The organism is Nonomuraea candida, from assembly GCF_000725485.1.
In the GTDB taxonomy this organism is placed as follows: Bacteria; Actinomycetota; Actinomycetes; order Streptosporangiales; family Streptosporangiaceae; genus Nonomuraea; species Nonomuraea candida.
Genome location: NZ_JOAG01000025.1, coordinates 1 through 57,153 on the forward strand (window position 1 = coordinate 1; position 57,153 = coordinate 57,153).

51 protein-coding genes and 1 pseudogene (1 of these 52 only partly in view) are annotated in these 57,153 nt (G+C 73.4%); 21 read left to right on the forward strand and 31 right to left on the reverse strand.

Going from position 1 to position 57,153, the window contains the following annotated elements; genetic code table 11:
- Positions 1-690: 690 nt before the first annotated feature.
- Complete coding sequence (locus IO39_RS23630; RefSeq protein WP_043627258.1) at positions 691-1,068, forward strand: hypothetical protein; 378 nt, start codon at positions 691-693, stop codon at positions 1,066-1,068.
- A 363-nt stretch (positions 1,069-1,431) separates the two neighbouring features.
- Here the strand turns inward: IO39_RS23630 and IO39_RS23635 are convergent, their stop codons facing one another.
- Positions 1,432-2,502: a TetR/AcrR family transcriptional regulator gene (locus tag IO39_RS23635; RefSeq protein WP_043627262.1), complete on the reverse strand. Its 1,071-nt coding sequence runs from the start codon at positions 2,500-2,502 to the stop codon at positions 1,432-1,434.
- Between the two features lie 81 nt (positions 2,503-2,583).
- On the opposite strand from IO39_RS23635, the gene IO39_RS23640 reads away from it, so the two are divergent.
- Positions 2,584-3,762, forward strand: a complete 1,179-nt coding sequence (locus IO39_RS23640; protein WP_043627264.1) for a cytochrome P450 family protein — start codon at positions 2,584-2,586, stop codon at positions 3,760-3,762.
- A 161-nt stretch (positions 3,763-3,923) separates the two neighbouring features.
- On the opposite strand, the gene IO39_RS23645 is transcribed toward IO39_RS23640, so the two are convergent.
- From IO39_RS23645 to IO39_RS23670, 6 genes are all read right to left on the reverse strand, one after another.
- A complete protein-coding gene (locus IO39_RS23645) occupies positions 3,924-4,673 on the reverse strand; it encodes an NAD-dependent epimerase/dehydratase family protein (protein ID WP_169789105.1) in 750 nt (249 codons plus the stop codon).
- A 202-nt stretch (positions 4,674-4,875) separates the two neighbouring features.
- Positions 4,876-5,871 (reverse strand): pentapeptide repeat-containing protein, encoded by a 996-nt coding sequence (locus tag IO39_RS23650; protein ID WP_439331481.1) that lies wholly within the window; start codon positions 5,869-5,871, stop codon positions 4,876-4,878.
- Positions 5,872-6,102: 231 nt separating this feature from the next.
- Positions 6,103-6,879: a polyprenyl diphosphate synthase gene (gene uppS, locus IO39_RS23655; protein ID WP_043627267.1), complete on the reverse strand. Its 777-nt coding sequence runs from the start codon at positions 6,877-6,879 to the stop codon at positions 6,103-6,105.
- A gap of 177 nt (positions 6,880-7,056) precedes the next feature.
- Entirely contained in the window at positions 7,057-7,668 is a 612-nt protein-coding gene (locus IO39_RS23660) for a LysE family translocator (RefSeq protein WP_043627268.1), read from the reverse strand.
- A 91-nt stretch (positions 7,669-7,759) separates the two neighbouring features.
- Complete coding sequence (locus IO39_RS23665; RefSeq protein WP_043627270.1) at positions 7,760-8,734, reverse strand: small ribosomal subunit Rsm22 family protein; 975 nt, start codon at positions 8,732-8,734, stop codon at positions 7,760-7,762.
- Between the two features lie 678 nt (positions 8,735-9,412).
- Positions 9,413-9,988: a TetR/AcrR family transcriptional regulator gene (locus IO39_RS23670; protein ID WP_043627416.1), complete on the reverse strand. Its 576-nt coding sequence runs from the start codon at positions 9,986-9,988 to the stop codon at positions 9,413-9,415.
- 75 nt (positions 9,989-10,063) lie between these two features.
- On the opposite strand from IO39_RS23670, the gene IO39_RS23675 reads away from it, so the two are divergent.
- The 4 genes from IO39_RS23675 to IO39_RS23690 all read left to right on the forward strand — a co-directional run bounded on the left by IO39_RS23675 (position 10,064) and on the right by IO39_RS23690 (position 13,493).
- Positions 10,064-11,068 (forward strand): DsbA family protein, encoded by a 1,005-nt coding sequence (locus IO39_RS23675; protein ID WP_043627272.1) that lies wholly within the window; start codon positions 10,064-10,066, stop codon positions 11,066-11,068.
- A gap of 140 nt (positions 11,069-11,208) precedes the next feature.
- Positions 11,209-12,072 carry an alpha/beta fold hydrolase gene (locus IO39_RS23680; protein WP_043627275.1) on the forward strand — a complete coding sequence of 288 codons (864 nt, stop codon included), beginning with the start codon at positions 11,209-11,211 and terminating at the stop codon, positions 12,070-12,072.
- 137 nt (positions 12,073-12,209) lie between these two features.
- Positions 12,210-12,500, forward strand: coding sequence for a hypothetical protein (locus IO39_RS23685; protein ID WP_043627278.1), 291 nt, complete (start codon positions 12,210-12,212; stop codon positions 12,498-12,500).
- A gap of 153 nt (positions 12,501-12,653) precedes the next feature.
- A complete protein-coding gene (locus tag IO39_RS23690; RefSeq protein WP_043627280.1) occupies positions 12,654-13,493 on the forward strand; it encodes a TetR/AcrR family transcriptional regulator in 840 nt (279 codons plus the stop codon).
- Here the strand turns inward: IO39_RS23690 and IO39_RS23695 are convergent.
- The 5 genes from IO39_RS23695 to IO39_RS23715 form a co-directional block, all read right to left on the reverse strand.
- Positions 13,480-13,830, reverse strand: coding sequence for a DUF4180 domain-containing protein (locus IO39_RS23695; protein WP_043627282.1), 351 nt, complete (start codon positions 13,828-13,830; stop codon positions 13,480-13,482). The genes IO39_RS23690 and IO39_RS23695 overlap by 14 nt on opposite strands.
- Positions 13,831-13,927: 97 nt before the next feature.
- Positions 13,928-14,332 carry a helix-turn-helix domain-containing protein gene (locus IO39_RS23700; RefSeq protein WP_043627285.1) on the reverse strand — a complete coding sequence of 135 codons (405 nt, stop codon included), beginning with the start codon at positions 14,330-14,332 and terminating at the stop codon, positions 13,928-13,930.
- A gap of 45 nt (positions 14,333-14,377) precedes the next feature.
- Positions 14,378-15,520, reverse strand: a complete 1,143-nt coding sequence (locus IO39_RS23705) for a winged helix DNA-binding domain-containing protein (RefSeq protein ID WP_043627287.1) — start codon at positions 15,518-15,520, stop codon at positions 14,378-14,380.
- A gap of 95 nt (positions 15,521-15,615) precedes the next feature.
- Complete coding sequence (locus tag IO39_RS23710) at positions 15,616-16,509, reverse strand: ABC transporter ATP-binding protein (RefSeq protein ID WP_052423283.1); 894 nt, start codon at positions 16,507-16,509, stop codon at positions 15,616-15,618.
- 268 nt (positions 16,510-16,777) lie between these two features.
- Positions 16,778-17,596, reverse strand: coding sequence for a nucleotidyltransferase domain-containing protein (locus tag IO39_RS23715; RefSeq protein ID WP_211267134.1), 819 nt, complete (start codon positions 17,594-17,596; stop codon positions 16,778-16,780).
- 105 nt (positions 17,597-17,701) lie between these two features.
- On the opposite strand from IO39_RS23715, the gene IO39_RS23720 reads away from it, so the two are divergent.
- The 4 genes from IO39_RS23720 (at position 17,702) to IO39_RS23735 (ending at position 21,079) form a co-directional block, all read left to right on the forward strand.
- Positions 17,702-18,295 (forward strand): ArsR/SmtB family transcription factor, encoded by a 594-nt coding sequence (locus IO39_RS23720; RefSeq protein ID WP_211267135.1) that lies wholly within the window; start codon positions 17,702-17,704, stop codon positions 18,293-18,295.
- A 1-nt stretch (position 18,296) separates the two neighbouring features.
- A complete protein-coding gene (locus IO39_RS23725; protein ID WP_052423284.1) occupies positions 18,297-19,010 on the forward strand; it encodes an SRPBCC family protein in 714 nt (237 codons plus the stop codon).
- A 115-nt stretch (positions 19,011-19,125) separates the two neighbouring features.
- Positions 19,126-19,608 carry a metallophosphoesterase family protein gene (locus tag IO39_RS23730; protein WP_043627290.1) on the forward strand — a complete coding sequence of 161 codons (483 nt, stop codon included), beginning with the start codon at positions 19,126-19,128 and terminating at the stop codon, positions 19,606-19,608.
- 163 nt (positions 19,609-19,771) lie between these two features.
- Positions 19,772-21,079 carry an FAD-binding oxidoreductase gene (locus IO39_RS23735; RefSeq protein WP_052423285.1) on the forward strand — a complete coding sequence of 436 codons (1,308 nt, stop codon included), beginning with the start codon at positions 19,772-19,774 and terminating at the stop codon, positions 21,077-21,079.
- Between the two features lie 133 nt (positions 21,080-21,212).
- On the opposite strand, the gene aztD is transcribed toward IO39_RS23735, so the two are convergent.
- From aztD to aztB, 4 genes are all read right to left on the reverse strand, one after another.
- Positions 21,213-22,430 (reverse strand): zinc metallochaperone AztD, encoded by a 1,218-nt coding sequence (gene aztD / locus IO39_RS23740; protein ID WP_043627292.1) that lies wholly within the window; start codon positions 22,428-22,430, stop codon positions 21,213-21,215.
- 30 nt (positions 22,431-22,460) lie between these two features.
- Positions 22,461-23,396 (reverse strand): zinc ABC transporter substrate-binding protein AztC, encoded by a 936-nt coding sequence (gene aztC, locus IO39_RS23745; protein ID WP_043627295.1) that lies wholly within the window; start codon positions 23,394-23,396, stop codon positions 22,461-22,463.
- Positions 23,393-24,739 (reverse strand): hypothetical protein, encoded by a 1,347-nt coding sequence (locus IO39_RS23750; RefSeq protein WP_043627297.1) that lies wholly within the window; start codon positions 24,737-24,739, stop codon positions 23,393-23,395. Before IO39_RS23750 ends, aztC begins: the two co-directional genes overlap by 4 nt.
- 68 nt (positions 24,740-24,807) lie before the next feature.
- The gene (aztB, locus tag IO39_RS23755; RefSeq protein ID WP_043627298.1) at positions 24,808-25,653 is read right to left on the reverse strand and encodes a zinc ABC transporter permease AztB; all 846 of its coding nucleotides are present in this window, start codon (positions 25,651-25,653) and stop codon (positions 24,808-24,810) included.
- 87 nt (positions 25,654-25,740) lie between these two features.
- On the opposite strand from aztB, the gene aztA reads away from it, so the two are divergent.
- Positions 25,741-26,454, forward strand: coding sequence for a zinc ABC transporter ATP-binding protein AztA (gene aztA / locus IO39_RS23760; RefSeq protein ID WP_043627302.1), 714 nt, complete (start codon positions 25,741-25,743; stop codon positions 26,452-26,454).
- Positions 26,455-26,692: 238 nt separating this feature from the next.
- On the opposite strand, the gene IO39_RS23765 is transcribed toward aztA, so the two are convergent.
- Both IO39_RS23765 and IO39_RS23770 read right to left on the reverse strand, forming a co-directional pair.
- Complete coding sequence (locus IO39_RS23765; RefSeq protein ID WP_052423286.1) at positions 26,693-26,965, reverse strand: WGxxGxxG family protein; 273 nt, start codon at positions 26,963-26,965, stop codon at positions 26,693-26,695.
- A gap of 655 nt (positions 26,966-27,620) precedes the next feature.
- Entirely contained in the window at positions 27,621-28,352 is a 732-nt protein-coding gene (locus tag IO39_RS23770; protein WP_043627305.1) for a GNAT family N-acetyltransferase, read from the reverse strand.
- Positions 28,353-28,812: 460 nt separating this feature from the next.
- On the opposite strand from IO39_RS23770, the gene fusA reads away from it, so the two are divergent.
- Positions 28,813-30,822: an elongation factor G gene (gene fusA / locus IO39_RS23775; RefSeq protein ID WP_043627306.1), complete on the forward strand. Its 2,010-nt coding sequence runs from the start codon at positions 28,813-28,815 to the stop codon at positions 30,820-30,822.
- Here the strand turns inward: fusA and IO39_RS23780 are convergent.
- The 5 genes from IO39_RS23780 to IO39_RS59015 form a co-directional block, all read right to left on the reverse strand.
- Positions 30,807-31,304, reverse strand: a complete 498-nt coding sequence (locus IO39_RS23780; protein WP_211267136.1) for a GNAT family N-acetyltransferase — start codon at positions 31,302-31,304, stop codon at positions 30,807-30,809. The genes fusA and IO39_RS23780 overlap by 16 nt on opposite strands.
- 87 nt (positions 31,305-31,391) lie before the next feature.
- The gene (locus IO39_RS23785; protein ID WP_084773380.1) at positions 31,392-34,016 is read right to left on the reverse strand and encodes a M14 family zinc carboxypeptidase; all 2,625 of its coding nucleotides are present in this window, start codon (positions 34,014-34,016) and stop codon (positions 31,392-31,394) included.
- Positions 34,016-35,992, reverse strand: a complete 1,977-nt coding sequence (locus tag IO39_RS23790; protein ID WP_052423287.1) for a M14 family zinc carboxypeptidase — start codon at positions 35,990-35,992, stop codon at positions 34,016-34,018. The genes IO39_RS23785 and IO39_RS23790 overlap by 1 nt, the downstream gene beginning before the upstream one ends.
- A gap of 273 nt (positions 35,993-36,265) precedes the next feature.
- Positions 36,266-36,601, reverse strand: coding sequence for a hypothetical protein (locus tag IO39_RS59010; RefSeq protein ID WP_211267137.1), 336 nt, complete (start codon positions 36,599-36,601; stop codon positions 36,266-36,268).
- Positions 36,499-37,224 carry a hypothetical protein gene (locus tag IO39_RS59015; RefSeq protein WP_211267138.1) on the reverse strand — a complete coding sequence of 242 codons (726 nt, stop codon included), beginning with the start codon at positions 37,222-37,224 and terminating at the stop codon, positions 36,499-36,501. Before IO39_RS59015 ends, IO39_RS59010 begins: the two co-directional genes overlap by 103 nt.
- Positions 37,225-37,480: 256 nt before the next feature.
- Here IO39_RS59015 and IO39_RS23800 point away from each other — a divergent pair, with 256 nt between their 5' ends.
- Positions 37,481-39,832 carry a rhamnogalacturonan lyase gene (locus IO39_RS23800; RefSeq protein ID WP_043627310.1) on the forward strand — a complete coding sequence of 784 codons (2,352 nt, stop codon included), beginning with the start codon at positions 37,481-37,483 and terminating at the stop codon, positions 39,830-39,832.
- A 438-nt stretch (positions 39,833-40,270) separates the two neighbouring features.
- Complete coding sequence (locus IO39_RS23805; RefSeq protein ID WP_157548806.1) at positions 40,271-40,531, forward strand: hypothetical protein; 261 nt, start codon at positions 40,271-40,273, stop codon at positions 40,529-40,531.
- Positions 40,532-40,662: 131 nt separating this feature from the next.
- Here IO39_RS23805 and IO39_RS50900 read toward each other — a convergent pair whose 3' ends face one another.
- The 3 genes from IO39_RS50900 to IO39_RS23820 form a co-directional block, all read right to left on the reverse strand.
- Entirely contained in the window at positions 40,663-41,226 is a 564-nt protein-coding gene (locus tag IO39_RS50900; RefSeq protein WP_052423288.1) for a hypothetical protein, read from the reverse strand.
- 258 nt (positions 41,227-41,484) lie between these two features.
- A complete protein-coding gene (locus tag IO39_RS23815) occupies positions 41,485-42,282 on the reverse strand; it encodes an ABC-2 transporter permease (RefSeq protein ID WP_043627313.1) in 798 nt (265 codons plus the stop codon).
- Positions 42,279-42,992, reverse strand: coding sequence for an ABC transporter ATP-binding protein (locus IO39_RS23820; protein WP_043627315.1), 714 nt, complete (start codon positions 42,990-42,992; stop codon positions 42,279-42,281). Before IO39_RS23820 ends, IO39_RS23815 begins: the two co-directional genes overlap by 4 nt.
- A gap of 305 nt (positions 42,993-43,297) precedes the next feature.
- Between IO39_RS23820 and IO39_RS23825 the strand changes: the two genes are divergently transcribed.
- From IO39_RS23825 to IO39_RS23835, 3 genes are all read left to right on the forward strand, one after another.
- Complete coding sequence (locus IO39_RS23825) at positions 43,298-44,530, forward strand: sensor histidine kinase (protein WP_169789106.1); 1,233 nt, start codon at positions 43,298-43,300, stop codon at positions 44,528-44,530.
- Between the two features lie 4 nt (positions 44,531-44,534).
- Positions 44,535-45,182, forward strand: a complete 648-nt coding sequence (locus IO39_RS23830; protein ID WP_043627320.1) for a response regulator — start codon at positions 44,535-44,537, stop codon at positions 45,180-45,182.
- Between the two features lie 275 nt (positions 45,183-45,457).
- Positions 45,458-45,997: a hypothetical protein gene (locus IO39_RS23835; protein ID WP_043627322.1), complete on the forward strand. Its 540-nt coding sequence runs from the start codon at positions 45,458-45,460 to the stop codon at positions 45,995-45,997.
- Positions 45,998-46,064: 67 nt separating this feature from the next.
- On the opposite strand, the gene IO39_RS23840 is transcribed toward IO39_RS23835, so the two are convergent.
- Positions 46,065-47,102 (reverse strand): LacI family DNA-binding transcriptional regulator, encoded by a 1,038-nt coding sequence (locus IO39_RS23840; RefSeq protein WP_043627325.1) that lies wholly within the window; start codon positions 47,100-47,102, stop codon positions 46,065-46,067.
- Between the two features lie 298 nt (positions 47,103-47,400).
- On the opposite strand from IO39_RS23840, the gene IO39_RS23845 reads away from it, so the two are divergent.
- Together IO39_RS23845 and IO39_RS23850 are read left to right on the forward strand one after the other, a co-directional pair.
- The gene (locus tag IO39_RS23845) at positions 47,401-49,713 is read left to right on the forward strand and encodes a beta-xylosidase/alpha-l-arabinosidase (RefSeq protein ID WP_052423291.1); all 2,313 of its coding nucleotides are present in this window, start codon (positions 47,401-47,403) and stop codon (positions 49,711-49,713) included.
- Between the two features lie 51 nt (positions 49,714-49,764).
- Positions 49,765-51,786, forward strand: a complete 2,022-nt coding sequence (locus IO39_RS23850) for a beta-galactosidase (RefSeq protein WP_245642170.1) — start codon at positions 49,765-49,767, stop codon at positions 51,784-51,786.
- 64 nt (positions 51,787-51,850) lie between these two features.
- On the opposite strand, the gene IO39_RS23855 is transcribed toward IO39_RS23850, so the two are convergent.
- From IO39_RS23855 to IO39_RS23865, 3 genes and pseudogenes are all read right to left on the reverse strand, one after another.
- Positions 51,851-52,246, reverse strand: a complete 396-nt coding sequence (locus tag IO39_RS23855) for an amidohydrolase family protein (RefSeq protein ID WP_052423292.1) — start codon at positions 52,244-52,246, stop codon at positions 51,851-51,853.
- A 23-nt stretch (positions 52,247-52,269) separates the two neighbouring features.
- Positions 52,270-53,037, reverse strand: a complete 768-nt coding sequence (locus IO39_RS23860) for a class I SAM-dependent methyltransferase (protein ID WP_043627331.1) — start codon at positions 53,035-53,037, stop codon at positions 52,270-52,272.
- A 150-nt stretch (positions 53,038-53,187) separates the two neighbouring features.
- Positions 53,188-54,138, reverse strand: a pseudogene (locus IO39_RS23865) (RNA polymerase sigma factor); the annotation flags it as partial.
- A gap of 170 nt (positions 54,139-54,308) precedes the next feature.
- Between IO39_RS23865 and IO39_RS23870 the strand changes: the two are divergent.
- Positions 54,309-54,974, forward strand: coding sequence for a TetR/AcrR family transcriptional regulator (locus tag IO39_RS23870; RefSeq protein WP_245642171.1), 666 nt, complete (start codon positions 54,309-54,311; stop codon positions 54,972-54,974).
- A gap of 502 nt (positions 54,975-55,476) precedes the next feature.
- Here the strand turns inward: IO39_RS23870 and IO39_RS23875 are convergent.
- Positions 55,477-56,523: a winged helix DNA-binding domain-containing protein gene (locus IO39_RS23875; protein ID WP_043627344.1), complete on the reverse strand. Its 1,047-nt coding sequence runs from the start codon at positions 56,521-56,523 to the stop codon at positions 55,477-55,479.
- A gap of 9 nt (positions 56,524-56,532) precedes the next feature.
- Between IO39_RS23875 and IO39_RS23880 the strand changes: the two genes are divergently transcribed.
- On the forward strand, positions 56,533-57,153 hold the 5' portion of the coding sequence (locus tag IO39_RS23880; RefSeq protein WP_043627346.1) for a cysteine desulfurase-like protein. It continues 558 nt past the right edge of the window; 621 of the gene's 1,179 nt are visible here — the first part of the coding sequence; the start codon lies at positions 56,533-56,535; the stop codon falls past the right edge of the window.

The window sequence follows — 57,153 nt, forward strand, 5'->3', positions numbered from 1 at the left end:
CATCACCGCGGGCAAGGCCGACATCAGCGGCATGCCGGCGGAGCTGCGCCCGCTGCTGAAGGCCGCCTTCCAGCGCAACCCGGCCAAGCGGCCCAAGGCGGCCGAGCTGGCCGAGCAGACCGCACGGATGCTGCCCCATCCGCCGTCAAGCAGCACGCACAGCCAGATCCCGACGAGGCCGCGCCCGGCCCCGCCGCCTCTGGGGAAGGCCGATAAACTGTCGGACGACGTCCCGACGCGGCGGGTGACGCCTGACCCCATGCTCGAGGGTCAGGGTCTGCACAACCAGGGTGACCCGTGGTCTCCCCGTAGGGTGATGCCCGAGGAAAGCGCCAGGATCGCCCCTACCCCTCCGAACCGGTCGCAAGCCAACCACGAGTACGTGTCGCCCGCCCTGTACCTGCGACCGCTTTCAGAGGCATCGAGCGACCCCGCTAAGGCGTCTCCACCGCAACACTCCTCCATTACCCCAGCCCGCGCTGAGGACGTTGCAGGTTCCGCCCGAAGGTCCCGATGGTGGCGGGCCTTCGTGGACGGGCTCTCGCGGGTGCTCACGCCATACTCGCGGCCGCGTCGCGCTCTCGACAGGCCGCCCGCAGCAGAACGCATCATCGCCCGGTTCAACGCGGTGTACACCATGCTGGGCGACCCGCCTCCGCCCCCTCGAACCGAACCAGGCAGGGATCGTCCATGACCGCGAGCGAGCCGGAAACCGCCGTCGCGACAGCGGCGACGGAGAACGGGACCGGTGCCACACCGGCTCTCCTGAACGACATCATCTCCCGGGCCGAGGCCTGGGAGAAGATCAAGCCTGGGACGCTAGACCGGGTCATCACGCTCATCGTGGAGGCAGAGCAGCGTGACAACAAACAGTATTGGGCGGAGTTCTGGCTCCGTGCCGCCGGCATGGTGAGCGGGCTCGTGTTCGTCCTGCTGTTGTGCCTCCTCGCCAAGTACTTCGTCGACAAAGGGGCGCCCACACAGGCGGCAGCATTGTTCGGGGTAGGGGCGGGCTCGATGCTCACCGCGTTCGTCACCCAGCATGTACGAGGACGCAAGGAACGATGAACGCATCAGTTCCACCGGCTCACCTCAGACCACTGGGTCAGGACTGCCGGTTTTGCGATTGTTTCGTATCGATCGTCCCGCCGTAATCCCTTTTCGGTCTCCAACGTGCTGGTGGGGGGCGACGTTCAGTGTGCGCGCGGACGGGAAGGGCCGTCCGCGGCGTCGGCCGGCTCTCCGCGGCACCGCGGTCGCCTGACCCGCGACCGACGGGCGGTAGACCACCGGCGTGAACGCCGCCCATAGCTTGGACAGCCCGTCCCCGCCCGCCGGTTCCATCGAGTGCGGAACCGGCCGCACCGGCATCACCGGGCCGGGCGTCCGCCCAGGTCACGGCCGCCCGGCCGGCCGGAACCCGGTGCCGGGTCAGGGCGCGGAGGCGGCGGCGTGGCAGGCGCCGTACCCTTCGGCGCGGCGGACGACGCGGCCCGAGCGCACCCGGAGCGCGACCTCCGTGCCGTCGCGCGCCTCGGTCACCCCGGCCGCCGCCGCGAGCGCGCCCGACTCGTCGTACACCACCCGCAGCCGCGGCCACGCCGGTCGCGGGAACGCCTGCCGCAGGCAGGTGACCACCTCGGCGATCACCAGCCGGGCCAGCGGCAGCAGCTCCCTGGGCGCGCCGGTGACCACGACGGCGGTGACCTCCGCCTCCGGGGGCGCGGCGCGTACCGCCTCCTCGGCGGCCGAGAGCCGGTGCAGCCCGAGCACCGCCACCACCCCGTCGCGCTCCAGCGGTGCGGGCCCGCCACCGACCGCGTCGATCGCGCCGGACGGCGGTGACCAGGGCTCGTCGAGATCATGCACGCGCGGCCGCAGCGGCGCCGCCGCCCACCGGTCGCCGAGGTCGAGGCCGGCGAGCTGCTCGCACACCCGGATCAGGTTGAACGGCTCCACGAACCCCGGCGCCGCCGCCGAGAGCTGCCCGGCCCCCTGGAGGACGGTGAGCACGGCCTCGGCCAGCCGCACCAGCCGCCCGCCGGGCTCCGCGGAGGGCCGCAGCCGCTCCATGGCCAGCCCGAGCAGGACCGCGTTGAGCCCCATGAGCTGCGCGTACGCCTTCCGGGTGACCTCGTCGGCGAGGATCTCGGTCATCAGGTGCATGCCGAGCAGGCCGGGCCCGCGCTCGTCGTCGGTGGCCAGCGGCAGCCGGGTCGCCCACGCCCGTGCCAGCCCTCCGAGCGCCTCGCGCACGGTGAGCGCGGGCTCCTCGGGGACGGTCACGGGGACGCGCTCGGCGCGGTCGGCCAGGACGGCGAAGTAGAGGGCCCGTTTGCCGGGGAAGTTGGAGTAGACGGCCCCGCGCGTGAGCTCGGCGCGGTCGGCGATGTCGTCGATCTTCGCGTCCCGGAATCCGCGTTCGGCGAACTCCTCCCTGGCCGCGGCCAGCACTTTCGCGCGGTTGCGCTCCTGGGCCTCCGCTCTGGTGAGCCGGACCAAGCGTCCTCCTCGTTGCCGTGCGCTCCGTAACCAAGATACCGTGAACATTCAGATGATGCGATCATTTGAAATGGAGCGGCCATGACCGAGGTGCCGGAGATCGAACTGACCGACCCGGCGGTGCTGCGCGACCCGCACGCCGCGTACGCCCTGGCCAGGGAGCGCTCGCCGGTGGCGCGGCTGGCGGTGCCGGGCTTCCCGATGTGGGCCGTGACCCGGTACGAGGAGGCCAGGGCGACGCTGGCCGATCCGCGCATGGAGATCGGCCCGGCCAGCTTCCTGCGGCCCGAGGTGCCCGAGCACTGCCTGCCGTACATGCGCACGATGTCGGAGATGAACGGCCCCGAGCACGCCCGCCTGCGCAGGCTGGTCGCGCCCGCGTTCACGCCGCGCAGCGCCGCAGCGTTCGCGCCCCGGATCGAGCGCGTCGTCGAGCGGCTGCTCGACGAGCTGCCGCGGCACGAGCCGGTGGACCTGCTGGCCGATTTCGCCCGGCCGCTGCCGATGGAGGTGATCTGCGAGCTGGTCGGCATCCCGGCCGCCGACCGGTCACGCTGGCGCGAGTACGGCGCCGCCATCGTGGCGGGCCACGGCGAGGGCTTCGCGGCGGCCATCCCCGCGATCATCGAGGCCGCCGGGGCCGCGGTCGCCCGGGGCAGGGCGGAGCCGGCCGACGACCTGGTCTCCCACCTGGCCCGCGTCCAGGAGGAGGACGGCGACCGGCTCTCCGACCAGGAGCTGGTCACCATGGTGTGGCTGCTCGTCCTGGCCGGGCAGACGCCGTCCAACCTCATCGCCGGGGCCGTGGCCACCCTGCTCGACCACCCCGCCCAGCTCGCCCTGCTGCGCGACGACCCCGGCCTCATGCCGCGCGCCGTGGAGGAGCTGGCGCGCTGGGCGCCGTCGCAGCCGCTGACGGTGCCCCGGTTCGCCACCGAGGACGTCGAGATCGGCGGCGTGCCCATCCCCAAGGGCGAGCCGGTCACCGTGTCGATCGCCGCGGCCAACCGGGACCCGCGGGCGTTCGACGAGCCCGACACGTTCGACCTCACGCGGGAGCCGGTCGCGCATCTGGGGTTCGCCCACGGGCCGCACTTCTGCCTGGGGGCGTCGCTGGCCCGTACGGAGATCGGCGTCGCGCTCGGGGTCCTGCTGCGCCGCTTCCCGGAGCTGACGCCTGCCGGGGAGATCGCGTACGTGCCCGACCCGAGGACCAGGCGACTGGGCAGCCTGCCGGTGATCCTGCAGCCGGCGGGCTGAGGCGCCCGGCAGACTGAGACGGCCGGGACTGAGGCGCCCGGCGGGCCGAGGCGCCCGGCAGTCTGAGGCGGCCGGGGGCTGAGGCGGCCGGGGGCTGAGACGGCCGGGGCCGGGCAGGCGCTGCCGGGCATCGCGGCCCGGGAGCGGCGCGGGAAGTCCGGCTAAGGGGTGTCGGGGCCGACGAACATGCGGCAGACGGGCACCGTGGGCGGGCCGGCCGTGGCGGCGTACGCCTCGCTGTCGTCCCTGGGCTCGTAGCCGAGCTTCCTGGCCGAGGTCAGGTCCCAGTGCCGCCGGGTGTTGGCCGACATGCCGAAGTGCACGCTCCAGCCGGGCCCCGCGCCCAGCGCGGCCAGCATCAGCGCGCCCACGTCGCGGTCCGACAGCCACATGCCCAGGTAGCGCGCCTCGTCCAGGGGGTAGCCGGTCGCGCCCAGGCGCAGGCAGACCACGGAGGCGCCGGTCAGCTCCGCGTGCAGCCGGCCGAGGGCCTCGACGATCGTCTTGCTCAGGCCGTACGCGCAGCAGGGACGCGGCTCCCACGCCGGGTCCACCGGGCGGTGCTCGGGCCGGTTGTACTCGCCCATCACGTGCACCGTGCTGGCCAGGACGACGTGCGGCACCTCCCGCGCGGCGGCGGCGTCCAAGACGCGGCGGGTGAGCGCCACGTTGGCGCGGTAGACCTGCTCCCAGGTCGCGGCGGTGCGCGGGTCGGCCGCCAGGTGCACCAGCCCGGCCGCTCCCGCCAGCGCCTCCTCTGCCACGCCCGGCGCGGCCAGGTCGGCGATCAGCACCTCCTCGCCGGGCAGCGGCTCTCCCGCCGCCCGGTCGACCACCCGCAGCGGGTACGCCTCCCGCAACGCGGGCCTGACCAGCCTGCCCACCCGGCCGAACCCACCGGTGATCACCACGGGCCCCATGCCGCACCCCCGTTCCCGCCGTTCTGCCCCGACCGTATGCCGCCGCACCAGCGGTGATAAGTCCCGTTTTCCGGGTCCGAGGGACGGGCCCGGCGACGGCAGGCAGGACACGGCGACAAACCCTGCCGTGGCAGGCGGGACACGGTGGCGGAGCCGGGGCGGCCAGGGCGGCAGGCGCGGCCCGGCGATGAGGTCAGCGGCGGCGGCCCGTGCCGCGGGTGCGGCGGCCGTTGCCCGACCGGCCGTTGCCTGACCGCCCGTTGCCCGACGGGCCGTTGCCGGATCGCCCGCCGGGCGGCTGGTCGGCGCGGGACGGGCGGTTTCGGGAGGCGGTCTTTCCCGCGCCGTCCGCCCAGTGCGCGGGACGGGCGAGGGTGGCGGGCAGGCGGGTGGCGGTGTCGCCGGCGGCGGCGTTGAGCTGGGCCTGGGTGAGGAAGATCGCGTCGGTGAGGTCGGCGCCCGACAGGTCGGCGCCGCGCAGGTCGGCCCCGATGAGGTCCGCCCGCCGCAGGTCCGCACCCCGCAGGTCGGCCCCGATGAGATACGCGCCGCGCAGGTTGGCCCCACGCAGATCGGCCCCCTTCAGCCGGGCGCCGATCAGGTCGGCCCCCCGGCGCTCCTTGCCGTCCAGCCCGGCCCGCGCCAGCTCGCTCGCGCGCAGCAGCAGCGTGTTGACCTCGGCCCGGTGGGCGGCCACGTCGAGCCGCTCCAGCGCGTCGGCGCTCTGCCGGGTCATCTGCTCGGTCTCGGCCAGGGCCGACCGCAGCGCGTCGTGGACCGGCCGGGCGGCCTCCAGCGTCAGCGCCTCGGCGAGATACCACAGCAGCTCGTGGAGCTGGCGCATGACGGGGAAGACGGTGTACATCTGCCGGGCGGTCTGCGGCGCCTCCCGCCAGCTCCGGCCCTCGAACGTGACCTGCGAGACCTTCTGCCCTGCCCCGAAGCAGTCGAACACCGTGCACCCGGGGAACCCGCTCTCCCTGAGCCGGGTGTGGATGGAGCAGCGGAAGTCGTCGCGCAGGTTGTGGCAGGGCCGGCCGGCGTCCTTGTCCGTGGCGAAGTCGGCCGAGGCCGAGAACGGCAGCGCGACACAGCACAGCCCGAAACAGCTCTCGCAGTCGGACAGCAGGCCGAGCTCTCGGGGGTTCGTCACGGGCACGTGGCCGGTCTCCTTCGTCAGATGGCGCACGCCAAGGGTACCTACTGATCGGCGTACGGCACCGCCGCGTACGGCACCGCCGCGTACGGGCGGGGCGGCCCGGCCGCGGCGCGAGAGGCGGCCCCGGCGCGAATGACGGTTCCGGCGCGCACGACCCGGACGGCCCGGCGGAAACGACCCGCACGCCGGGCACGTCCCGGACGGCACCAGCGGGCAGCGCCCGGACGGCTTCGGCGGGAGGCGGGCGCGGGGATCGCGGGGTCAGCCGCCGTAGCGGCGCTGGCGGGCGGCGAAGCTGCGCAGCGCGCGCAGGAAGTCGATCTCGCGGAAGGCCGGCCAGTACGCCTCGCAGAAGTACAGCTCGGAGTAGGCGGACTGCCAGAGCAGGAAGTTCGACATGCGCTGCTCGCCGCTGGTCCTGATGACCAGGTCGGGGTCGGGCTGCCCGGCCGTGTAGAGGTGGCGGGCGACGTCGTCCATGGTGAGCGACGAGGCCAGCTCCACCATGGACTGGCCGGCCTCGGCCCGCTCGTAGAGCAGCTCGCGCAGGGCCTCGATGACCTCCTGGCGGCCGCCGTACCCGATGGCCAGGGTCAGGTGGAAGCCGGTGTCGCAGGTGCGGGTGGCCTCGACGACGTTCTTGAGCGCGTGGGCGGTGGTGTCGGGCAGGAGGTCGAGCAGCCCGGCCACGTGCACGCGCCAGAGGGCGTCGGGGCGGTCGAGGCGGTCGGCCGCCATCTGCTCGATCACCTGCAGCAGGAAGGCCACCTCCTCGTCGCCGCGGCGCTGCAGGTTCTCCGTCGAGCACAGGAACACCGTGACGTGCTGGATGCCCAGTCCCTCGCACCAGGCCAGCACGTGTTCGATGTGCTCGGCGCCGTACTTGTGGCCGAGGCTCGGGTTGGCCATGCCCATCTGCCTGGCCCAGCGCCGGTTGCCGTCGGTGATGAGACCGACGTGGCGGGGCAGGGGGCCCGCCACGACCTGGCGGCGCAGGCGGCGGGCGTAAAGGGAATGGAGGAGGCGAGTCGTCTTCACCCTCCAAGGATGGCGCGGACGGCGCCGCGGAATCCGATCTTTCCCGATATCCGCGCGGAACCTCGCCTCACCCGTCCCGCCGCGCGGCCCCGGGGCACCCGATCAGCCGCGGCCCAGCCCGGGGTCACCCACCGCCCGACGCCGCTCAGCGGCCGGCCGGGGCGCCGACACGCGGGGTCATCGGTCGGTCAGGGCCAGCTTGGCGCCGAGGGCCACGAAGGACGCGCCGAATCCGCGCCGCATCCAGGTCAGCACCCGGGGACGGGAGATCACCTGGTTCCTGACGGCCGCCGCGAACAGGCCGTACCCCGCGAAGACCACGAACGTCAGCACCATGAACACGGCGCTCAGCTCCAGCATGCGGGCCAGCGCGGCCGGCTCGCCGGCGCTGACGAACTGCGGCAGGAACGCGAAGAAGAAGATCGACAGCTTCGGGTTGAGGATGTTGACGAGCACGCCGTCGGCGATCACCCGCGCCGCCGGGCGCGGCTCGGCCGCCCCCTCGACCTGGAGCGCGCCGCGTTCGCGCAGAGTGTTCCAGGCCATGTAGAGCAGGTACGCCACGCCCGCGTACTTGAGCACCTCGAAGGCGACGGCGCTGGTGTGCAGGAGGGCCGCCAGGCCGGTGACGGCGGCGGCCATGTGCGGCACGATGCCGAGCGTGCAGCCGAACGCGGCCACCACGCCCGCCCTGCCGCCCCGGGTCAGCCCGGCCGCCAGCGTGTAGAGCATCCCGGTGCCGGGGGTGATGACGATGACGAGCGAGGTCAGCAGGAACTCGATGCTCACGGCGGCGGTCCTTCGGGGGTGACGGGAAGGGGGAGTGGCGTGCCCCGGCAGCCAACCACTCCCCCGCCTTCTATGTCAACACAGATTGGGTTTAGTCGGCGGCCGGCCAGTCGTCGCCCCACTCCACGTCCCTGGCCAGCCGGTAGAGCTCGCCCTGGCGCTTGGAGACGATCACGTCGCGCAGCTCGTCGCCGTCCGTGCACAGGCGCAGGGAGACCACGCCCTTGCGCTTCTGCGGGTGACGCAGGACGCGGGCGGCCGGGCGGGGCCGGGGCTCGGCGGCGGCGGCCACGTACGAGAACTTCTCGTCCTCGAAGCTGAGCGTGCCCGCCTTGATGCGGCGGTGCAGGGAGGTCCTGGGCAGGCGTACGGAGAAGTGGCACCAGTCCCGCCCCGGCCGGATGGGGCACGGGCCGTCGTGCGGGCAGGGGGCCAGGACGGTCATGCCCCGGCCGGCCAGGACCTCGCGGGCGGCGGCGACGGTGGCGTACCCGGCGGGGGTGCCGGGCTCGATGATGATCACCATGGCGGCGTCCTCGGCCAGCCGGCCGACCACGGCGGGGCGGTCGGCCTCGGGGAGCTCGCCCAGGGCGTACGACATGGTGACCAGGTCGGCGGCGGGCGGGTCGAGGGCGGCGCCGATCGACGCCTGCCGCCAGGTCGTGCCGGCCAGCGCCCGCGAGCCGCGGGCCAGGCGGCGGCCCAGGTCGATGATGTGCGGGTCGTGCTCGACGACGGTCACCTTCTCGACCGACGGCCACACCTCGGCCGCGGCCCAGATCGCCGCCCCGGTGCCGCCGCCGGCGTCGAAGTGGCTGCGCGGCTCGAAGCCGGGGGCCAGCGCCGCCGCCCGGCGCATGGCGGTCGCCGCGGCGGCGTAGGTGGCGGGCATGCGGTAGGCGGCGTACGCGGCGATGTCGGCGCGCGATCGCAGGTGGTTGCCGCCGGTGGAGACGCCCGCCGTACGGTAGCGCTCGGTCAGCCGGGTCACGGCCTCGGCCAGCTCCTGCGGCGAGAAGCGGGCCACGGCCTGGTCGAGGGCGGTTCTGAGGTCATCGGGGAGCATCGCTGGGTTCACCTGACGTGGAGGGAAAGGGGAAGGGGGCGCGGCTTTCTCGCGGCACGCCGAGCGTGGGAGCGCCGGTGGATGAGGGGAAGGGCGGCGGGCAGGCCGCCATGGTGACGTCGTCACGGAGGCGGGACGCGGCCGGCCCGTCACGGAGGCGGGACTCGGCCGGCCCGCCATGGAGGCGGGGCGCGGCCGGGGCGTCACGGAGTCGGGACGCGGCCGGGGCCGTCCGCAACCCGATGAAGCCCGCGCCGGAGGGCGCGGACATGGGGGCAGGCAAAAGGGCTCCTCGAAGGAAGGGGGAAACGGTCGGTTACGCGAGCGACCGCTTCGGGCGAGGAGCATTCGCCGCGCCGGTACGAACCCGACGGCGACCGGCTACAGCGTGCGGCGCCCTCGCCGGGAAGCGGCGGTGCGGACCTTGGCGAGGCGCATGCGGACCCCCATCGATCACGAGACGACAACCGGGGACATTATCCGCCATGCGGCTCCCCGAACACCACGCCACCCCTCCGAACGCCCTCTTGCTGCCCGCACACCCCTCCTCATGAAGCCCGCACACCCTCTTGGACGCCGCACACCCCCGTGGACGCCGCACGCTCTCTTCAGGCGCGTGCGCCCCCCTTGAAGCCCGCGCGCCGCCGCTCCTGCAGGGCCGTTCTGCGGGCCGGGCGGTCAGGGGGCGGACCGGCAGGCGGCGCGGAAGAGCCGCCAGAACGCCAGTGCCGCCTCCTCCGCGCGGTCCCCGCCCTCCCCCGCCGCCCAGTGGGCGAGCACGCCGACGAGGGCGCCCGCCAGGTAGGCGGCGTGCACGTCCACCGGCACGTCCTCCCACCCGGGCGGCCGGCGGCCGCCGGCGAAGCGGCCGGTCAGCTCGGCGGTGAGCCGCTCGCGCATCCGGGCGGCGAAGCGGGCGCTGCCGTGGGGGCCGAGCATGCGCGCGTACACGGTGGCGTTGGCGGAGACGTGCTCGAACAGCTCGGCCAGCGGATCGGGGGCCCGGTCGCGGGGGGCGTCGAGGGGGCACAGGGCGGCGGCCCTGGCGACGGCGGCGACGGCGTCCTCCATGGCGTCGGTGACCAGCGAGTCGACGTCGGGGTAGTGCAGGTAGACCGTCGCCCGGTTCACCTCCGCGCGCCTGGCCAGCGCGGACATGGTGATGGTGGCGAGCTCCTGCTCCGCGGCCAGCTCCAGCACGGCCGCCTTGAGCCGGGCCCGGGTGCGCTGGGCGCGCGGATCGTCCGAGTTCACGCCGATCACTATACGACATCCATTGCTTATGCGACACATGTTGACTAATCGACAACTGTCGCATACGGTGGCGGCATGAGAATCGAGATCTGGGCGGATGTCGTCTGCGGGTGGGCCCACATCGGCAAGCGGCGGCTGGAGAAGGCGCTCGCGTCCTGGGAGGGCGAGCCGATCGAGGTGGTCTGGCGGCCGTACCAGATCGATCCGTCCGCGCCCGCGAAGGCGACGCCGATGGCGGGGCTGCTGCTCGACCCGATGGTCGACGAGGCGCTGCGCACCTGCTCGCCCGGGCTGTCCCCGGCGGAGAACCGGGAGCGGGTGGCCGGCGTGGCAGCCGCCGAGGGGCTCGGGCCGCAGTGGGGCCCGGAGTGGCGGGCCAGCACCCTGGAGGCGCACCGGCTGATCGCGCTGGCCTACGAGAAGGGCGGCGCGGCGTTGCAGGACCGGGTGGTGGAGCGGGTGCTGCGGGCGCATTTCGTGGACGTCGAGGACATCAGCGACCTGGCCGTGCTGACCGCGATCGCCGAGGAGGCGGGGCTGGCCGAGGAGGCGGGCTACGCGGGGCCGCCCGACCCGGCCAGGCAGACGCTGCCGGGGGCCGGCCTGGTGCGCGAGCTGCTGCTGGTGGGGAAGGCCAAGGGGGTGCGGACGTCGCCGACGATCGTGGCCAACGGCCTGGCGCTGGAGGGCGCGCAGCCGCCGGAGACGATCAGGGAGTTCCTGGCGGACGCGAGCCGGCGCACGCCCCGCGAGCTGCCGGGAGAGGTGGAGCGGCTGCGGCACGCCGAGTCGCTGCTCGACCGGCGCGACCCCCTCGGCGCGCTGACGCTGCTGCGCCCCCTGATGGACGCGCACGGGGACGATCGTGGCGTGCGGATGGTGGCGGCGCGGGCGTACTTCGCCTCGGCCCAGCTCAACCGGGCGCGGGTGGCGCTGGAGTCGCTGGTGGCGCAGTCGCCGGACGACTCCTACGCCCGGCACCTGCTCGGGCGCACGCTGCAGCGCCAGGGCAGGCACGAGGAGGCCGCCTCCCACCTCACCCTGGCCGCCGTCATGACCCCCGACTACGCGACCGGCTGACACCTCACCACGCGTGCGAGCGTCCCGGCCCGCGCCCCCGGGCCGGGACGCCGCGAGATCGGGGGCCCGCCGCACGCCGGGGGCTGTGCTCGTGGCGAACGGAGGGCTCGTCCGGCCGTTCCGGCCGTTAGCGTGCGGGCATGCCGATCATGGACGAGTTGAAGATCGCGTACGACGAGGCCGGGCCCGCGGCGCCGGCGGGCACGGTCGTGCTCGTGCACGCGGGCGTGGCCGACATGCGCATGTGGGAGCACCAGTTCCGCGCCCTGTCCGGGCACTACCGCGTGATCCGCTACGACTGGCGCGGCCGTGGCCTGTCCGGTGACGCCGAGGGCGAGGTGTGCCACCACGAAGACCTGCTCGCCGTCATGGACGCGCTCGACGTGCCGCGGGCGGCGCTGGCGGGCTGCTCGATGGGCGGCGCGTACGCCGTCGAGGCCGCCCTCGCCGCCCCCGGCCGGGTCGCCGGGCTCGCCCTGGTCTCCTCCGGGCTGACCGGCCACCAGTGGCCGCGGGAGATGCTGGAGCAGGCGGCCGCGCGGGTGCACTCCTCGGTGCCGCCGGACCGCCTGGCCCGCTACCGCGCGGGCGAGGCCGATCACGTGGACCCGGCCGACGTGCGCGCGATGGCGGAGGCCCACACGGCCTGGCAGGTCGCGGGCCCGGACCGGGCGCGCGAGTCGCTCCCGGCCGAGGTGTGGGAGGCGGCCGTGGAGATGTGCGCGCTGGTGTTCGAGCGCTCCTGGAGCGGCCCCCGGCCCTCCGAGCGCCACCTCGACCCGCCCGCGGCCGGCCGCCTGGGCGAGGTCGCCGCGCCCACGCTGGTGATCAACGGCCTGTCCGACGTGCCGGGCATCCAGGAGGTGTCGGGCCTGCTCGCGGCCGGCATCCCCGGGGCCCGCCGCGTCGACCTGCCGGAGACCGGCCACCTGCCGCCCCTGGAGCGCCCGGAGCGGGTGACGCGGGAGCTGGCGGCGTTCCTGCGGGAGGTCTTCGGCCTCTGACGGGCCTGCCGGATGGCCGCGAGTTTGCCGGCCGGCGGGATTCTGTTGATCGAACTCGGGTGTGGCGCAGCGTTCCCGCCACAAGATCGCTACGTATAGTGATGGCCGATGTCACTTCGTGATTACAGGGGGAGATCATGAGAAGTAGCCTCATCGCCGCCGGAGGCGCGCTGCTCGCCGCGGCCGCGCTGTTCGGATCAGCCGGCTCTGCGGCCGCCGACATCGGGAGGGACTGGGACCACTGGAACGAGCAGTACCCCGGCCACTGTGACCTCGGCCTGAACGACGACACCACCTACCACCACGTCACGAAGCACGGAGTCTTCGCCGGCACCCGCGACGCCGACAGTTGCAAGGAGCAGGAGAAGAAGGAAGTCGGAGGCAACCACTACGGCGACTGGGAGGAGAAGGGCTCCGGAGACGACTGACGGGCCCGACTCCCGCCGACCGCCTGCCCGGTAGCCTCCGGGCCAGGCAACGGAACTGCCGCCGTCCGGGCTCAGACCCGGACGGCGGCAGTCGTCTTCTCGGTGACTGATATTCTTATGGCGTAAAGAAATGTCCGGGACGGGAGTTCCGCGTTGGTCGTCTTCGCCGGTCAGGGTGACGCGCGACGGTCGATGGCGCTGCTGTGGCGCGGCGGCGACCCGGGCGAGGAGCGTCCCGGCGAGACGCGGCCGGGCCCCAAACCGGGGCTGAGCGTGGACGTGATCGTGGAGACCGCGATCGAGGTGGCCGACCGCGAGGGCATGGCGGCGCTGTCCATGCGCAAGGTCGGCGAACGGCTGGGCCGCTCGGGCATGGCGCTGTACACGTACGTGCCGAGCAAGGGCGAGCTGATCGACCTCATGTACGACCGCGTCCTGGCCGAGCTGCCCGCCGCCTACGACGTGAGCGCCGGCTGGCGGGCGGCCGTGACGTCGTGGGCCGCGCACACCCTGGAGTTCTACCTGCGTCACCCGTGGGTGCTGCAGGTCTCGCAGGCGCGGCCGGTGCTGGGGCCCAACGAGTTCGCCGTGCTGGAGGGCGTGGTGGGCATCCTGCGCGGCACCGGGCTCGGGCCGCGCCGGGTGCGCGGGGTGGTGGCGCTGCTGTTCGACTTCGTCCGCGGTGCGGCCAAGAGCGTCTCCGAGTCGCGCCAGGCCCCTTCGGCGACCGGGGTGTCCGACGAGGAGTGGTGGCAGGTGCGCTCGCACCTGCTGGAGGAGGTGGCGCCGGGGTTCGCCGCCCGCTACCCGATGGTGTCGTGGGTGGAGTCGCAGGACGGCGAGCCCGAGGAGCCCGACGAGCCTGACGGGTCCGCCGGGCTCCTCGGGCTCGACGCGTGCGAGCCCTACCTCGGGCAGCGGGTCGGCGAGACGTTCGCCATCGGCCTGAGCGTGCTGCTCGACGGCATCGAGGCGGCCGTCAAGGCGAGCTGACCGCGAGGCGGGAGCGCAGCTCGGCCTCGTCGCGGACGAACCAGAGCTGCCCGCCCCGGTTGGCCTCGGTCACCCAGGCGTTCAGCGCGGTGCTGCCGGCGGTGCGGGAGGAGACGTCGCCGACGATGGCCAGGCCGATGCGGTAGTTGGCGAACTTCTGGGTGATCTCCCCCGCCACACCGCTGCGCAGCGCGAAGAAGTCGTCGGGCAGCCGCCCGGCGGGCACGGCCACCCAGTTCGCGCCCGCCGACCAGGCCTCGCCGATCAGGTCGAGCACGTCGGCGGTCGTGCGCAGGGGCTCGCCGTGCGGGTCGCACACGAGGACGTTGTCAGGCATGGGCGCTCTCCAGAACGTTCTTGATCTTCGCGGTCTTCATTTCACGCCGGGGCCTTCGCGTGGCGGGCCGCACGGTCACTCCCGCACCGGGGCACGGTCACTCCCGCACCAGGGCGTCGACCATCCGCAGCACCTGGGCGCTCTCCTCCAGCCCGCCCAGCACGATGACCTTGAGGTGCGCGCGTCCCTCGTCGTAGACGAACTCCACGCGCAGCCCGCTCGGCTGGCTCGCCAGCGCGCCCATGACCATGGCGCTGACCCGGTCCATCTCTCCTCTGGAGATGCCCTCGACCTGCACGATGCTCGACGCCTCGGCATGGCGGGGACGCTCGGGCGCGGCCCCGGCCGGCAGGCCGGCGAAGGCCGCGAGGTCCTCCCTGGCGATCCGGTACTGCTTGCCGATCCGCACGGCGGGCAGCCTGCCGTCGCGCACGTAGTTACGCACGGTCTTGACGTGCAGCCCCAGCAGCTCGGCCACCTGCTCCACGGTGTATTGCTCCATATCGCTCCCCATTATGGGCCATGAAAGGGAGTGATAGGGAATCCGTCAGGCGTGGGGTCCCACGGTGACCTTGCCGATGGTCAGGCGCGGCCTGCCCTCCATGACCTCGCCCAGCCGCCGTACCTCCTCGGTCAGCTCGCGCGTCTGCGCGCCGGTGAGGTCGCGCAGCGGCTCGACCGTGACGTCGATCCGGCTGCCCGAACGGCGCTGGTGCCAGACACCGGCCACGTTCCCGTCCACGAGCAGCACGGGGAAGTTGCCCGCCTGCCCGCCGGCCAGCGCCCGCCCGGCCGCGTCCCCGGCGTACAGGAGCTCGCGGGGGCGGCCCGCCACCACGTACGCGTCGAAGTACGGCAGCAGCCGCACGCCGCGCGGCGGCTCGTCGGGCACGCCGGTGTCGCCCGCGAGCACCCAGGCCCGCTGCCCCTCGAACAGCACCTCCTCCAGCTCCACCCGCTGGAACGCCCCGGCCGCCCAGGTGACGCTCCCGCCGGCCCACTGGGCGAAGTGCCCGGGCGTGGCCGGCCCGTACGCCCACAGATAGCTCCTGACCAGCCCGGCGAGCCCGTCCGGCGCCGGCTCCGCGGCGGGGGCGGCGGTGTAGGTGACCTTGCGCCCGCGCCCCGCCCCGAAGACGAACGCGCCCCGGTGCGCGGCCAGGTGCATCACCTGCCGCCAGCGCGGCCAGAAGGTCTGGAACGCCGGCATGACCAGGTCGCCCGCCCACGGCCCGGTGGCCGCCACGACCGCCTCGCTCAGCTCGTCCACGGTCAGCTCGGCCCCCGCCAGCGCCTCCCCGATCGCCGCGATCACCTGCTCGACCTGCTCGGGCGTCATCCTCATGGACGGGGGCGCGGTGTGGTGCGACGACGGCATCGACGACAGGGCGGCCACCCACATCGGCAGGTCACGGGCGGGCAGCACGTGCACGGTGCCGCGCGGCCCGTGCGTCTTGACCAGGCTGCGCTCCTTCCACAGCGCCTCGCGCACGTGGGCCCGCGTCACCCCGTCGAGCCGCAGCCCGATGGAGGCCTCGGCGGCCGACATCACCTGGGCGTGCGCTCCGCACATGGCCGCCACGGTCTCCACGGCCTCCACCGGCTCCACGGGCCCGCCCGTGGGCCGGGCGGCCAGCCCCGCGCGGTCCAGCCGCCTGGCGCTGACCTGCGGCCACGTCAGTTCGATCACCGAATGCCCTCCTCCGTCGTGCTTCGCCCCTCACAGTAGGAGGCAATGCGGAAAGGTACGTGCCGCATTGTCCGGACCGAACCGGCTGGAGCGAGTCAGGCCGCGCTGGACGGCTCGGCCGGGTCGAAGCGAGACGCCCCGGAAGCGGCCGGCGGGGTGTCCGGCATCGTGACCGGGACGGGCTGGGCGCGGGCAGACCAGCGGCCGTCGTCGCTGCGGACGATGCGTACCGGATGGTCGAAGCACGCGCTGACCAGCTCACTGGTGAGCACGCCGGCGACCGGCCCCCGGGCCAGGCAGCGCCCCTCGCGCAGCAGCATCGCGTGCGTGGTGGTGGCGGGCAGCTCCTCCAGGTGGTGGGTGACCAGCACGGTCGCCAGCGACGCGTGCCGGGCGCGCAGCGCGTCGATGCTGGCCAGCAACTGCTCGCGGGCCGCCAGGTCGAGCCCGGTGGCCGGCTCGTCGAGCAGCAGCAGCCGGGGCTGCGGCATGAGGGCGCGGGCGATCAGCGCGCGGCCGCGTTCGCCCTGGGAGAGGGTGGGCCACGTCGCCTCCGCGCGGTGGCTCATGCCGAGCATGGCGATCAGCCGGTCGGCCCGCTCGGTCTCCTGCGCGCTGGGCGTCCAGCGGGGCACGGTCGCGGCGGTGTTGGTCAGCCCGGTCAGCACCACGTCGCGAACCCGCAGCGGGCCGTCCGGCGTGTGGCGCGGGTTGACGTGGCCCAGGTAGGAGCGCAGCTCGCGCACGTCGACGCGGCCCAGCGTGCGGCCGAGCACCTCGACCACGCCACGGGTCGGATGGGTGACGGCGCCCAGCAGCCCGAGCAGGGTGCTCTTGCCCGCGCCGTTGGCCCCGAGCAGCGCCCAGTGCTCGCCGGGGCGCACGGTCAGCGAGATCTCCCGCAGCAGGTGACGGCCGTCGCGGACGAGGTCCACGGCCTCGGCCCGCAGCACGTGCCCGTCGTCGGCGGGACGCGACACCACGGTCATCGGCCCGCCTCCCCGCCGCACGCCCGTCGCGCACCCGATCCCGGCCGAGCGGTCCGGCTCGCCGGACCTCCCCGCCCCCGGGTCTCCCGTCCGCCATCCTCCGGTCGCGGCGCCTGACACCCGCGCCGCGACAAGGACGATCCCGCCACCACGCACTCCTTCCTCACGTTCGTGCCCGCCAACCTATCAGGTCCTCAGACATCTGATGTTTAGCAGGGCCCGTGAGAGACCAGGCCGCCTCCGCCCGCCCCCCCGGGGCGGGCGGAGGTCAGGGGATGCAGGCGGTGCGGACCTCCGCGATGAGGCCGGCCGCCGCGTCGATGGTGCGGGTGATCTCCTCAGGGGTCTCCCCCACCGACGCGAGCAGCGCCTGCGCCCGCTCGCCGAACCCCTTGGGCGCGGACGGGAGCCGGTCGGCCGAGGCGATCATGCCCTTCTCGTTGATCAGCCAGGCCCCGTCGGCCGCGTGCAGCGCCTGGCAGGCCACGCCGATCACCCGGAACAGGCACCCCGCCGCGTACGCCGGGTCGCGGCCGGTGGCGGCGTACCGGGCGGACGCCAGGAGGAAGTCACTCTCCCACAGCCGCTCGACCAGGGCCTCGCGCAGCGCCGGCGGGTAGTGGGCGGTCTCGGCCTGCAGCGCGGCGAGCTCCCCGGTGGGGTCGGCGAGCACCTGGCACAGCGCCACCTCGCCGGCGTAGGCGCTGGAGTGGAAGCCGAGCGGATGCCCGACCTGGAAGCCGAGCTCGTAGACGCCGGCCCGGCAGTCGCGCCAGATCCGGTGCACGCGGTCGAGGTCCCGGTAGATCCAGTCCACCCGCCATCCGTCCACGGTGAGCCAGCCGCCGCCGTCCACCCACGGGCCCCAGCCGCCGGGCTCGGTCACCTCGGTCTCCGCGCCGGTCATCTCCCCGGCCAGCGCGCGCAGCTCCCCTATGGCGAGCCGGCCCCGGTAGTAGAGGCCGAGGTCGATGTCGGAGTCGGGCCGGTGCGTGCCCCTGGCGCGGCTGCCGCCCAGCACGACGGCCACCACGCCGGGCACCGCGGCCAGGCGACCGGCGATGTCGTGAAGATCAGGACTGTCCACCGTACGAGCCTAGCCCGCGCCCGGGTGACGCCGGCCGATGCGAATGAAGGGCCGAACAGCGGAGCTGTCTTGACAATGAATTTTGTCGGATGAGATCGTTTGGCCATGCACGAAGTGGCGGTGATCGAAGACGCGGCGGCGGCCGAGGCGTCGCTCGACCCCATGCGGTCGAAGCTGCTGGCCGCGCTGGTGGAGCCGGGCTCGGCGACGTCGCTGGCGGCCAAGGTGGGCCTGGCCCGGCAGAAGGTCAACTACCACCTGCGCACGCTGGAGCGGCACGGCCTGGTGGAGCTGGTCGAGGAGCGCAGGAAGGGCAACGTCACCGAGCGCGTCATGCAGGCCACGGCCGCCTCCTTCGTGATCTCGCCCACCGCGCTGGCCGCCGTGCAGCCCGACCCCGCCAGGTCGCCGGACCGGTTGTCGGCGCGCTGGCTGCTGGCGCTGGCGGCGCAGCTCGTACGCGATGTCGGCGCCCTGGTCACGGGGGCCGCGAAGGCGCAGAAGCGGGTGGCGACGTTCGCCATCGACGGCGAGGTGCGCTTCGCGTCGGCGGCCGACCGGGCGGCGTTCGCGGAGGAGCTGACGCAGTGCGTGACCTCACTGATCAGCAAATATCATGACGAATCCGCCGAAGGCGGGCGGGAGCATCGGATGATCGTCGCGGTCCATCCCTCCGTGCGCGGCGAGAAGGAGCACTGACGTGGGGCACGACTTCGAGCTGCCCCAGGAGGCCCTGGTCGAGGCGAGCCCGGAGCAGGTCTGGGAGGCCATCTCGACGGGGCCGGGCATCGACTCGTGGTTCCTGGGCCGCAGCGAGGTGGCGGACGGCGTCGTCCGCACCGCGTTCGGCTCCTTCGACCTGGCCCCGTCCGCGGTCACCGCCGCCGAGCCCCTCAGGCGCTTCGCCCACGCCAGCGAGAAGGGCGACGACGGGCGGTTCGTGGCTTACGAGTTCATGATCGAGGGCCGGGAGCGGGGCAGCACGCTGGTCCGCATGGTGACCAGCGGGTTCCTGCCGGGCGACGACTGGCAGGACGAGTTCGAGTACATGTCCAGGGGCCTGGCGATGTACTTCGCGACGCTGGTGGAGTACCTGAGCCACTTCGCCGGGCGGGTGGCCACGCCGGTCACCGAGTTCGGGCCGCGCGTCACCGACTGGCCGGCGGCCTGGGAGCGCCTGCACGCCGCCCTGGGCGGGCCGCCCGCCGTGGGGGACGCGGTGCGTCTCGAAGGGGTCGAAGGGGTCGTGTACCACCGCGACTCCCACACGCTCGGCATCCGGGCGGACGGGGCGATGTACCGCTTCCTCCAGGGCCTCGGCGGCACCATGGTCGCCGCGCACCTGCTCTTCGACGGCGAGGCCGGCCAGGGGCCGCGCCGGCGCGGCTGGCTGCGCGACCTGTACGCCGCCTGACCAGGCCGCCGGGACCCGCGCGCGTACCTGCCCCGGGCGAGCGGGGGCGAGGTGAGGCCGGCGGGGGCCGAGGTGAGCGAGGGTGAGGCCGGTGCGGGTGGGCAGGAGTGAGCGGGTGAAGGTCGTCGCCATCTCCGACACGCACGCGCCCCGGCGCTGGCGTCAGTGCCCGCCGCGCGTGGCCGAGCACCTGCGCGGCGCCGACGTCATCCTGCACGCGGGCGACGTCTGCGTGCCGTTCGTGCTGGACGAACTCGCCGCGTACGCACCCGTCCACGTCGTCAAGGGCAACAACGACGGCTCCGACGTGGTGGCGCCGGAGACGCTGGAGCTGACCCTGGACGGGCTGCGCGTCGGCATGATCCACGACAGCGGCCCGGCCAAGGGCCGGCTGGCCCGCATGCGGCGCCGGTTCCCGCACGCGGACCTGGTGGTCTTCGGCCACTCGCACATCCCGCTGGACGAGTCCGGCGACGGTCTGCGGATCTTCAACCCGGGCTCCCCCACCGACCGCCGCCGCCAGCCGCACGGCACCCTGGGCCTGCTCACCATCGAGCGCGGCGCCCTGACCCGGGCGGAGATCGTGCCGGTCACCTGAGCGACCCGCCGTACGACGGCCGGCGGATGCGCCGCCCCCTGGAGCCCTTGTGAGGCTTACGAGGCTTACGGGCGGCGGTAAGGCGACGGGAACGCGGCCGTAAGCGCCCTCGGAGACAGTGGTTCCAGATCGCCGGAGCAGACGCCAGAGAAGGGCCGCAGAGATGAGCCAGCCGTACCGCACCACCGCCGTCCGGGACGAGATCCGCCTGCCCGGCTTCACCGGGCCCGTGCACCTGCCGGGCGAGCCGGGCTACGACGAGACGCGCCGCTCGCTGAACCCGGCCGTGGACGCGCGCCCCGCGCTGGTCGCCGAGGCGTACGGCGCCGGTGACGTGCGGGCCGCGCTGCTGGCGGCGCGCGCCCACGGCGTGCCGTTCGCGGTCCAGGCCACCGGGCACGGCACGCACGCCCCGTGCGACGGCGGCATCCTGGTCAGGACCACGCCGATGGCGTCGGTGCTGGTGGACCCGGCCCGCCGTGTGGCCCGCGTGGGGCCCGGCGCGTGCTGGGGCGACGTCCTCGCCGCCGCCGCTCCGTTCGGCCTGGCGCCGCTGTCGGGGTCGGCGCCGGGGGTCGGCGTCACCGGCTACACGCTGGGCGGCGGGCTCGGCTGGCTGGCCCGCAAGCACGGTTTCGCGGCCGACGGCGTGCTGCGGGCCGAGGTGCTGCTGGCCGACGGGCGGCACGTCACGGCGGCCCCCGACAGCCACCCCGACCTGTTCTGGGCGCTGCGCGGCGGCGGGGGCGGGTTCGGCGTGGTGACCGCGCTGGAGTTCCGGCTCCACCCGGTGCCGGAGGTGTTCTCGGGGTTCGTGTACTTCCCGATCGAGGCGGCGGCGCGGACGCTGGAGGCGTACCGGAGCTGGATCGACGACGCGCCCGACGAGATCAGCACGGCGGTCGTGCTCAGGCGCATGCCCGACGACGAGCAGGTGCCGGCGGCGGTGCGCGGCAGGCACGTGGTGCTGCTCAAGGTGCTGTACGCCGGGCCGGCCGAGCAGGCCCGCCGGCTGCTCGCCCCGCTGTACGCGGCGGCGGGCCCCGCGCTGCTCGACGAGACGCGGCCGGGCACGTACGCGGAGGCGGCCATGGGCGGCACGCCGGTCCGGCACCTGGACCTGTTCGACACCGTGCCCGACGAGGTGCTCGCCGCGCTGGTGCGGGCGGCGGAGACGGCCCAGACCGTGGAGATCCGGCACTGGGGCGGCGCGATGAGCCGGCCGGGCCCGGACGCGGGGCCCGTGAGCCACCGCTCCACCAGGCTGTCGGTGATCGTGGACACCGTGGTGCCCGGGCTGGCCGAGGAGCTGCGCCCGTACGCCGGCGGCGGCACGTTCCTGAACTTCCTGGCCGACCCCGCGCGGACGGCGGCGGCGTACACGCGGGCCGACTACGCGCGGCTGCGCGAGGTCAAGCGCGCCTACGACCCGGACGCCTTCTTCCGCGTCGGCCACGTGATCCCGTCGTGAACGCCGGCGCCTCGCACGCCCGCCGGCCTGCGGCCCGCGATCGGTGCGCGCCCGTCACGGGGAGGGGCGAGGAGTGCCCGCCCCGCGCCGGGGGGAAGCGCGGCACTCCTCGCCGGATCCCGGAAGGTGGTGTCTAGTGCGCGCCGGCCGTGCCGGTGAGCTCGTTCGGGGTCCGCGGCAGGGTGGCCGTCCTGGTGACCTTGCCGGAGGCGAGGTCGACGGCGTGGAGCCGCTTGCCCGCCGGGTCGCTCACGTACACGAGCCCGTCACGGGCGAAGATGTTGGGCCGGGGCTGCTGCCAGTCCAGGGGCTCCTTCCACTCGTCGAGCACCTTGATGCGCCTTTCGACCTTGGCGGTGGCCGGGTCGATCACGTGCACGGCGCCGTCCGTGCCCAGCACCAGGGCCTCGCCCCCGGGGCCGCGGGCCAGGGAGCGGAAGGTGTAGCTGGCGCCGAGGTCCACCAGCTTCAAGGCGCCGGTGGCGGTGTCGATGAGGGAGACCCGGGTGGGCCGCTCCAGCTCGGCGTCGGGGTCCTTCTTGTAGTCGCCCAGGACGACGGGCGAGGAGTCCGAGCCGGCCTGGTTGCCGATCCGGCCGTACGCGTCGGGGCTGTCGACCTTGCTGATCCGGCCGTCCCGGTAGATCAGGACGCCGTCCTCGCAGCCGATCACCACGGCCTCGTCCTTGGCGGTGGCCTCGCCGTGCACGCCGGGGCAGTCCTCGTTCCTGGCGATCTCCTTGCGGCCGGCGTCGAGGACGACGATGCCGGTGCGCTTCTCCTCGGTGCCGAGGGTGACGACGAGCTCGCCGTTGGTCAGCTTGATCGCGACTCCGTGGTGCGCGGCGGCCGACTTGTACGTCTCCCCCTGCGGCAGGCCCGCGGCCAGCTCGTTAGGGTCGAAGATCGTGACCTCGCCGGTGCCGTCCGCGAACAGGACCGTGACGCCGGCGTGCCTGACGACGTGGCCCGGCTTGGCGCCCTTGAACTCGTCGGCCTTCAGCGTGGCGGAGGCGGCGTCGAGGACGCGGAACCCGGTCGAGGTGGAGACCAGGACGTGCCGGTCGTCCCCGGCGGGGTTGACCCGGTTGTACCCGGCCAGCGGGATGTCCTTGACCACCTCCAGGCTCTGCCCGTCGACGACCAGCAGGCCGCCGTCGTACGTCATGACGACCGGAGCCGTCACCGAGGCGGCCGCCGTGGTCGCGGAGGTGGCGGGGGTGGAGGGGGCGGCCGGGGAGGTGGCGGGGGCGGCCTGCGCGGACTCCTGGGCGCCGCCGCCGCAGGCGGTGAGGAGGAGGGCTCCGGCGAGCAGCGCCGCCGGAGGGGCGATCCGTGAGCGGACGGTCATGTGTGGTGCACCTTTCTGCAAGAGGGGATGTCAACGGCCGCCGAGGCCGTCGACCATGGCGCGCGTGTTGCTGCGGATCATGTCGAGGTACGTGGCCGCGCCCGGTGACCTGCTGCTCAGCGACTCCGAGAACAGGGGGACGACCTTGACGTCCACGCCGGCCTCGGTGGCGAGCACCTGGGCCAGCCGGTCGGGCTGCGAGGAGTCGGCGAAGATCGCCTTGACCCCGGTGCGGCGGATGGCGTCCTTGAGCGACTTCAGGTCCGAGGCGCTCGGAGAGGCCAGCGTGGTGCCGCTGGGGATCACGGCGCCCACGACCTCGAAGCCGTACCGCCGGGCGAAGTAGCCGAAGACGTGATGGTTGGTCACCAGCCGGCGGGACGCGGGCGGGAGGATCGCGACCTGCTGCCCGACCCAGGAGTCGAGCTGCTCGACCCGCGCCCGGTACGCTCCGGCCGCGGCCCGCACGGCGGCCGCGTCCACGCCGGCCACGTGCGTGACGATCTGCTCCGCGATCAGGTCCACGGCCTTGGCCATGCGCCCGGGGTCGGTCCAGAAGTGGGGGTCGGGTTGCCCGGCCGTCTCGCCGGCGGTGGCGGCGAAGCGGATGGGGCCGACGCCCTCGCCGACGGCCAGCGCGGGCACGCCCGCCCGCCGGGCGGCCTCGACGTTGCGCAGCACCCCCTCCTCCAGGCCGAGCCCGTTGTAGACGATCAGGTCGGCGTCCTCGATCAGCGCGGCCTCCTTGGCCGAGACGCCGAACGAGTGCGGGTCGGAGTCCGGCTTCATCAGCACCGTCACCTCGGCCTCGCCGCCGGCGACGGCGCGCGTGACGTCGCCGAGGATGTTGGTCGTCACGACCACCCTGGGGGTCCGGTCGCCCGCCGCGCCGCCCGCGCCGCCCGCGCAGCCGGCCGCCGCCGCCACGAGCGCGATCGCCGCCAGGAGCCGGGTCAGCACGCTCATCGGCCGGTCTCCGTCATGTGCGCGGGCGCGAAGCCGGGCTCGAAGGCACGGGCGCGCCGCAGGTCGTCGTTGTAGTCGATCTCATGCACGGTCCGCCCGGCCGGGTCGTTGACGTAGGCCCGGCTGGTGTCCGCCTGGATCACCGGCGCCCCGGCGACCGCCTCCCCGTGGGAGCCGCCCGCCGCATCACCGCCTGGTGTGGGACTGCGTGGTGCGGAACCGGCAGGTTGGGTGGTGAGGAGTTTTCCGGTGGCGGTGCGTTCGCCCGAGCGGGGGTCGTGAGCCTGCAGCACGCCGTCCGCCGTCAGGGACAGGACGGGCGTGTCCTCGCCCGTGGCGCACACCGCCACCACCGGCCCGGTCTTCAGCAGCCGCCACGTCCGGGCGGTCACGTCGAGCGCCCAGGTGCCCGCCTTCCCGGCCCGCGCGGCCAGCGTCGAGCTGCCCGGCCGGTGCCGGAACGCCTTCGCGCGCTCCCCCGCCTCCGTGCCGCGCGGGTAGCGGATTCTCACGCCCTCGAACGCGCCGTCCTTCTCGGTGACCAGCAGCGCCCCGTCGGCGCAGCCGAAGACGACGCCGCGCCGGGTCACCGCCGTGCCCTCCGCGTCCGCGCACGTGCCGGCCTCGGCGACCGTCCCGCCGGTCCTGTCCCGGACCTGTACGGCGCCGTCCTGGGCGACCAGCAGCCGCTCCCGGTACGGCACGACGGCCGCGACCCCGGTGAGCCGCCCCGTCTCCACGAGCTCGCCCTGGTCCATGCGGGCCCGGTCGAACAGCGTGGCCGTGCCGTCGCCGGAGCGGACGGCGGTGACCGCCGGGTCCCCATGGACCTCGTACGGCGGCCGCCCGGTGACCGTGCCGAGCTCCCGGGCCGCGGTGCGGTAGTAGTGGACGTGGTCGCCGTGGTCGACGGTCCAGCCGCCGCCGTCGATGACGCGCAGCGTGCCCGCGCCCGTGGTGAGGTAGGCGTACCGGCCGTCGTCGGTGATGTCGCGCACGTCGGGCGCGTCGGCGACCGCGGTGGTCCGCCCGGTGAGCAGGTCGAGCACGTGCGCCCGGCCGTCCGGGCCGCCGTCGGCCAGCACGAGGCGGGACTGCTGCTCGGGCATCTCCTCGGCGCCCTCGACGTAACCGTGCGGCACCGCCTCACCCGTGCCGCCGCCCGCCTGCGGCTCCTGCGTGGCCACGCCGCCACCCGCCTGCGCAGCTGGGCCGCCGCTTCCCGCGCCCTCCCGGGCGGCGCCACCGTTTCCCGGCGCGCAGCCCGCGAGCAGCAGCCCGGCGGCGAGGACGGCCAGCGCCTGCAGCCCCGGCCTCGCCCCCCGCCGCGTCTCCGGCCTCATCCCCGGCCTCGACCCTCGCCGCGTCTCCGGCGTCGTCCCCGGCGTCGTCCCCGGCGTCGTCCCCGGCCTCATCGCGCCACCGCCCCGGCGAGGCGGGCGGGCCGGCGGCGCAGCAGGTCGCCCAGGGCGGACAGGAAGAACAGCCCCACCGCCACCGCGGCGATCGTGGCGCCCGCCGCCGTGGCCGCGTGCCACGACACGACCAGCCCGATGACGGTCGCGGCGATGCCGAGCAGCGCCGCGCCGAGCATGATCCCGGGGATGCTGCGGGCCCACAGCGCGGCGGCGGCGGGCGGCCCGATGAGCAGGCCGAACACCAGCAGCGTCCCGACGATGTGGAACGAGGCCACGATCGCCACCGTGACCAGCCCGAGCAGCAGGACGTGCGCCACCCGGGGACGCAGGCCCAGCGTGTGGGCCTTGCGCGGGTCGAAGGCGAGCGCGACGAACAGCCGGTGCCCGAGCGCGGCGACGGCGGCGGTGACCGCGAGGGCCGCGCCGAGCCCGGCCAGGTCCTGCCCGCCGACCGCGAGCACGTCGCCGAACAGGAACCCGGTCAGGTCCACCGCGAACGACTGCGAGTGCGAGACCACGATGACGCCCAGGGAGAGCATCCCGGCGAAGAGCAGGCCGATGCTCGTGTCCTGCGACAGGCGCGGCGAGCGGCCGAGCAGGCTCACCCCCAGCGCCATGCCGCCCGCGCTGAGCAGCGCGCCGATCAGGATGTTCACCCCCGCCATCGAGGCGAGCGCCACGCCCAGCAGCATCCCGTGGGACATCGCGTCGCCCAGGAACGCCATGCCGCGCAGCACCACCCACGTCCCGGCGAGCGCGCAGAGCAGCGACACGAGGATGCCCGCCCAGAGCGCTTGCCGCACGAAAGTCACTTGAAAGGGGTCAAACAACCAATCCATGACCCAAGACTCTACAATGAAAACCGTTGTCACTTTCAAGTCGGGCTCGCGAGCCGAGTCTTCGAGCCGAGGTCAGGTGGAGGTCGCGTGGAGGACGGCGAGGCGGTCGTGATCAGCGAGGTCACGGCGGGTTACGGCCGCAGGACGGTCCTGCGCGGGCTGTCCGCCCGGCTGCCCCGCGCGGGCGTGACGGCCGTCGTGGGCCCGAACGGCTCGGGCAAGTCCACCCTGCTGGGAGTGCTGGCCGGGACGGTACGCCCGTCGCACGGCACGGTCCGGCTCGGCGTCACGGGCCGCCCCGGATACGTCGTCCAGCGTGACGCGGTCTCCGACGCCCTGCCGATCACCGTGCGGGAGACGGTGGCGATGGGCCGCTGGGCGTCACGCGGGCCGTGGCGGCGGCTGACCGCGCACGACCGGTCGATCGTCGAGGAGTGCATGGCCGCCCTCGACGTCGCGGCGCTGGCCGGGCGGCGGCTGAGCACGCTGTCGGGCGGGCAGCGCCAGCGCGTCCTGCTCGCCCAGGGGCTGGCCCAGGAGCCGGAGCTGCTCCTGCTGGACGAGCCCGCGACCGGGCTGGACGTGCGGGCGGAGCAGCACATCGCCGACGTGCTGGACCGGGCGAAGGTGCGCGGCGTCACGATCGTGCACGTCACGCACGACCTGGCGGCGGCCCGGCGGGCCGACCACTGCCTGCTCCTCGACGGAGGACTGCTCGTCGCCGAGGGGCCGCCCGGCTCCGTCCTGGCGCCGTCCGTGCTGGAGCGGGCGTTCGCCGGGCTCCATCACGTGCTCCGCTGACTGCCCCCGTACGGAAAACGGACCGGCTCAGACGGAAACGGACCGGCTGGATAGGAAGCCGGCCGGTCAGCCCGGAAGCCGGTCAGCCCGGAAGCCGGTCAGCCCGGAAGCCGGTCGGCCCGGACGCCGGCCGGCGGGCAGCGGCCGGGCGGACGCCATCAGGTGGCACGGCCGACCTGCCGGCAGCCGTGCCACGCCGGATGGTGGCCCCGGCCGGCGGCCGGGGCCGCGCTACCCGTTACGGGCGCGTGGTGCGGTGGCCCATGTGTTCCGCGGTGCCGACGTGGTTGCGCTGCTTGCGCATGCCGGCGAAGCCCAGCAGGCCGAGCAGGCCCAGCAGGCCCCACAGACCCGCGTTGCCGCCACCGTCGTCCCGGTTGTTGTCCTGCGGTGCGGGTGTTACCTGGCTCTGCGCGACGGGCGCGACCGGCTGGTCGTCGGCCATCGCCGCGGAGGCCGGGACTAGCGTCAAGAAGAACGCCAGGCCCAGCCCGGTGAGCGTCTTGCGCATTGGGTTCCCCCGATCCGGCGGTCTCGTTCAACCGCGGAGACCGCCTGTCATGCCTTCTCCTGTAGAAGGCTCCTACTAGCGGGGCGATCTCCATATCCCCTGCTAAATAGGCCCCTACCATCGTCCTGGTGGCATCAAACGCCTTCTCCTCCCGGCGGGGGCCCGTGGTGGCCCGGCAGGCCGCCGCGCACCTGGGATCCGCACATTTCGGCCAGTTCCGCCCGGGTGGCGGCGGTGGCCCGTATGGGGGGACTCAGGCGTACCTCGACGACCAGCCGGCGCGGAGGGCGCGGCGCCTTCGCGGTAGCGCAGCGTGACCGGGTGGACCTGCGCGCCCGCGGCGGCGCCGGCCCCTGTTTCGGCGCCACCGGTCCCGGTCTGAGCAGCGGGCCCGGTCTGAGCAGCGGGCCTGGTCTGAGCAGCGGGCCTGGTCTGAGCAGCGGGCCTGGTCTGAGCAGCGGGCCTGGTCTGAGCAGCGGCCACCGGCTCCCCCACGCAGGCGCCGGGCGTGCACGGGCTCACCGGCCGCCACGGGTTCCCCGCGTCCCGGAGACGCGGCCGGGGGCGGGGGCGACGGCGGGGGCGGGGGCGTGATCCGGCGGCGGAGTCCCGGGCGGAGGCGTCTGGTGCCCGGCGGGGGGTGGGAGGAGGGTGCTCACAGGGGCTGTCCGAGGAAGTGACGCAGGTAGCGGGCGTTGACCTGGGCCATGGACAGCAGCAGGAAGAAGTCGGCCGTGCCGAAGTCCGGGTCGTACGCCGGCGCGCCGCACACCCAGGCACCCAGCCGCAGGTACCCCCGCAGCAGCGGCGGCGGCACGAACCGGTCGGGCGGCGCGGCGCGGCCGGGCCGCCACGGGCGCAGCGGCCTGACCCGGTGCTCCTCGGGCCCCAGCGGCACGTGCGCCATCACCCCGGCGGCCACCGCGCCCCCGTCGCCGAGCGGCACCGAGCAGCAGCCCGCCAGCCACTGGTGTCCCCCGGACACCATGTACCGCGCGATCCCCGCCCACATCAGCGCGACCACGGTGCCGTCGCGGTGGTCGGGGTGCACGCAGGTGCGGCCGGCCTCGACCAGGCCCTTCCTGAGGGGCGCGAGGCCGGCCAGGTCGAACTCGCCTTCGGCGTAGAGCCGGTCCGCGCGTCCCGGGGGCAGCAGCCGGTAGGTGCCGACGACCTGCGCGCCGTCGCGTACGAGGAGGTGGTCGCAGTAGGCGTCGAGCCGGTCGGCGTCCAGGCCGGAGACCGGGCTGTCGAGCCGCGCCCCCATCTCCCCGGCGAAGACCGCGTGCCGCAGCCGCTGGGCGGCCTGGACGTCGGCCGCGCCGGTCGCCATGCCGACCGTGTAGCGACGGGTGTCGGGGGAACCGGTGTCGAGTGAGATCGTCATGGGCGCGCGTCCTTCCCTGCAGAGGGCCTCGCCGCCTATGTCGACACGCCGAAATGACGAGCGAGTCTCGCGTCGGGGGCAGCCAGGCGTCCGCGTGGTGAAGCTCCCCCTTCCGGCGGCCGGCAAAGATCCGGAAAAATCGTTTCCCCGCGCCCCGCCCGCCTCATTACAGTCGCCACCCGAAGCCATCGACAGCCACTGACAGCCACCGACAGCCATCGACGCGCCGGCAGGGCGCGAGCCGAGAGGCGATCGGCGACGTGACGAGGGAAGGGAGCCGGCCGTGCGCAACAGCACCGCTGCCGTGGTCTCCCCGTCGCGTTACGAGGTGATCCTGGTGTCTTCGTCGCCCCGGTGCCGGCTGCGCGGCCGTCACTGGACGCTGCCCTGACGAAGACCTCACTTTCGGCGGGCCAATCGCGCCGTCCTGTCCACGATCATCCCGAAAGGGTCATGGGCCGTGCGTGCTCAAGTCTCCAACCCCCTGGCCACCGTCCGTAATCTCGGCATCCTCGCCCACGTGGACGCCGGCAAGACCACCGTCACCGAGCGCATGCTGTACCTGACCGGCGCCACCTACAAGCGCGGCGAGGTGCACGACGGCACGACCGTCACCGACTTCGACCCGCAGGAGCGCGACCGCGGCATCACCATCTTCGCCGCCGCAGTGAGCTGCGCGTGGGACGGGCACCGGATCAACCTCATCGACACCCCCGGCCACGTGGACTTCTCCGACGAGGTGGAGCGCTCGCTGCGGGTGCTCGACGGCGCGATCGCGGTGTTCGACGGCGTCGCCGGCGTCGAGCCGCAGAGCGAGTCGGTGTGGCGGCGGGCCGACCGGCACGGCGTGCCGCGCGTGGCGTTCGTCAACAAGCTCGACCGGGCCGGCGCCGACCTCGACGCGGCGGTCGAGTCGATCCGGCGGCGGCTGCATCCGGCGCCGCTGGTCGTGCAGCTGCCGATCGGGCGCGAGGACGGCTTCGCCGGCGTGGTCGACCTGCTCGCCATGCGGGCGCTGGTGTGGTCCGGCGGCGAGTGCCAGGCCGGTCCGGTGCCGGACGGACTGCTGGCCGAGGCGCGGCGGCGGCGCCGGGCGCTGGAGGAGGCGGTGGCCGAGCTGCATCCCGGCGCGCTGGAGGAGTTCTGCGCCGAGCCGTCGATCTCCGAGGCGACGCTGGCCGCCGCGCTGCGCGACCTGACCCGCAGCGGCGCGGGCGTGGTGGTGCTGTGCGGCTCGGCGTACCGGAACCGGGGTGTCGAGCCGCTGCTGGACGCCGTCGTACGGTATCTGCCCTCGCCGCTGGACGTGCCGGCGGTGCGCGGGCAGGACGGCCAGGAGCGGGCCGCCGACCCGGAGGCGCCGCTGGCCGCGCTGGCGTTCAAGGTGAGCGCGGGCGCGACCGGGCGGCTGACGTACCTGCGGCTCTACTCGGGCACGCTGCGGAAGGGGGACACGGTGCTGGACGCGGGCGCGGGCCGGGCCGAGCGGGTCGGGCGCATCCTGCGCGTGCAGGCCGACCGGCACGCCGAGACGGACCGGGCGGTGGCCGGGGACATCGTCGCGGTGGCCGGGCCGAAGGCGGCCCGCGCCGGGACGACCCTGTGCGCGCCGGGCGCGCCGCTGCTGCTGGAGCCGCCTGGCGCGACCGAGCCGGTGGTGTCGGTGGCCGTCGAGCCGCGCCGGGGCGCCGACGCCGGCCGGCTGGCGGCGGCGCTGGCCCGGCTGGCCGAGGAGGACCCCTCGCTGGCCGTGCGCACCGACGCCGAGACCGGGCAGACCGTGCTGTCCGGCATGGGCGAGCTGCACCTGGAGGTCGCGGCGGAGAAGCTGCGGCGCGACCACCGGCTGGAGGTCGGCCTCGGGCGGCCGCAGGTGTCGTTCAGGGAGACCGTCGTGCGCGGCGTGTCCGGGCTGCTGTACCGGCACGTCAAGCAGGACGGCGGCGCCGGGCAGTTCGCGCACGTGGTGATCGACGTCGAGCCGCTGGACGAGGGGTTCGCGTTCGCCTCGGCGGTGACGGGCGGCCGGGTGCCGCGCGAGTACGTGCGGGCGGTCGAGGCCGGCTGCCGTGACGCGCTGTCGGACGGGCCGCTCGGCGGCCATCCGGTGACGGGCCTGCGGGTGACGCTCACCGACGGCGCCACCCACGTCAAGGACTCCTCCGAGCTCGCCTTCCGCACCGCCGGCCGGCTGGCGCTGCGCGAGGCGCTGCGCTCGTGCGCGATGGTGCTGCTGGAGCCGGTGGTGGAGGTGACGGTGACCGTGCCCGACGAGATGGCGGGCACGGTGCTGGGCGACCTGGCGGCGCGGCGCGGGCGCGTGTCGGGCTCCACGGCGCGGGCCGGCACGGTGGTGATCACCGCCGTGGTGCCGCTGGCCGAGGTGTTCGGGTACGCGACCCGGCTGCGCAGCCGTACGCAGGGCCGGGGCGCGTTCACCACCCGGCCGGCGGGTTACGCCCCCGCCTGAGCCTCCCGCCGGGGGAAGGTGGTGAAGGAGATCCACGCGTCCGGGGGAACGTCGGGCCGGTTCGGCACGGGCCGGCGTTCCTCCGTCCACTCCGCGCCGGCCAGCTCGCCGGCCACGCGCCGCCAGAACGCGACGGCGGACGTGTTCGCGTCCTGGAAGGCGATCTGCCAGGGGCCGGGGTGGCGGGAGATCACCTCGCGCACGGCGGCCAGCCCGATGCCGCCCCGGCGCGCGCCGCGTACGACGAAGAAGCTGTTCAGCACGCGCCCCGGGCCGGACAGCCCGCGCACGAACGCGAAACCGACGGGGTGCTCGCCGCTGGTGAACAGGTAGGCCGCCCAGTCGTCGTCCTCCAGCGCCGCGCGCAGCCGGTGCTGGTGGTAGGTGCCGTCGGGGCTGGGCAGCCCGGGCTGGAAGTCGGCCATGTCGTGCCGGAACATCAGCCAGAGGCGTTCGACGACAGGGTGGTCTCCGGCGTTCACCGGCCGGACGGTTAGCTGAGAAAGGGTCATAAAACGACCTTCCGGCCGGGATCAAATCCGGCCGGAAGGGAAAATCTACCAGATTGATCAAGGAGTGGCGACCGCGGCCCCGGTGACCGGAGCCCCAGTGACCGCGGTCCTGGCGACCGGAGCCCCCGTGACCGCGGCCGACCAGTACAGCGCCCTGGCCACCTGCGCGAACAGGCCCTTGGGATGGTTGCGGAACATCGGCTCGGTGCCGAACAGCACCACCGCCGCGCCCCGCTCGTCCCGGCCGCTGACCACGGCCGCCTGCCCCCTGGCCGCCTCCTGGCCGCCCGCGCCGGACGCGCCGGCCCGCCAGTGGCCGGCGACCAGCGGCCCGTCGGCCGCGTACGTCTGCTCGACCGTGACCTCCGGCCCCAGCCCGGTGAACCAGAGCGGCGAGTACACGAACGCGTGGGACGCCGCCCCCACCGGCCCGTCGCCCGCGACCGTGCGGACCACGCCGTTGGCGTCCTCACGGCCGGCCACCGTGGTGACGGTGAGCAGACCGGCCGAAGCGTTGAACGCGGCGCCCGTCTCGCCCCTGGTGACGACGCCGCCCGTGGCCAGGAACGCCTCCAGCGCCGCCCTGGCCGCCGGGCCCAGCGCGGCGTGGTCGAGCCCGCTGGAGACGTACAGCACGTCGATGCCGCTCCAGTCGAAGCCGCCGTCCAGCACCCTGGTGGAGACGGGCGTCACGGTGAAGCCCAGCTCGCGCAGCGTGAACAGCTCGTCGGCGGAGGCCGCGGCGGCCACCCGCACCGGCGCCAGCGGCACGCCGCTCCCCGTCCTCGCCGGGGTGAAGGCCACGCCGTGACGGTCGGCCACCACCCTGGCGGCCCGCCCGGCCTCGGGCGGGACGATCGCGGCGCCGTCACTCCCCCAGCGCACCGCGACCCCCTCACCGAGCAGGTCGTTGACCGCCCTGACCTCCTTGGCGTCGGCCACCTCCAGCGCCAGCGGCCCGGGCGTGCGCGGCACCGACCCGGTCGGGGCGGCGGCGCTCACCGGCACGGTACGCGCCCGCAGCGACCGCACGGGCTCGACCGTGGCGCCCCACAGCAGGGCATGACTCCACCCGGAGATGTCGTACATGGCGTCGACCCGCGGCGAGATGTCCGCCCCCGGCTCCAGCATGACGTTGGCCAGCCCGCGCTTGGGCTGACGCAGATCCACCACGTACGAACCGGCCGGATACGTCGCGCCGCCCGCCCGGAACGCCGACCGCCCCCGCTCCACCCGGACGTCATTGGCCACCAGATGATCCACCAGCCGCGCCGCGGCCGTCGCCGACCGCTGCCCCTCCCCCGCCGGGATGACGTACGCGCGGGGGAACGTCGTCGTGTAGACGTCCTCCGGGCCGAAACCGGGCACGAGGCCCAGCGGCACCTCCTTGGCCGGCTCACCCGCCGCGCCCCGCCGGAACACCTCGATCTGGTCGGCGACCAGCCGGCCGTGCCGCGACCGCACGAACTCGTACGTCGCCCGGATCGCCGCGGCGGCCACCTCGGTGTTGATCGCCGACCGGCGGCGCAGCTCCGCCACGCTCGCCTGGCTGTAGTACGGCTCGTTGACGTCCAGCGGGATCTCCACCGTGTGCGCGGCCACCGCCCCGTGGAACGGCGCGTACTGCGGGGTGAAGATCGGCGGCCAGTCGTCCCAGCCCTCCGCGTCGTCCCGGAACGGGATCTGCGCCGGCCGCACGCCGTCCCGCTCGAAGGTGTACCCGAGGCCGTTCACGGCGGCCTCCATGCCCAGGCCGTTGGCGTACGTGTTCGTGATGAACAGGTCGTACTCGTAGTTCGTGCCGTGCGGCGGCGTGGTCGGCTCGATCAGCGTGCCGTTGACGTAACCGTGCAGATCGATCATGGCGACCGGCTGCGTGTCGATCATCACCTGCCGCATCGCCCGCACCTCCGGCTGGGAGGCGGTGACGAAGTCCCGGTTCAGGTCGAACCCGGCGCCGTTCTGGCGCGTCCCGTTCACCCGCCCGTCGGGGTTGGCGGTGACGTTGAAGTACAGCCGCGTGCGCGCCAGCAACGCCGCCACCGCCGGGTCCGTGCTGGTCGCCAGGTGCTCGATGGTGCGCAGCGCGGCGTCCGTGCCCTCCCACTCGTTGCCGTGGATGTTGGCGTTGACGAAGACCGGCGCCTTGTACCGCCCGGCCAGCCGCCGGTCCCGGGCCGCGCCGGCCGGGTCGTTCTCGATGCGCTCGCGGATGCGCGCCTGCTCGCGCGCCTCGGCGGCGCTCTCCGGCGCGGTCACCGTGACGAGATAGAGATCACGCCCCTGGTGCGAACGGCCGATCACCTCCACGCTCACCCGGTCACCGCGCCGCTGCACCTCGTTCAGCCTCGGCGCGATCCCGTGGTACGGCACCAGCCCCAGCTTGATCGAGGAGTCGGCCGGATTCTCCGGCGGCACCGGCAGGAACGTCCGCCTCGGATAGCCGCGCTCACGGGAGTGACCGTAGGGCTGCCCGCCGGGCGCCGCCCGCAGCGCGCCCGCCTGCCCGGGCACGCCGGCGGCCACCTCGTTCCGCTCCGGCCCGTTGCCGAAGTCACGCACCGGCGACGACGGCTCGGCCACCGGAGGCTCCGAGAAGGCGGCGGGCTGCGGGAACGCGAGGAACACGCCGAGGAACACGCCGAGGAACGCGGCCAGTGCCGCCACCGCCGGGCGGCGCATCAGCGCTCCCTGTACTCGGCGGCGATCCCGATCAGCGAGATCAGGCCGGCCGCGAACTCCATCGCCTCGGCATGACCCTCCTCGAACGGCGGCTGGAAGCCCACGCCCTCCCACGTGCGCGTCTCCGGGTTCCACAGGTCGGCGCCGACCTCGAAGTCCCAGCCGTAGACGCCGTAGTCGTACCACAGCTCGTCGGCCGAGTTCCCCGCCGCCGAGTACAGCACGTCCGTCACCGGCCCGGTCTGCTGCGGCCAGATCACCGTCCCCCGCTCGGCCGCGATGGCCTGCTCGATCGTGCGCGCCGAGCGTAGGAAGTACGCCTCCTCCGCCGGCGCCGGCCGCGGCAGCGTGACCCGCCCGTCCAGCTTGTACGCCCCCGGCGGCCACATGAAGTACCCGCCGTAGCTGTGCACGTTCATCGCGAACTTGATGTTGCGGAACTTCTGCGCCAGCCAGATCACGTTGCGGCTCTCCGGCTCGGAGTGCTCACCGGGACCCGCGTAGGTCCCGCTCTGGCAGTTCGCCGACGCGCCGAAGTAACCGTCGGACAACGAGCCGACGGCGTAGTTGCGGTTGACGTCCACCCCCCAGGTGTTGCGCAGCGCCGGGTCGGACTGCTGCGCCGGGCAGTGGTTCGTCATGTTCTTCCGCTGGCTGTTGAAGTCGTAGAAGCTGTAGTTGGCCCCGTCGGGGTTGACCGTCGGCACGATGAAGATGTCGGTGCGCTCCAGCAGCCGGCGGGTCGCCCGGTCACGGGCGTAGTTGCGCAGCAGCCGCTCGGCCGCCTCGATCGTCACCAGCGGCGTCACCCATTCCCGCGCGTGCTCCTGCGCGTAGGCCAGCACCCCGGTGCGCGAGCCGTCCCGCCGCACGCCGATCCGCAGCGCCAGCACCTGCGCGGGCGCCCGGGAGACGTCGGCCGGCGCGTTGAGGAAGTCGTCGAGCTGCGTACGCGGCGCCGGCGCCATCACCCCCGCCCCCGGGTCCGTCCGGTACAGCGCCGCCCTGAGCGGCACGCCCGCCGCGGCATTGACGGCCGCGACCACCTGCGCGGCGGTGCTCACCGGCGCGCCGGAGCCGTCCGTCGCCAGGCTCACCGTGACCAGCTTGCCGTCCACGCCGACCCGCAGCGGCCGGTCCGGCGCGCCCGGGCCCACCAGCTCGACCGACAGGTCGTTGCCGCCCTCGGAGCCGTAGGCGTTCGAGGTGAACACCACCGCCGCGCCCGGCGGCGTGCCGACCACCGCCTGCGCGTGCCGCCGGTAACCGTTCGTCCGGTACGGCAGCGCGATCAGATCCGTCAGCCTCGGGAACCGCTGGTGCAGGCTCTTGATGCGCTCGTTGAGCTGCGCGGGCGGCATGTACTGGGTGATGAAGTCCTTCTGGTAGCCGTGCCCGGCGCGGTCGGGCCGCTCACCGTCGGGCCACTCCCTGACCCGCGCGTCGGCCCTGCCGCCGCCGGTCGAGGTGACGGTGACCGCGTGCGGGCGGCCGCCGGCGGGCACCGGGGCGCTGAGCTGATGGCCCAGGTACGCGCCCGCGTCCACGTACGCGACCATCTCCGCCTGCCCGGTCGTGCCGCGCGCGCCCCGCCACGTGACGGTGAGCGTGGCCGCCTGGGCGGCGCTGCTGGAGGCCTCGACGGACAGGAAGTAGCCGTCGCGGGACTTGTACCAGACCGCCCGTTCGATCACGACCTGGTCCTGCGGCGTGGCCGCCTTCGTCCTGGGCCGGGGCGCGGCCTGGGCCTTCGACGCCTCGCTCACGCCCAGAGCACTCAGGCCGGCGAGCTGGGAGGCCGTCAGCACCGCGTCGATCTGGACGCTGCCGTCCGGCTGGGGGCGCACCCGCTCGGTGAGGTCGGCGCCGGAGGCCACCAACCGCTCCATGGCGGCCCGGTCCGGCACGGACAGGGTGACCAGGGAGACCGGCTCCGGGTCGGCCGGCCCGGCCACCGCGGGGACGGATGGCTGCATTCCCATGAATGTCGCGACAACGATCAACAGAACAACTGCGGACGCCCGTAAGCCACGCATGAACCCCTCCAGGAAGATCCCGTATGGGGCTCATTGAAAGCCGACAATCACCTACCGACAAGACCCAGTAAATCCCCGCCTATCCCCACAAACCCTTCTGTCATCCGGGCGCCTGTACTTTGTAGATCTCGGCCACGACGACGGACGGCCGTCGTCGTCCCCGCCACCCGCAGGGCGACCGGCCCTGGCCGGGGGCCCGGGCGGACAGGCAGATCAGCGGGCGGTCCAGGGGCGGGCGTGCTCGTCCACGATGGCCGCCAGCCGCCGCAGCCGGGGAACGGAGCGGGCGCGCAGGCCGGCGGCCGGCTCGGCGGAGCCGACCAGGTCACTCCAGATGGCCCGGCCGGCGAGCATGCCCGACGCGCCGGCCCGGCAGGCGGCCCGTACGGCGGCGGGGAAGTCGTCGCGCGCCACGCCCTGGGAGAGCACGACCCACGGGACGGGGATCATCTCGTCCAGGCGCGCGCACTCCTCGACCAGCCGCTCCTCCGGTGCTGCCCCGCCGAGCGGCACCTGAGCCTTGTAGAGATCAGGCCGCAGCTCGGCCAACTCCGCCGCCGCCGCTCTGATCGCGGCAACCTCGTCGAAACCCTCGACACCAAGAAGCTCGTTCGGGCCGGTGGCGGGGGCGGGGGTCTGGCCACGCCTTCGAGGACGGAGAGCAGGCCGGCGGCGGCGCAGCGCCGTACGAACTCGGCGGCGGTCTCCAGGCGCCGGGCCCGGTGCTCGTCGTCGCGCCAGATGACCAGGAGCTTGGCCGCGACGGCGCCCGCCTCCCTGGCGGCGGCCAGGTCGACACGCTCGTCGATCGCGGTGTCCTCGACCGGCCCATCCGGGTCCTGCCGGAGGGCGTCCACGGCGACGATGAGCCCGCCCGACACGACGCCCTCGGCCGCCACCCGCCCGAACCCGTAGTCCCGGTCGATGAGGAACCCCGACGCGTACGGCCCCACCTCCCTCGCCACGGCCAGCTTGAACGACGTCAGCCGCTCATCCCCCACCCGCTCACCGGTCGCCGCCCGGAACATCTGCCGGAGGCTCTCCCGCTGGTCCATCGCCACCATCACGAACCCACCGGAGGGCCGGGCCAGCGACTCCAGGGCGGGAACGCCCGAGGCGACCGCTTCCGAGGCGGTGGGGTCCGAGGCGGCGGGGTCCGAGTTGGAGGTCATGGAGCTCCCGTTTCGCTGACTTTGCGGAGTCACTCCTGGTTCGCGCGCTCGCCCAGGTGCCGACCTCGGCGATGTCACTATAAATCCGGGCGCGTGATCGCATTTTTCCATAACGGACCGCATTCGGTGCCATACGTGCGATGAGGCCGTTTTCCAGCCAGGACATCGACAGGTGACAAACCCTTGACAAACAGCACAATCGCCCAATACTCTCCAGCCTAAAATTATATCGATTTAATCAGCGGAGCTCCTCACGATGAGACCCCCCAGCAGCATCCGCCGCGCCCTGGCGACCGGGCTGGCCGCCCTGCTCTGCGCGCCGCTCGCGGCGTCGCCCGCCCGGGCCGCCACGACCGCCATGGCCGCCACGGCCGCCCCCACGGCCGCCACCGAGGGCGGCCACCGTCCCGGCATCAGGCTGGAACAGCTCGACCGCGGCCTGGTGGCCGCCTCCACCGGCGAAGGAGTCTTCCTGAGCTGGCGACTTCTCGGCAACGAGGTGTCCGGGCACGGCGCCTCCGGCATGATCGGCGCCGACTTCCGCGTCTATCGCGACGGCCGGCCGATCGCCACGGTGACCAACAGCACCAACTACCGCGACGCCGCCGGCACCGCGGCGTCCGAGTATCGCGTCGCCCCGATCGTCAAGGGACGAGAAGGGCGACGCAGCGCTGTTGCCACCCCTTGGCTTAAATCGTTTTATGATCTTCCGTTGCAGAAGCCCGCCGACGGGGTGACCCCGATGGGCGAGGCGTACACGTACACGGCCAACGACCTGAGCGTGGGCGACGTGGACGGCGACGGGCAGTACGAGTACGTGGTCAAGTGGGACCCGTCCAACTCCAAGGACGTCTCGCAGCGCGGTTACACCGGCAACACCTACCTGGACACGTACGAGCTGGACGGCACCCTGCGCTGGCGGCTCGACCTGGGCGTGAACATCCGCTCGGGCGCCCACTACACGCAGTTCCTGGTCTACGACTTCGACGGTGACGGCCGGTCGGAGATGATGCTCAAGACCGCGCCGGGCACGAAGGTCATGCGATATGACGACCGGGGCCGCGTCGTTTCCGAGCGCTTTATCACCATGCCGCGCGAAGACCGCAAGGCCGGATACGCCAACACCGACGACTACCGCAAAAGCGCAGCAGACTATTTCGACTATGTTGCTGCAACGTTCGCGAAATGGCACGAGCATCCGGAGGTCGTCGCCGGGCGCTGGCCGGCCACGCTGGAGCAGGCGTTCGGCATCGAGCCCAAGTACCGCTACCCGCTCTCGCAGGCCGACGCCGAGGCGCTGGCCACCTACTTCGTCGACGTCTACGCGCCCGCCCGCAGCGGCAACAACCGGCTGCGCGAGTTCAACGGCTACATCCTGACCGGCCCCGAGTACCTGTCGGTCTTCGAGGGCGCCACCGGCAGGGAGCTGCAGACCATCCACTACAAGCCGGGCCGCGGCGACGACGGCCTGCTGTGGGGCGACTACGCGATGGCCAGGATCGAGCCGGGCAACCGGGTGGACCGGTTCCTGTCCTCGGTCGCCTACCTCGACGGCAAGCGCCCGTCGGCCGTCTTCGCGCGCGGCTACTACACGCGCAGCACGCTGGTGGCCTATGACTGGAACGGCAGGCGCCTCAAGGAGCGCTGGTACGTCGACAGCGGCCACGTGCCGATGGCCAACCCGTTCAACGCGGGCCCGCACGGCGTGGACGGGAGCGACCCGGAGTACGGCCGGCTCACCACCCAGGGCTTCCACTCGATGAGCGTCGCCGACGTCGACGGTGACGGCAGGCAGGAGGTCGTCTACGGCGCCGCCACCATCGACGACGACGGCGACCTGCTGTACTCGTCGTTCGCCGAGGCGCCGCCACAGAGCAACTTCCCCGGCCAGAGCATCCGCCTGGGCCACGGCGACGCCATGCACGTCGGCGACTTCGACCCCGACCGGCCCGGCCTGGAGATCTGGACGGTGCACGAGGGCGGCCGCTCGGCCCCGTACGGCTGGGCGCTCCGCGACGCGGCCACCGGCCAGGTCGTGCACGGCGGCTACAGCGGCCTGGACACCGGCCGCGGCATGACCGGCGACGTCGACCCGTCCGTACGCGGCGTCGAGACGTGGTCCTCGATGCCGCCGGACCAGGCGGTCCAGGCGGGGCTGTGGTCGGCGCGCGGCGAGTACCTCGGCAGGAACGCGCCCGGCACGAACATGAGCATCCGCTGGGCGGCCGACATGACCACCCAGCTCGTCAACGGCACCGCGACCACCGTCCTGCAGACGCCGACCATCGACGACCACCGGCGCGGCACGCTGCTGACCGCCGAGGGCACGCTGACGAACAACTGGACCAAGGGCAACCCGGGCCTGGTCGCGGACGTGTTCGGCGACTGGCGCGAGGAGCTGCTGACGCGCACCGCCGACAGCACCGCGATCCGGATGTTCCTCAGCACGGAGGTGACCGACCGCAAGCTCTACACGCTCATGCACGACCCGCAGTACCGGGTCGAGGTGGCCAGGCAGCAGACCGGGTACAACCAGCCGGCCTACCCGAGCTTCTACTTCGGCTCGGACATCGACTGGTCGAAGGTGCCCGTACCGGGCAAGAGGTGAGGCGGCCCGGTCCGGGCCCGACCCCGGGTCCGGTCGGCCCCGGACCCGTCGGCCCCGGACCGGTCGCACGGGGCCCGGTCGCACGGGTCGGTCAAGGCCGGACGGTCCGGCTCCGGTCGGGCCGGGGCCGGTCGGGCTGGGGCCGGTCCCCGGCCGGGCGTGGCCGATTCCTCGCCGGGCGGTGGAGGCCCCCGTCGCAGGACGCCGGACGGCGGGAGGGCTGCGTCACGGATGAGGCTCTAGGGGCTGAGTCACGGTAATGGTGACCGTGGGGTTAGCAGAAAGTGACTCCGAGCTACGTTGAGTGACGATCGCGGACGGTAATCACCGAGGGGTGCGCAGCCCCGCGGACGATCTCGGCCCCCCGGGGAAGGGGGCCGGCCTCGTCTCGCGGCGGCTGCGCACTGTTGAGGTTTCGTCTACATCGGAGGAGTTTCCGTGCGTACATCCCCCCGCAGGATCGCCGTCGCCGCGATGATCGCCGTCGCGGGTGGCGGTCTGGTCCTGCCGAGCACAGCCGCTCACGCGATCATCGATCCCACAACGGTCATCGACCCTTCGAAGGTCTCCTTCCTGGAGTCGGCCCAGAGGATCGACCCGATCCTGATGACCAACTGCACGAGCGGCACCGTCGCCAACCCCGTGGGGGCAGTCGCCGTCCCGCCCGAGGTCCCGCTCGTGGGCTGCCTCACGCTCTGACGGGGGGGCGGGCCGCGGGGCCGGAGCCGGCCCCGTGACGGACGCACGGGTACGCGAACGCGGACCGGGAAACGCGAACGTCCCCCGGTCCGCGGAAGCTCCGCGAGCCGGGGGACGCCGGGTGGACGAGATCAGTGGTTCTTGACCGAGACCTGCTGGACCATGGGACTGTCGTCCTTCTCGGCCCAGGCGCCGCTGGAGAAGGCCACCGGGTAGTTCTTCTTGCCGACGCCGTCGCCCCACTTGGTGACGACGTACTGGATCTTGATGTGGCCCTGGCCGCCGTTGCCGTCCACGCCCAGGGTGTCCGGGTTGAACGTGCCACCGGTGAGTTCGGCGAAGGTCTTGGCGTCGAGGTCGAGCATGACGCCGCGGCTGGAGGGGTCGCCGGGCCCGCGGTCACCCACGAAGAACGGCATCTTCTTGCCCTTGTAGATCACGTAGCCCTCGGTCATGAGCGGCCAGCTCGGGCTGGCGGCCAGGCCCTTCTGCATGGGCTTTCCCGCGGCGGGCAGGCCGGTGTCACCGGCGCGGCCCGAGGAGTCGTCCCAGAAGTAGGAGGCCGTGGTCGAACCCTGCAGCACGCCCTGCTGGCCGGTGTTACCGGAGTCGGCGTGCGCCACGGTCGAACCGAGGGTCAGCGCCGCGGCAGCGGAGGCCGTGAGCATGGCGATGGAACGCAGGCGAGCAGACATGTAAAATTCAGGTCCTTTGTTAGGGGACGGGAACTTGCGCTCGCTGACGGACGTAGCCGGGCAGCATCGCCATACGGACGCTACGTGGAGCGCGGAGGATCCCCGCGATCGGAGATCTCGGACGACCGGCAGGCCTGCTTGCTGAAGGTAAGGCACAGGTCACTGGCCGGTCACGCTTACTAAGTTACCCCCCAAACCGGACAAAGGCAAACGGAACCCCATAAACCGGGCAAAGATCTACGTTGCCGGTAAAGCCGGTCAGTGCACGTCCTTCCGCAGCACCCGCAGAACCCCTACGGCCATGGGGACGACGATCCACGCCACCACCGCGGTGACCAACCGCGGGACGGTCTCGCCCGTCAGGGCGCCGTCCATCAGCGCGTTGGTGGCGACGTTCAGGTCGAGCCACTCCGCCAGGGTCTCGCCCACCGGGCCGAGCGACCGGGCGAACCCCCACACCATGGGCGCGACCAGGTAGATCACGATCGCGGCCGGCGCGTTCAGGCACAACAGGCCCAGGGCCAGCCCTTCCGCGGTGGTGACCACCAGCGTCGCGATCCAGCCCAGCACCAGGGCCGGCTCCAGCCGCCAGGTCGCCTCCACGCCCGCCACGGCGGCGGAGGCGGCCGTCATCGGCACGGCCACCAGCAGCGCGAGCAGGCAGCCCGCCACGGCCATGGCCAGCACGGGCAGGCACTTGGCCGCCAGCACCCGGCCGCGCCTGGGCTCCAGCGTGAACGTGGTCAGCGCCGTGCGATGGCTCCACTCGCCCGTGACGGAGAGGATGCCGAGCACGGGCAGCAGCGTGCCCAGCGCGAGCGCCGCCGTGCCCGCCAGGGTGAACAGGTCCGCCACCCCCATGACGAGGCCACGCCCGACGACGAACGCCAGGGTCAGCGCGCCCAGGGCCGCCGTCAGGATCAGGCTGGTACGCGTGTCCACCAGCTTGCGCGTCTCGACCCGCAGGAGCGTTCCGAAGGAGATGCGCCCCCGCGCGGCAGGGGTGTCAGCGGCGGCGGCCGGGATAGGGGTGGTGGCCGGGGTGTCAGTGCTCATGCCGGGCTCCGGTCGGTGCGGGAGGTGAGGTCGAGGAAGGTCTGTTCGAGGGTGCGGCCGCGGCCGAGCTCGTCGAGCGTGCCCTGGGCCAGCACCCGGCCGGCGCCGATCATCACGATGTGGTCGGCCACCTGCTCCACCTCGTGCAGCAGGTGCGAGCTGAGCAGCACCGCGCAGCCCGATCCGGCCAGCCCGCGCAGCAAGCTGCGCATCCACTGGATGCCCTGGGGGTCGAGGCCGTTGGCCGGCTCGTCGAGGATGAGCGCCCTGGGGCGGCCGAGCAGCGCGTGACCGATGCCGAGGCGCTGCCGCATGCCCAGCGAGTAGCCGCCGACGGCGCGGCCCGCCTCCTTGCCGGTCAGGCCGACCAGCTCCAGCACCTCGCCGACGCGCGACCGGGGCAGGCCGAGCATCATGGCGCCCAGGACCAGCACCTCGCGCCCGGTGCGGCCGGGGTGCTGGGCGCCCGCGTCGAGGAGCGTGCCGACCTCGAAGCCGGGACGCGCCAGTTCGGTGTACGGCCTGCCGAGCAAGGTGGCCGAGCCCGAGGTCGGGCGGGTCAGCCCGGCCAGGATGCGCATGGCCGTCGATTTGCCTGCCCCGTTGGGGCCGAGGAAGCCGGTGACGGTCCCCGGCCGGACGGTGAAGGACACGTCGTCCAGCGCCTTCACCCCGTTGTACGCCTTGGTGACGCGGTGGAATTCGATCACGTGGCCAAGTTCATCGGAAGGGGCGGCCCCGGCTCATCGGACCTGGGGCGAGTGTTGCGGTCCCCAGGGCCAGACCCGCACGCCTTCCACCCGCCCAGGGTCGGCACGATCGTGTACCCGGGGCTGGACGGATCCCCCGGGCGGTGCAGACCTGGGTCTGGGCAGGACGGCCGGCCCGCCAGTCAATGCCGACCCGGGTCCGCAAGGTCCTCGACCTGGGTCTGCAAGGCACCGGACCCGGGTCGGTAACGGGGTGGACCTGGGGAGCTAAAGGGCAGGCCAGGTGCTCTTCTAGGCTGGAGGCCGTGCACGACCACCCTCTCGAACGACCTCACCACCCTGACGACGGCGACCACGCCGCAGGGCCCGGCCACCGTGAGCATCGGTCCGGCGGGTGGGCCAGGGTCATGCGGACGTCCCCCGACCGGATGGGGAGCCTGCTGCTCTACCTGGTCGCCTCCGTGCCCCTGTTCGTCTCCGTCGTCATCCTGGTGACCCGTTCCGACCGCGCCGACGGCGCCGCCGGCTTCCTGGTCTACTGGCTGCTGGACATCGGCGTCGGGGCGGCGGGCCTGGTGGCGCTGCGCTGGCGGCGCCGGTGGCCGTTGCAGGTGGCGCTGCTCACGGCGCTGCCCTCGGCCTGCCTCTACTCCGTCACCGGCCCGGCCGTCGTGGCGTTCACCTCGCTGGCCAAGCACCGCCGCTGGCAGCAGGTCGTGCCGGCGGCGGTCGTGTTCTGGTTGTGCGTCATCGTCTACACCCGGCTGGTGGGCAACTGGGTGCTGACGGCCGTCTATGGGGTGATCGCGGCCATCCTGCTCACCGCGCTGACCGTGCTCGGCCTCTACCTGCGCGGGCGGGCCGAGCTGGCCGAGGCCCAGCGGGCGGCGGAGGAGGCGGCGCAGGCGCAGCGGGTGGAGCAGGCCAAGCTGTCCGAACGGCTGAAGATCGCCCAGGAGATGCACGACGTCCTGGCGCACCGGATCTCGCTGCTGGCGATGCTCGCGGGCGGCCTGGCCTACCGCAAGGACCTGAGCCCCGAGCAGACGCGCGAGGCCGCGCTGGCGATCCAGGAGAACGCCCACCAGTCGCTCAACGAGCTGCGCGCGGTGCTCGGCACGCTGCGCCGCGACGGCGGCCCGCAGCCGCCGCAGCCGACGCTGGCCCACCTGGACGCCCTGTTCGAAGAGGTACGCGCCGCCGGGCAGCGGGTCGAGGTGGACGACACCGTGGACGACAGGGAGTCGCTGCCCGCGCAGACGGGGCGGCACGCGTACCGGATCGTGCAGGAGGCGCTGACCAACGCGCGCAAGCACGCGCCGGGCAGCCCGGTGCGGGCCGAGATCGGCGGGCGGCCGGGGTCGGGGCTGCGCATCCGGGTGAGCAACGCGGCCCCGCACGGCGCACCCGCCGGTCCGGGCGGGCGGCTGGGGCTGGTCGGCCTGGCCGAGCGCACGCGGATGGCCGGCGGCACGATCACCCATGACGTACGCGACGGGCGGTTCGTCCTCGACGCCCTGCTGCCGTGGGAGGCTTGAGCCCGTGATCAGAGTGGTGATCGTGGACGACGACCCGATGGTGCGCACGGGGCTGCGCCTCATCCTGGGCGGGGAGCCCGACCTCGACCTGGTGGGCGAGGCGGGCGACGGCAGGCAGGCGATGGCGGTGATCCGCGACCTGCGGCCCGACGTGGTGCTGATGGACATCCGCATGCCGGAGCAGGACGGCCTGGTCACCACGGAGCTGCTGCTGAGCCGTCCTGACGCGCCGCGCATCCTGGTGCTGACCACGTTCGACGCCGACGACCTGGTGCTGCGGGCGCTGCAGGCGGGCGCGCACGGCTTCCTGCTGAAGGACACGCCGCCGCCGAAGATGATCGAGGCGGTGCGGGCCGTGGCGAAGGGCGAGCCGGTGTTGTCGCCGACCGTCACGCAGCAGGTGATCGCGGCGGCGACCGGCCGTTACGAGCCGCGCCGCCCGGAGGCGGTCCGCGAGCTGGCCGCGCTCACGGAGCGCGAGCGCGAGGTGGCGATCGAGGTGGCCAGGGGCAGTTCGAACGCCGAGATCGCCAGGGACCTGTCGGTGAGCGTGGCGACGGTGAAGGCCAACATCACCCGCATCTTCGCCAAGCTCGGCACCGACAACCGGGTGCTGGTGGCCATGAAGGTACGCGACGCCGGACTGCTCTGACGCGACACGGGCTGTCCTGACGCGACACGAGCCGTCCCGACCCGGCACGGGCTGCACTGACCGGCACAGGCTGCACTGACCCGGCACGGGCTGCACTGACCCGGCATGGGGTTACCCCGGCATGGGTTACCCCGACATGACGGGGGCTGCGCCGGCCGTGACGCCGTGAGTTGCCTGATCCTCTGCGTTGCCGCCGGTCCTTTACGCAAGGGCTCGCAAGGGGAGGGAAACGAACGCAAGACTTGCGCGCTCTTGCGCTTCCTTGACGTCATCCCTTGCGCCGGGTCAACGGCCGCCCGATCCAGGAAGATACGGCGTCACCAGCCCGATGGTCTCCATCCGCGCCCGATCGGCAGTTATTCCTTTGCGAAAACTCGTCGAAATATTGCGGCCATCTGTTCGTCCTCTTATGGTTCGGCCATCCGCCCGACCACAACCCGCTGCCCTTCTCGGGCCAGACGCTGATCGCCGACAACGCGCTGCACCGGTGCGGCGGCGTCTTCTGGCGGGAGGCGCAGAAGTTCGGCGCCATCACCCTGTACGCCCAGAACCGCGACATCACCGGCGTGACCATCCGCGACACCGACATCTTCGACTCGACGTACGACGGCATCCAGTTCAAGTCCGGCGGCGGCAACATGCCGGGCGTCGCCATCACCGGCGTCAGGATCGACAGGTCCAACAACGGCGCGGGCATCCTCGCGCAGAGCAGCGCGCGCGGCAGCGCGACGCTGACCGACGTCACCATCACGAACTCGGCGACCGGCGACATCGTCAGGGAGCCGGGCTCGGCCTTCGTGATCACCGGTGACTAGCCGGTAGACCGCCGCCCGCCCCGGTCCAGGTGAGCCGTCCAGGAGTGCCCGGCGGGGGCGGGCCGTGCTACGGGTGCCGGACGGGGCGGGTGCGCCTTTCGCCGTGCTGGGCGGTGCTGCTGCGGACGACGAGGGTCGTGGCCAGCTCGATCCGGGTGCCGGCGGGGCCGCGGGGATGGGTCAGCTCCTCGTACACGAGCCGGACCGCCTCGTTGGCCATGTCGTCGAGCGGCTGGCGCACGGTCGTGAGCGGCGGCGAGAGCATCTCGCACAGCAGCGAGTCGTCGAACCCGACCACGGACAGGTCGTCGGGCACGCGCAGGCCGCGCTCGGTGGCCGCCTGGTAGACGCCGGCGGCCTGCAGGTCGTTGCCGGCGAAGAAGGCGGTGGGCGGGTCGTCGCGGTCGAGCAGCTCGGCGGTCAGCGCCTTGCCGCCGCCGACCAGGAAGTCGCCGTAGCGGGTCAGCGCCGGGTCCGAGTCGATCCCGAAGGTGCGGTGCGCGGCCAGGTAGCCCTCGTACCGGTCGAGCGTGCACTGCGTGTCGAGCGGCCCGCCGATGAAGGCGATCCTGGTGTGCCCGAGTTCGAGCAGGTGGGTGGTGGCCATGACCCCGCCCAGCCAGTTGGTCGCGCCGACGGTGGACAGGCGCGGATCGCGCTGGCCGACCGGGTCGAGCAGCACGAGGGGCACGTGCAGCAGCTCCTCGATGGCGGCGATCTCGCGCTGGTCGGCCCGGGACAGCACCAGCACGATGCCGTCGGTGTTGCGCTTGCGCACCATGCCGATCCAGCGCCGCAGGTCGAAGTCGGCCCGCGCGGAGGAGGTCACGACCAGGGAGAAGCCCCAGCGCGCCGCCGCCTTCTCCGCGCCGCTGATGAGCACCTGCGCCCAGGGGGAGCCGAGGCCGTCGATGAGCAGGTCGACCACGCCGACGCGGGGGGCGGTGGGCGGGCGCGGGGCCTCGTAGCCGGAGGCCCTGACCGCTTCGAGGACCTTGTCCCTGGTGGCGGCGGAGACGTGTTTCTTGCCGCTCAGGACCTTGGACACCGTGGGCACCGACACTCCGGCGGCTGCCGCGACGTCGGCCAGCGTGGCGCGAGGCACAGGACCTCCTGTTTGCGGTGGCGCCGCCGTCCGGCGGCACCGGCTGATGACAACTTTCGGAAAACCACCTGAAAAGCCAGACATCCCTTTGACCTGCATTAATCAGGGAGATGTCGTCATTTGATACAGCCTGTTGACAGGGTCAATGGCGGGAGCCTACCGTAACTGATCGGCAATGTCACGGTAACCTTTCGGAAAGTTATCCGGAAACTTTCTGACCCAGTACGGACGAGCTTCGCCGGATATCGCGAGTCGGCAGGCCTTTCCGGAAATCCATTCATTCTGAGAACGAGGATGTATGCCTGCACGTGTTGAGCAGCCCGAAATCACCGAGCGCCGGTCCCGGCGGGTCGAGAAGCTGCTGGCGGAGATGACACTCGACGAGAAGCTGGCGCAACTCGTGGGCGTGTGGCTCAACGTCAACCGCGAGGAGGGCGTCGTCGCGCCGCTGCAGGACGCGATGCAGGGCGAGGACGTGCAGTTCGAGGCGTTCGCCCGCCACGGCGTCGGCCAGATCACCCGCCACTACGGCACCAGGCCGGTCGATCCGGAGTGGGCGCGCTCGGCGCTGGCCGGGCGGCAGAAGTGGCTGCGGGACAGCACCCGGCTCGGCATCCCCGCGCTCGCGCACGAGGAGTGCCTGACCGGGCTGGCGGCGTGGCGGGCCACGACCTACCCGGTGCCGCCGGCGTGGGGCGCGTCGTTCGACCCGGCGCTGGTGGAGGAGATGGGCGCCAGGATCGGGGCGAGCATGCGGGCGCTCGGCGTGCACCAGGGCCTGGCCCCCGTCCTCGACGTGATCCGCGACCAGCGGTGGGGCCGGGTCGAGGAGTGCGTGTCGGAGGACCCGTACGAGGTGGCCACCATCTGCGCCGCCTACGTGCGCGGCGTGCAGTCGACCGGCGTGATCGCCACGCTCAAGCACTTCGTCGGCTACTCCAACTCCCGCGCCGGCCGCAACCTGGCCCCCGTGCACGCGGGCGCGCGCGAGGTGGCCGACACGCTGCTGTTCCCCTTCGAGGTGGCGGTGCGCGACGCGGGCGCGGGCTCGGTCATGAACTCCTACGCCGAGATCGACGGCATCCCGGTCGCCGCCGACGCCCACTACCTCACCACCGTCCTGCGCGAGGAGTGGGGCTTCGAGGGCACCGTCGTCGCCGACTACTTCGCCGTGGCCTTCCTGCACACCCTGCACGCCGTGGCCGAGGACGCCGGCGACGCGGCCGTGCAGGCGCTGAGCGCGGGCATCGACGTGGAGCTGCCGACCGGGGTGGCCTACCTGGAGCCGCTGAAGGAGGCCGTCGCCGCCGGCCGGATCGACGAGTCTTTGATCGACCGGGCGCTGCGCCGCGTGCTGCGGCAGAAGGCGGAGCTGGGCCTGCTCGACGACGACTACGACCCCGAGCCGGCGGCCGGCCCGATCGACCTCGACGACCCCGCCTCGCGGGACCTGGCGCGGCGGCTGGCCGAGGAGTCGGTCATCCTGCTCACCAACGACGGCCTGCTCCCGCTGGGCCCGGCCGAGGGCAAGAGCATCGCGGTGGTCGGGCCGAACGCCGACGACGTGGCCGCCCTGTTCGGCTGCTACTCCTTCGTCCAGCACGTGCTGCCGCACCACCCCGGCGTGGCGGCCGGCATCGAGGCGCCCACGCTGCTGCAGGCGCTGCGGGCGGAGTTCCCCGGCGCGCGGGTGCGGGCCGAGCGGGGCACGGGCGTGGACGACGGCGACCGCTCGGGCATCGCCGCCGCCGCCCGCCTGGCCGCCGAGTCGGACGTGGCCGTCGTCGTCCTGGGCGACCGGTCGGGGCTGTTCGGGCGGGGCACCTCGGGCGAGGGCTGCGACGTGGAGAGCCTCGACCTGCCCGGCGCGCAGCTCGACCTGGCGCGGGCGGTGCTGGACACCGGCACGCCGACCGTGGTGGTGCTGATGACCGGCCGCGCGTACGCCGTGCCGGGGCTCGTCGAGGACGCCGCCGCCGTCGTGCAGGCGTACTTCCCCGGCGAGGAGGGCGCGGGCGCGATCGCCCGCGTGCTGAGCGGCGCGGTGAACCCTTCGGGCCGGCTGCCGATGAGCATGCCGCGCGGCGCCGCCGGCCAGCCCTACAGCTACCTGCACCCCAAGCTCGGGGCGGCCTCCTCGGTCAGCAACCTCGACCCCGCGCCCGTCCTGCCGTTCGGGCACGGCCTGAGCTACACGCGTTTCGACTACTCCGGCTTCACCGCCGACGCGCGGGTCGCGGCCGGGGAGCCGGTCCGCTGCTCGGTGGTGGTGCGCAACGCCGGCGAGCGGGCGGGCGCGGAGGTGGTGCAGGTCTACGTCTCCGACCGGATCGCCTCGGTCACCCGGCCGCTGGCCCAGCTCGCCGGGTACGCCCGCGTCGAGCTGGAGCCGGGCCGCAGCGCGCGGGTCTCGTTCGACGTGCCGGCCCGGCTGCTGTCGTTCACCGGCCGGGCCGGGCGGCGCGTGGTGGAACCGGGCGAGGTCGGCGTGTCGGTGCGCCGCTCGGTGGCGGACGTGGTCGAGGAGCGCACGGTCGTGCTGACCGGCGAGGTGTACGCCTGCACCGGCGACGAGCAGCGGCTGACCGGCGTGTCGGTCGAGCCCGCCTGACCGCGGCGGGATCCGAACGGTTTGAGCAACACGACTACGGGAGCGATGGACATGTCACGCATGGAGAACTTCAGGCGGCGCGTGGGCGGGCTCGCCTACGGCGGCGACTACAACCCCGAGCAGTGGGAGCCCGCGGTCTGGCGGGAGGACGTCCGGCTGATGCGCGAGGCCGGCGTCAACACGGTGAGCCTGGGCGTGTTCGCGTGGGCGTCGCTGGAGCCCGAGCCGGGCACGTACGCGTTCGGGTGGATGGACGAGATCATGGACCTGCTCCATGAGAACGGCATCAGCGTCAACCTGGCCACCCCCACGGCGGCGCCGCCGGTCTGGCTCACGCACCTGCACCCCGAGGTGTTCCCGATCAGGGAGGACGGGCAGCCGTTCGGCTTCGGCAACCGGCTGCACTACGACCCGTCCTCGCCGATCTACCGCGAGTACGCCGCCCGCATCACCACCAAGCTGGCCGAGCGCTACTCCTTCCACCCGGCGCTGGCGATGTGGCACATCAGCAACGAGTACGGCCCCACGTCGTACGGCCCGGCCGCCGCGGCGAACTTCCGCACCTGGCTCAAGCGCAGGTACGGCACCCTGGAGCGGCTCAACGAGGCGTGGACCACCCGCTTCTGGGGCCAGGTCTACACCGACTGGGAGCAGATCGACGTCCCGCACATCCCGCGCACCTGGATGAACCCCACGCGCCGCCTCGACTTCAAGCGCTTCACCTCCGACGCGCTGCTGGAGTGCTATCTGGCCGAGCGGGACATCGTGCGCTCCTTCCGCGACGACCTCCCGGTCATGACGAACTTCATGCGCTTCTTCCGCCACGCCGACTACTGGAAGTGGGCGCCGGAGGAGGACGCCGCCGCGCTCGACATCTACCCCAACCCCGCCGACGCCGACTCCCACGTCTCGGCCGCCTTCAACTACGACCTGTTCCGCTCGCTCAAGGGCGGGCAGCCGTGGATGCTGATGGAGCAGTCGAGCAGCGCGGTCAGCCAGTGGCAGCTCAACATCGTCAAGGAGCCGGGGCGGATGCGGCTCGGCTCGCTGCAGGCGCTCTCGCGGGCGGCCGACTCGGTGATGTTCTTCCAGTGGCGGGCCAGCCGGGGCGGCCAGGAGCGCTTCCACTCGGCGATGCTGCCGCACTCCGGGCCCGACTCGCGCACGTTCAGGGAGATCACCGACCTCGGGCGGGAGGTCAAGCTGCTCGCCCCGGTCGCCGGCACGACCTCGCGCTCCGACATCGCGATCATGTTCGACTGGGACGGCTGGTGGGGGCTGGAGGAGGTCTTCGGCCTGCCGCGCAGCGACTTCAGCTACACCGACACGGTCATGCGGCACTACACGCCGCTGTGGGAGCGGCACCACGCGGTGGACGTGGTGTCCTACGCCTCGCCGCTCGACGGGTACAAGGTGCTGATCGTGCCGAACGCGTACCTGATCTCCGACGAGGCCGTGGCGCGCATCCACGAGTTCGCCGAGAACGGCGGCACCGTGGTCATCTCGTTCTTCTCCGGCGTGGTGGACGGCGACAACCGGGTGCGGCCCGACGGCTATCCCGGCGCGTTCCGCGAGCTCATCGGGGCCAAGATCGACGAGTACTGGCCGGCGCGCCCGCACGAGGAGTTCGCCGTGGACTTCGCCGACGGGCGGCGCGCGACGGCCACCTGGTGGCGCGACGACCTGCACCTGGAGACCGGCAAGGCGCTGGCGACGTACGCGGACGGGCTGCTCGCGGGCCGCGCCGCCGTCGTCGAGAACCGCTACGGCTCCGGGCGGGTCGTCTACTTCGCGACGCTGCTGGAGCGGGAGGCGTTCGACACGACGCTGGCGCAGGTGGTGGCGGAGGCGGGCGTGCGCTCGCGCTTCGAGGGCGTGCCCGCGCACGTGGAGTGCACGGTACGCGGGGACTCGGCGCACGACTACGTGTTCCTGCTCAACCACAGCGCCGAGGAGGGCGCGTCCGTCCCCCTGGAAGGGGAGGGGACGGACCTGCTCACCGGGCAGGCCGTGGCGGGCGAGGTGACGCTGGCCCCGCTGGGCGCGGCGGTCGTGCGGCTCCCCCGCGCGTGAGGTGACGCTGAGCCCGGCCTTCAGGGGAGCCGGCGTGGTGGCCGGGTGGCGTCCGCCCTGGCCTTCAGGGAGCCGGCGGGGTCGCCGGCCAGGCGTCCACCCCGGCTCTGAGGCCGGCCTCCAGCGGGAGGCCGCGCTCGCGCGCCTCGGCCACCAGCGCGTCGTCGTCGAGCACCCGCATGCCGTGCCCGAGCCGCTCCGTGTGCCCCAGCGTGATCGCCTCGTCGTGGCGGGTGGCCAGCTCGTACGTCCGCCACATCCGCTCCACCGGCCGCCGCCTGGAGTGGTCGAGCAGCACCCGGCACTCGATGCCGTGCCTGGCCCGCCCCTCGGCCAGCCCGTCGAGCGCCGCCTCCAGCGGCAGCCCCAGGTCCCCGACGCGCTCGCCGTGGGCGGCCGCCGTGAACGTGACCTCGGCGTACCGGGTGCCCTGGGCGGCCTCGTCGGCGCAGAACTCCACCGCGACCCGGCGGCGCGGTGCGCCTACGCCGGGCGGCGCTTGGTGAGGCGGATCTTCGACTGCTTGTGCGGGAGCCGTTCCCAGTCGTCCATGAAGGCGGCGTCGAAGCCGTAGCGGCCGGCCAGCGCGACGAGCGTCTCGGTGCGGTAGTAGAAGTCCTCCCGCAGCACCTGGTGCTCCTTGCCCTCGGTGCGGTCGAAGGTGAAGTCGAACCACGCGCCCGGCTTCATCACCCTGCCCACGTGGGCGAAGCACTCCTCGATCACCTCCAGCGGGGAGTGCGAGAAGACGCTGTGCGCGTGCACGACGTCGAAGTGCGCGTCGGGCAGGAAGGCGAAGCGCAGGTCGCGTACGGGGGTCAGGTGCGGCAGCTTGTCGGCCAGCCCGTGCCGCACGATCGTGTCCTGGGCGGCCATGAGGATGTCGGGCGAGATGTCGATGCCGTAGTAGTTGCCGGTGTGCAGGTAGTCGATGAACAGGTGGCCCGCCCGCAGGTTGCCGCACCCGATCTCCAGCATCCGGCACTCCGGCTTCAGCCCGTGCTCGACCAGGTAGTCGAACTGCATGCGGCCCAGCGCCAGCCACCGCCGGTGGTTGTGCGAGCCGACGGCGCCCTCGGGGTCGCGGGCGGTGTCGGACTTCATGACGGCGCGGTAGTAGGCGACGTGGTCTCGCGTACGCAGCCTGAACCACGTGTCGCGGGCCAGCCGGCGCACGTGCGGGATGATCTTGTGCGGATGTTTGATCGCGTAGGTCGCTTGGTGGACGAGGCTCGAACGAGAGCGTTTCACGCCTTGGAATCTAGGTCAGCCGCCCCGGGATCCATAGGGCTGTGGCGACACTCTTGATTTTCCGTTTGCGCAGCCTTTCAGTCCGCACCTCGTCCCCGGCGCGCGTGCCGGTGCGTCCCGGAACGGTCGCCGGGCGCCGGTCGCCGCCGGTCAGCTCAGGTAGTCGCGCAGCGCCAGGGAGCGGGAGGGGTGGCGGAGCTTGGACATCGTCTTGGCCTCGATCTGGCGGATGCGCTCGCGGGTGACGCCGTAGATGCGGCCGATCTCGTCGAGCGTCATCGGCTTGCCGTCGTTGAGGCCGTAGCGCATGCTGATGACGCCCGCCTCGCGCTCGCTGAGCTGGTCGAGCAGGGCGTGGAGCTGCTGCTGCAGCAGCGTGAACGAGACCGCGTCGGCCGGCGAGACCGCCTCGGTGTCCTCGATCAGGTCGCCGAACTCGCTGTCGCCCTCCTCCCCCAGCGGCGTGTGCAGGGAGATCGGCTCGCGGCCGTAGCCCTGGATCTCGACGACCCGGTCGGCGTCGAGCTCGCTCTCCTTGGCGATCTCCTCGGGGGTGGGCTCGCGGCCCAGGTCGCTCTGCAGCCGGCGCTGCACCCGCGCGACCTTGTTGATCAGCTCCACCATGTGCACCGGGATGCGGATCGTGCGCGCCTGGTCGGCCATCGCCCGCGTGATGGCCTGCTTGATCCACCAGGTCGCGTAGGTGGAGAACTTGTAGCCGAGCCGGTAGTCGAACTTCTCGATGGTGCGGATCAGCCCCAGGTTGCCCTCCTGGATCAGGTCGAGGAAGAGCATGCCGCGCCCGGTGTAGCGCTTGGCGATGGAGACCACCAGCCGCAGGTTGGCCTCCAGCATGCGGCGCTTGGCGCGCAGGCCGTCCTCGGCGACCCACTCCAGGTCGGCGCGCAGGTCGGGGGTGAGGCCCGGCTCGCTGTCGAGCCGCTCCCTGGCGAACAGCCCGGCCTCGATGCGCTTGGCCAGGTCGATCTCCTGCTCGGCGGTGAGCAGGGGCACCCGGCCGATCTCCTTGAGGTAGGCCTTGACCGAGTCGGCGCCGACGGCGGGGGCGCCGCCGGCGCGGTTGTCGTCCAGTTCGAGAACCTCTGCTGCTTGGGACAAAACACTCTCCTCGCTCGCGTTGGATAGTGGACGGCGGCCTAACTTTAGGTCGCACCTAACTTTAGGACCTCTTGAAGTAAGAAGCAACCTAAAATGAGGTCGAACCTAAAAATTTGTGGAAGACTGCGGCCATGGACACCGACACCTTGGGCTTGAGGGAACAGAAGAAGCGAGAGACCCGGCAGGCCATCTCTGACCACGCTACCCAACTGTTCCTGGAACGCGGCTTCGACCGTACGACGATCGCCGACATCGCCGCCGCCGCCCGGGTGGCCAAGATGACCGTGACGAACTACTTCCCCCGCAAGGAGGATCTGGCCCTCGACCACCACGAGGAGTTCGCGGCCGGCCTGGCGCGCACGGTCGCGCGCCGCCCGGCCGGCGAGTCGGCGCTGGCGGCGGTGCGGCGGGAGTATCTGGCGGCACTGGAGCGGCGCGACCCGGTCATCGGCTTCACCGGCCCGGCCTTCGCGCGGATGATCGCCGAGAGCCCGACGCTCGTCGCCCGCCTGCGCGACCTGCACGACCAGCGCGAGGAGGCGCTGGCCCGGCAGCTCACGGCGGAGGCCGCCGAGACCTCCGGCGACCCGGTCGCCGCCCGCGCCGTGGCGGCGCAGCTCGCGGCGGCCGACCGGCTGCTCTTCCGCGAGCTGCAGGCCCGCATGCTGACGGGCGCCCCCGGTCCCGGGTACGGGGAGGCCGGCGGTGAGCGCGGCGGGGGCGGCGGTGATGACGCCATCGCCGCCGAGCTGGACGGGATCGCGCGTCAGGTCTTCGACCTCCTGGAACCGGCGATCGGCGCATACGCCGTCCGCTGACCGTCCGGCGCGCGCCCTCCGGGGCCTCCCGTTCCGGGACGTCCGTGACACCCCGTCACAAGCCCTCCAGGCCACGAGCCTCCCGAGGAACCCGGCACGAACCCTCCAGGCCACGAGCCTGCCGAGGAACCCGGTATGAGCCCCGCGGGGCATGAGCCTTGCGGGGCGCCCTGTTACGCACCCTCCGGGATGTCCCGCCATGAGGGCGTGGTCAAACGCCTGGACGGCCGCCAAGCGATCCCCCTCCCCTCGGCGCCGAAGGCCACCAGGCATGCCGCCTCCCCGGCCGGCTCCCCCATCACCCCGCCCGAACAGCGGAGGGAACGGCCCGGCCCCGGCACGCCGCTTCCAAGGTCCCACACGCCACCGACAATTCCGCGGGCGGGAAAGACGGGACGGACGACCCCCGCGACGGCGATGCCGGCGAAGACGAGACAGGGGAGGACGAGACCGGCGAGGGCAGCGGTGGCGGGCCGGCGTCCGGGCCGGTCGAGCAGCAGCCTCAGGAGGGGGCGGTTTCGAGGGACAGCGAGGTGGCGTCCGGCTCGGCGAAGGCGAGCAGCCGCAGCCCCTCCTCCTCCAGCACGTCCAGCCGGCTCTCCCCGAACGGGCTGACGAGCAGCCTGGCCTTCTTGCCCGAGCGCTTGATCTGCCAGGTCCCGGCGGCGAACCCGTCCACCAGGTAGACCGCCCGCACCCGCAGGTTCTTCGTGGTGACCAGGCCCCGGTGCTCGTCGGCCAGCACCCTGGTGCGGTCGGCGTGGCCGAGGATCAGCGTGTCGAAGTCGGGCAGGAAGCGAACGGGCGCGGGCACGTCACCGCCCGGCCGGGGCGCGCCGGGCAGGTCGAACAGCTCGCGCCCGGCGAAGTCCGTCACCCGTTCCAGCTCCATGCCCGCCATGACCTTCCCCAGCCCGCCCAGCCCCGACCAGGTCTGCACGTCGGCGGGGGTGGCCGGGCCGAACGCGGCCAGGTACCGCTCGATCAGCGCGGGCACCCCGGCCGGCCGCGGCTCGATGCCGGGCAGCCCGAAGGCAGGGTCGCGCGGGTAGCTCCACCGGTCGCCGGTGGGCTCCATGACGAGCGGGGTGAGCATGCGCACGACGTAGCCGAGCGCGCGGTCGTACCCGCCGGGGAACTCCGCCAGCAGCCGGGGCCGCAGCTCGTTGAAGGTCAGGGGCCCCGCGGCCAGCAGCCGGCCGGCGGCGGCCACGACCGCGTCGGCGTCGATCCCGTCGAAGCGGCGCGCGGCGGCGGCCAGCACGGGCGCCACCACCGGCCGGAACGCCGCGAAGTCCGCGGCCGTCACCAGGTGCAGCGTGCCCCGCCACATGGTGGCCCGCACCAGCGTGCGCGCGTGCAGCGCCGCGTGCAGGTCGTCGCGCCCGAACCCGGCCAGCCGCGCCCACACCCCGAGGTACGGCGGCCGCGGCTCCTGCGCCTGCAGCCCGGCCAGCCGGTGCACGACGTCGGTCACGTCCCCCTCGTGACGGGAGAGAAGGTGCTGGCGGGCCAGAGTGGCACGGTTGAGGTCGCGCAGGCTGAGCATCTACATATCATGCCCTTCCCCATCAAAGAGGTACGCGCCACGTACCCCGCGCTCTCCGACGGCTACGCCTACCTCGACGGCGCCGCCGGCACGCAGACCCCCCGCCCCGTCATCGACGCCATCGCCACCGCCTACCGCACGGGGATCGGCAACGTCGGCGGCGCCTTCCCCGCCAGCCACCGCTCCGACGCCATCGTGGCCGCCTGCCGCGCCGCGGTGGCCGACCTGGTCGGCGGCGACGCCCGCGGCGTGATCCTCGGCCCCAACATGACGACCCTCACCTACCGCCTGGCCAGGGCGCTGGCCGGCCCCGGCGACGAGGTGGTGGTCTCCCGGCTGGACCACGACGCCAACGTCCGCCCCTGGACGCAGACCGGCGCCACCGTCCGGTGGGCCGAGGTGGACCCGGTCACCGGCGAGCTGCCGGTCGAGCAGTACGCCGGACTCGTCAACGAGCGCACCCGGGTGGTCGCGGTCACCGCGGCCAGCAACATCCTCGGCACCCGCCCCGACGTGGCCGCCATCGCGGAGCTGGCGCACCGGGCGGGCGCGCTGACGTACGTGGACGGCGTGCACGCCACCCCGCACGGCCCGGTCGACATGCGCGCGCTGGGCGCCGACTTCTACGCC

Excerpts from the sequence above, each read along its gene's own strand:
- IO39_RS23630 (WP_043627258.1), top strand. The coding sequence starts at position 691 with ATGACCGCGAGCGAGCCGGAAACCGCCGTCGCGACAGCGGCGACGGAG.
- IO39_RS23640 (WP_043627264.1), top strand. The coding sequence starts at position 2,584 with ATGACCGAGGTGCCGGAGATCGAACTGACCGACCCGGCGGTGCTGCGC.
- IO39_RS23665 (WP_043627270.1), bottom strand. The coding sequence starts at position 8,734 with ATGCTCCCCGATGACCTCAGAACCGCCCTCGACCAGGCCGTGGCCCGC.
- IO39_RS23675 (WP_043627272.1), top strand. The coding sequence starts at position 10,064 with ATGAGAATCGAGATCTGGGCGGATGTCGTCTGCGGGTGGGCCCACATC.
- IO39_RS23680 (WP_043627275.1), top strand. The coding sequence starts at position 11,209 with ATGCCGATCATGGACGAGTTGAAGATCGCGTACGACGAGGCCGGGCCC.
- IO39_RS23685 (WP_043627278.1), top strand. The coding sequence starts at position 12,210 with ATGAGAAGTAGCCTCATCGCCGCCGGAGGCGCGCTGCTCGCCGCGGCC.
- IO39_RS23695 (WP_043627282.1), bottom strand. The coding sequence starts at position 13,830 with ATGCCTGACAACGTCCTCGTGTGCGACCCGCACGGCGAGCCCCTGCGC.
- IO39_RS23700 (WP_043627285.1), bottom strand. The coding sequence starts at position 14,332 with ATGGAGCAATACACCGTGGAGCAGGTGGCCGAGCTGCTGGGGCTGCAC.
- IO39_RS23710 (WP_052423283.1), bottom strand. The coding sequence starts at position 16,509 with ATGACCGTGGTGTCGCGTCCCGCCGACGACGGGCACGTGCTGCGGGCC.
- IO39_RS23720 (WP_211267135.1), top strand. The coding sequence starts at position 17,702 with ATGCACGAAGTGGCGGTGATCGAAGACGCGGCGGCGGCCGAGGCGTCG.
- IO39_RS23735 (WP_052423285.1), top strand. The coding sequence starts at position 19,772 with ATGAGCCAGCCGTACCGCACCACCGCCGTCCGGGACGAGATCCGCCTG.
- aztD (WP_043627292.1), bottom strand. The coding sequence starts at position 22,430 with ATGACCGTCCGCTCACGGATCGCCCCTCCGGCGGCGCTGCTCGCCGGA.
- aztC (WP_043627295.1), bottom strand. The coding sequence starts at position 23,396 with ATGAGCGTGCTGACCCGGCTCCTGGCGGCGATCGCGCTCGTGGCGGCG.
- IO39_RS23750 (WP_043627297.1), bottom strand. The coding sequence starts at position 24,739 with ATGAGGCCGGAGACGCGGCGGGGGGCGAGGCCGGGGCTGCAGGCGCTG.
- aztB (WP_043627298.1), bottom strand. The coding sequence starts at position 25,653 with ATGGATTGGTTGTTTGACCCCTTTCAAGTGACTTTCGTGCGGCAAGCG.
- IO39_RS23765 (WP_052423286.1), bottom strand. The coding sequence starts at position 26,965 with ATGCGCAAGACGCTCACCGGGCTGGGCCTGGCGTTCTTCTTGACGCTA.
- IO39_RS23770 (WP_043627305.1), bottom strand. The coding sequence starts at position 28,352 with ATGACGATCTCACTCGACACCGGTTCCCCCGACACCCGTCGCTACACG.
- IO39_RS23785 (WP_084773380.1), bottom strand. The coding sequence starts at position 34,016 with ATGCGCCGCCCGGCGGTGGCGGCACTGGCCGCGTTCCTCGGCGTGTTC.
- IO39_RS23790 (WP_052423287.1), bottom strand. The coding sequence starts at position 35,992 with ATGCAGCCATCCGTCCCCGCGGTGGCCGGGCCGGCCGACCCGGAGCCG.
- IO39_RS59015 (WP_211267138.1), bottom strand. The coding sequence starts at position 37,224 with ATGACCTCCAACTCGGACCCCGCCGCCTCGGACCCCACCGCCTCGGAA.
- IO39_RS23800 (WP_043627310.1), top strand. The coding sequence starts at position 37,481 with ATGAGACCCCCCAGCAGCATCCGCCGCGCCCTGGCGACCGGGCTGGCC.
- IO39_RS50900 (WP_052423288.1), bottom strand. The coding sequence starts at position 41,226 with ATGTCTGCTCGCCTGCGTTCCATCGCCATGCTCACGGCCTCCGCTGCC.
- IO39_RS23815 (WP_043627313.1), bottom strand. The coding sequence starts at position 42,282 with ATGAGCACTGACACCCCGGCCACCACCCCTATCCCGGCCGCCGCCGCT.
- IO39_RS23845 (WP_052423291.1), top strand. The coding sequence starts at position 47,401 with ATGCCTGCACGTGTTGAGCAGCCCGAAATCACCGAGCGCCGGTCCCGG.
- IO39_RS23850 (WP_245642170.1), top strand. The coding sequence starts at position 49,765 with ATGTCACGCATGGAGAACTTCAGGCGGCGCGTGGGCGGGCTCGCCTAC.
- IO39_RS23875 (WP_043627344.1), bottom strand. The coding sequence starts at position 56,523 with ATGCTCAGCCTGCGCGACCTCAACCGTGCCACTCTGGCCCGCCAGCAC.